The organism is Raskinella chloraquaticus (SeqCode) (genome assembly GCF_021731865.1).
Classification (GTDB): Bacteria; Pseudomonadota; Alphaproteobacteria; order Rhizobiales; family UBA4765; genus Raskinella; species Raskinella chloraquaticus.
This window is the reverse complement of sequence record NZ_JAKFWN010000039.1, coordinates 1-55,950: the sequence shown is the minus strand read 5'-3', so window position 1 is coordinate 55,950 and position 55,950 is coordinate 1. Positions and strand designations below refer to the sequence as shown.

Below are 55,950 nucleotides of genomic sequence, written 5' to 3'. Positions count from 1 at the left end.
GCACCACGAGCGGCACTTCCTGGTCATAGCGCCAGCAGGAGGAATTATCGATGACGACTGCGCCCTGCGCCGCGATCTTTGGCGACCATTCCTTCGACACGCTCGAGCCAGCCGACATCAGGCAGATATCGGTGCCGGCGAAATCGAAATGCTCAAGCGTCTTGCACTTCAGGATCTTGTCGCCATAGGACACATCAACGCCCATGGAGCGGCGCGACGCGAGCGCGACCACTTCGCTCACCGGAAACTTGCGCTCGGCGAGGATATTGAGCATTTCGCGGCCGACATTTCCCGTGGCCCCGACAACTGCAACCTTGAACGACATGGAATGATCCTTTGCTGTCTTCTCCCCGGAAACTGCCCTCGCGGTGGAGGGGGTCCTCTCTACCCCGCGGGGAGAGGACCGGGGACGAGCGGAAACTACGCGGTCGCGACGACCGGCGTTTTCGCCGTCTTTATGCTCTGCCTGCGCAGGTCGAATGGGAACGCACGAACGTTCATGGTTGATACCCTGACATGCCTATGCGCCTGGACGGAACGGTCCAGGTCAGGTGGAAGAGGCACCACACACCAAACCGCATGATGATGTCAATCTTGCGGTTGACATCCCTATCCCGCGATCTTGCCGCCAAGCTCATCTGCAACATGGACATGGATGATCTCATCAAAAGATGTCTCGGCGGTAAATCCGAGATCGCGGGCTCTTTTGGCGTCGAAATTCCGCGGCCAGCCTTCGACGATTTTGGCGATTGTCGGGTCGGGTGCGCGGATGATGCGCGCCACCGTATTGTCCCCGGCAATCGCGCGCAGTGCGGCGATCTGGTCGGCAACCGTGCAGGAAACGCCCGGCATCGACAGATTGCGGCGCGGGCCTACCAGGGCGCCGTCAATGGTCGCGGCATGCATGAGAAAATTCACGGCTGAACGCGGCGAGGCATGGGTGTGGCGGACCTGTTCCGACACCGGCAGTACCGCTTCCATGCCAGCGAGCGGCTCGCGGATGATGTTGGAAAAGAAGCCTGATGCCGCCTTGTTGGGCTTGCCCGGGCGCACGCAGATCGTCGGCAGGCGGATGCCGATGCCATCGAAGAGACCCTTGCGCGTATAATCGGCGAGCAGCAATTCGCCAATCGCCTTCTGCGTGCCATAGCTGGTGAGCGGGGCCGTCAGGAAGTCATCATCAATAGCCGCAGGAAACGGGGCGCCGAAGACAGCAATCGATGAGGTAAAGACCACGCGCGGTGACAGCTGGGCGAGGCGCAGCGCTTCGAACAGATTCCACGTGCCGTTGAGGTTGATGCGATACCCCTTGTCGAAATCGGCTTCCGCCTCGCCCGAGACGATCGCTGCCAGATGGAAGACAAGATCGGGTTTGAAGGCAACAAGTGCTGCCGCTTCGCCGGGCGCGGAGAGATCGCTCACCTTGCTGGTGACCGCAAAGGCTGCTTCAGGCTGTGCCGGCTCGACGACATCATGCAGCAGCAGGGCTGAAATGCTCTTGCCGCCCACCTGGCCATCTTTGGCAAGCCGGGTCGCCAGCTTCTGTCCCACCATGCCGCCGCCGCCAAGCATCAGAATACGCATATCGATGTTTCCTTCTTCTGTCCGTCGAGCGGTCCGTATCGTTGAACCAGCACATTCATAACGAAAATCCGCCATCGATGATGTGAATTGTGCCAGTGGTGTAACTTGCCTCATCGGATGCCAGATAGACCGCCAGCATCGCCACCTCATGGGCTGTGCCAAGGCGCCCGATGGGCTGGCGATCAATGAACGCCTTGCGCACGACTGTTTCATCCTTGCCCTCAGCCTTGGCGAGTGTCGCGATGCGCTGATCGAGCGATGGCGATTCAATCGTGCCGGGACAGATGGCGTTGCACCTGATCCCCTGGCGAATGAAATCGGCGGCAACGGCCTTGGTCAGGCCGATGACCGCCGCCTTGGTCGTGCCATAGACATAGCGATTGGGAATGCCGCGCACGCTTGAGGCGCCGGACGCGACGTTGACAATCGAACCGCCCCCCTTCTCCAGCATGCCCGGCAGGAAGGCCTGGATCATGCGGTGCATCGAGGCGACGTTGAGATCGAAGGAGAAATCCCAGGCCGCCTGATCGGTCGTCAGCACCGTACCATGGTGCACGAAGCCTGCTGCATTGAACAGGATATCAACCGGGCCGATCTTCCCGGCCAACGCTGCCACCTGCCGCGTCGAGCGCACATCAAGACGCCGCCTTTTCACCCCGCGCACGCCTGTCAGCGCCGCATCAAGTGCCTCGCGGTTGATATCGGTTGCAATCACGCGCGCGCCTTCAGCCGCCAGCGCGCGGGCGGTCGCAAGCCCGATCCCTGCAGCTGCTGCCGTCACCACCGCAATCTTGCCGGAAAGCCTAGCGCTCATGGTCATTTCCCCTGATCCGTTTGAAAAAATGGACAATCGTGCGCCCATCCACGCGTTCGAATTTTTCGATCACGAAGCCACGCGCCAGATACCAGTCGACATTGCGCGTGAGCAATTGGTTGGTGATGAAGCGCAGTGTCCCGCCAGCATGAACAGCTGCCCGCCTTTCGGCAAATCGCAGTAATGCGTCACCAAGCCCGTGATCGCGGGCCCGAGGATGAACGGCAATGCTGTGGAGGTAAAAATCGTCAGTGCGTGGCTCGACGAGAAGTGCCGCATCGATGGAGCCGGCCTCGTCCACCAGCCAGCACTCCCAGTGACCGACCACGCGTGCGTAATCCCAGGTCAACGGAATCGGCGTGCGCCCGGTGATGGTCCGGTTGAGCGCATAGGCGTCCTCCTGGAAGGCGGCAAGCGCGGCGCTGTCTGCGGGAGAGGCGCGGCGCAAACGGCGCATCAAGGGGCCATCTTCGGGCGGCGCTGAGGCAAGCGCCATGTGCACGCCAAGCGTCACCTTCTGGCCGCCATCGGGCGCGAAGTTCGCTGGATCAAGCCACGCCTCGAAAGCCAGGCGGCGGTGAGGCCATTCACCGTCAAGCATGGAAAACCACGCCGTGTCGCGGTTCTGCCCCTTGACCACCATGTGCTGGCGAAACTCGCCTTCATAGAGAAATCCAAGTCGCCTTGCGGCATTGCGCGAGGGGCGGTTCAGCGCGTTGCATTTCCATTCATAACGGCGATAGCCAAGATCATCGAAGACATGGCGCATCAGCAGAAATTGCGCTTCGCTTGCCGCAATCGAGCGCTGCAGGGCGGGCGCATAGAGCACGTGGCCGACCTCGATGCCTCCATGGATGGTATCGATACGCATCAAGGCAAGCCGCCCGACAGCCTTTCCCGTTACCTGATCGATGATGGCAAGAAAATAAGGATCAGGCGAGGCTTCGGCGCGCTGCGCCCAGGCGATGACATCGGACGGGGCCTGAGGCGGCGGGTCACCGAGAAAGTCGTAAAGTGCCGCTACACCATCCCCGCACAGACGCTGGGCCAGATCATTGCCATGGCGGGCCGCACTGAGTTTGTCAAGCCGCACGGTGCGCCCGACAAGCGTGCGCCCGTCAGGGCGTGGACAAGGCGTCCATGTGGCGAGCTTGCCTGTCATCCCCGCCGGGTCTTTGCATCGGCGCGAAAGAAACCGTCAATCTCCCCGTAGACTCTGCCGGAAGCAAAAGCGCCAAACGATCCTTGCGTCGCAAGATCCTTTGCCGCCGTCATTGCGGCTGCCCAGGCGGTGCGTGCCAGCGCACTGCCGATGCTGATGCGCCGGGCACCCATCGCCGCCAGATCGGCAACGTTGAAGGCGGGCGCGGCGTTGAGGATGTTAACCGGTTTCGGCGCCACCGCCTGGATGACCGCCATGATGTCCTCACGCGATCTCAGCCCGGGTGCGTAGAGGCAATCAGCGCCCGCCTGCGCATAGGCCGTCAGGCGACGAATCGTCTCGGACAAATCGTTGACGCCGACGAGAAAACACTCGGCGCGCGCCGTGAGCACGACGCCGCTTTGCGTCCTGTCAACGGCTGCCCGCGCCGCCTTCACTCTGGCCAGCGCATGGTCGAAGTCATAGAGCGGCTTTGCCGCATCGCCAGTTGAATCCTCCACTGACAGGCCGGCGATTCCGGTGGCGATCGCCAGCGTCACATGGCGCGCCACGCCATCGGCATCATGGGCGAACGCGTTCTCGAAATCAGCGTTGAGCGGTACATCGCAAGCAGCGGCCAGTTCAGTTAGATGGCTAAGTGTATCCTCGAGACCTGCCCCGGTATCAGGCTTGCCCGTGGTCCAGGCAAACCCTGCGCTGGTCGTCGCCAGCGCCGGAAAACCCAGCGATTGCAGATAGCGGGCGCTGCCGACATCCCAGGGATTTGGCTGTACGAAGCAACCATTTTCGTGCAATTTGCGATAGGCAGCGCGTTTGTCCGCCGGATTTGTCATCATGTCCCTCAATGATTGTCGCGTGGCGTCGATTTGCGGGCAACCCGCTGATATTTGACCGCCGGCTTCAGAACCATGCCATCAGAAAGCTGCGACACGTTCTTGCGGTAGATTTCCTGCCACGGCGTTTCATGGCGGCGTATCTTGAAGCTGCCCTGCGCGCGGCGCGTTGCAAGTTCAGCTTCCGGCACCAGCATATCGGCGGTGCGCTTGTTCAGATCGATGCGCACCGGGTCTCCTGTCTTGAGGATGGCCAGCCCCCCGCCGGCCGCAGCTTCGGGCGAGGCGTTGAGGATCGACGGCGAGCCGGACGTTCCTGATTGGCGCCCGTCGCCAATGCAGGGCAATGCCCTGATGCCGCGCTTCAGCAGGGCAGCCGGTGGCTGCATGTTCACCACCTCCGCCGCGCCCGGATAGCCAATCGGCCCGACACCGCGCACGAAGAGAATGGAATGCTCGTCGACACCCAGCGCCGGATCATCGATGCGGGCGTGGTAATCTTCCGGGCCCTCAAAGACGATGGCTTTCCCCTCGAAGGCATTGAGGTCTTTCGGGTTCGACAGGTAGCGCTTGCGGAAATCGGCCGAGATGACGGACGTTTTCATGATGGCACTGTCAAAGAGATTGCCCTTGAGATTGAGAAAACCCGACTGTGCCACCATCGCCGTTTCAAACGAGCGGATGACGTCGTGATCTTCCGATGTTTTGCCGGCTATATTCTCACCAATTGTCTGGCCGTTGACGGTGAGCGCGTTGGCGCGCAGTTTGCCGTGTTTGTGGAGTTCGGCCAGCACTGCTGGAAGCCCGCCGGCGCGGTGATATTCCTCGCCGAGATATTTGCCCGCGGGCTGCATGTTGACGAGAAGCGGAATATTGTACCCAACCTTCTCCCAGTCATCATTGTCAAGAGCAACGCCGACATGGCGGGCAATGGCATTGATGTGGACCGGCGCATTGGTCGAGCCACCGATGGCCGAGCAGGCGACGATGACATTCTCGAACGCCTCGCGCGTCATGATTTTCGACGGGCGCAAATCCTCCCACACCATGTCGACGATGCGCTTGCCGGTGTCATAGGCCATCTGCCCGCGTTCGCGGTAAGGTGCCGGGATGGCGGCGCAGCCCGGCAACGACATGCCGAGTGCCTCGGCCAGCGCATTCATGGTCGAGGCGGTGCCCATGGTGTTGCAATGACCGACCGAGGGGGCGGAGGAGGCGACCTTGTCGATGAAGCTCGAATAATCGAGCTTGCCTTCGGCCAGTTCCTCGCGCGCCTGCCAAACGATCGTGCCGGAGCCCGAGCGCTCACCCTTCCACCAGCCATTCAGCATCGGCCCGCCCGAGAGCACGATGGCCGGCAGATCAACGGTCGCGGCCGCCATCAGGCAGGCAGGCGTCGTCTTGTCGCAGCCCGTCGTCAGCACCACGCCGTCGAGTGGATAGCCATAGAGAATTTCAACCAGCCCGAGATAGGCGAGATTACGATCAAGCGAGGCGGTCGGCCGCTTGCCTGTTTCTTGAATAGGATGAACGGGAAATTCCAACGCCAGCCCGCCGGCCGCCGTGATGCCCTCGCGCACCCGCTTGGCCAGATCGAGGTGATGACGGTTGCATGGCGACAGATCGGAACCCGTCTGGGCGATGCCGATGATCGGCTTGCCCGACGTCAGTTCTTCCCGCGTCAGCCCGTAATTCAGGTAGCGCTCCAGATAGAGCGCCGTCATGCCGGGATTTTCCGGATTGTCGAACCACAATTTAGACCGAAGCTTGCGTGTTTTTTTGCCGCGTATTGCCAACGACGCCTCCCTTATGTTTGTCACAGTGTGCGCCGGGATTGGCATTGAAATCAACGCGGCAATCGGCAGGGCACCTCTGCGCACAATTTTTTGTCAAGGCTGTGCGCCGCATTTGCTATCCACGACGGTGGCCGACTATGGTCGGCGCTTTCATAACCGGCACCCCGGGAGGCTTCGTTCATGTCCCTTCACCCCATCGCGGCCTTTGACCGCATCGGCGAGGAAAACGCCTTCGCTGTGCTGGCGCGCGCCACCGAGCTTGCAGCGCAGGGCCGCGACATCATAAATCTTGGCATCGGCCAGCCCGATTTTAGCACCCCCGACCATGTGGTGGAGGCCGCCATCAAGGCGCTGCGCGACGGCCATCATGGCTATACGCCAGCCCCCGGCATCGCTCCACTGCGCGAAGGCGTGGCAGCCGACGTCCATCGCCGCACCGGCGCCAGCATCAGCCCTGATCAGGTTCTGATCGTGCCCGGCGGCAAGGTGACGATGTATATGGCGATCCTCATGTTCGGTGAACCGGGCGTTGATATTCTCTATCCCGACCCTGGCTTTCCCATCTATCGCTCGATGATCGAGTTCACCGGCGCCAACCCGGTGCCGATCCCCATCCGCGAGGAAAACGGTTTTGCGTTCTCGGCTGATGAAACCCTGTCACTGATCACGCCGCGCACCAGGCTCATCATCATCAATTCGCCCGCCAACCCGACCGGCGGCGTCAGTCCCAAGGCAGAGATTGACAAGCTTGCCGCCGGGCTTGAGCGCTATCCGGACATCGCCATCCTGTCGGATGAAATCTACGGGCAGATGACCTATGACGGGCGTGAGCATGTCTCGCTCCTCAGCTATCCGGCGCTGCGCGAGCGCCTCATCCTGCTCGATGGCTGGTCGAAAACCTATGCCATGACCGGCTGGCGGCTCGGTTTTTCATTATGGCCAAAGCCGCTGCTGGAGGCTGCCCGCAAGCTTGCCGTCAATTCCTATTCCTGCGTCAACGCGCCCACCCAATGGGCAGGGCTTGCAGCCCTCACCGGGCCTCAAGCTTGCGTGAGCGAGATGGTGGCGGAATTCGCCAAACGCCGGCGCCTTATCATCGACGGGCTGAATAAACTGCCGGGAGTCAGCGCCATTGAACCATATGGTGCCTTCTACGCATTCCCCAACATCAAGGCGACGGGCTGGCAGGCCAAACCGCTCGCCCGCGCGCTGCTGGAAGAGGCTGGCGTTGCCACCATTGGCGGGCCTGATTTCGGCATTCATGGCGAGGGCTATCTGCGCCTCTCCTACGCCAATTCGCAAGACAATATCACGCAGGCCCTCACCCGCATGGGCGAATTTCTCAGCGCCCGGAAGGTGGCATGAGCACTGTCATCGCCGTCGGCGAGGTCATGATTGAACTCAACCATGAGGGCGAGGGGCGCTATCATCAAGCCTTTGGCGGGGATACCTTCAACACTGCGGTTTATCTTGCCCGTCTCGGTGTTGATGTCGGCTACGCGACAGCGTTGGGCGATGACCGCTTTTCGGATCATGTTCTGACGCTGGCTGCGTCAGAGGGGGTCAAGACGGACGCCGTTCTACGGGTGCCGGGACGCATGCCGGGCCTTTACGTCATCGACACCAATGACCGTGGTGAGCGCTCTTTCAGCTATTGGCGCGACACCTCGCCCGCCCGCGATCTCTTCGAATTGACCGGGTGGGAGGAGGTGGCGGAGCGCCTGCTGGCGGCCAAACTCATCTATCTGTCGGCGATCACCCTGTCGCTTTATCGCCCGACGGGGCTCGGGCGGCTGCTGGCGATGCTGGAAGAAGCGCGCAAGCAGGGGTGTCTGGTGGCGTTTGATTCCAATTTCCGTCCGCGCGGCTGGCAGGGCGATCTTGATCGCGCCCGGCTGGTGGTTGGCGAAGCGCTGAAACGCTGCGATATCGCCCTGCCGACATTCGATGACGAGCAGACCCTGTGGAATGACCGCGACCCGCTGGCCACCATCGAGCGGCTGGTCGGGCTTGGTATCAGCGAGGTGGTGGTGAAATCAGGGGCTGATTCAGCCTGGGTCGCGAGCAAGGCCGGCATCGAGCAGGTGCCGTGCCCGCAGATCCTGACACCGGTTGATACAACCGCTGCCGGCGACAGTTTCAGCGCTGCCTATCTCGCCGCGAGGCTCGCCGGGGCGCCGCCACGGCTTGCCGCTGATGCCGGTCATCGTCTGGCGGGCGCCGTCATCCAGCATCGCGGCGCCATCATTCCCAGAGAAACGACGATCGCCGCCTTGTCGCCACCCAAAATCCTCCACTGAGCAGGCAAACGCGGTCACTGAACCAGCAGCATCACCCCGCCTGCAAGCAGCGGCAGTGGCCATGAGACGGCGAGGCGCAGATAGACGAAATGGCGTGGCATGATCGGCAGTTCCCAGACGATGACGCGATTAAACGACATCAGGCTCCACGCGGTCACGTAAGTGATCACTTGTGGCATACCGGCGCCGGCCTTGAGTGCGGCTGTGCCGAGTGAAAAGCCAACGACGGGTCCGCCCGGTGTCAGCATGCCGGCGGCGGTGGCGATGAGCAGGCTGAGAAAACCGGCATCGCGGCCAAGATAGGCGGCGATTGATTCGGCCGGCAGCAATCGGGCGAGAAATCCGGCGCCTATGACGCCGATGGCAAGCCGTGGCAGCAGCCACAGAAATTCGCGCAGCGCCCGCTGCATGGCCTCCTTTGCCGTGCCGTCACGCCGCCGCAGTGCGATGATCACGAGCCACAAGGCCAGCGCCCACAGCAGGCCGGTGAAAACGACGGCAATCACGGCACGTCCTTCCGGTGCAGGCGCGGCCAGCGCGCGACAAGCCCGGCGAGAAGCGGAAAGAGCAGCGAGACACCCACCCGCATCACGACAAAATGCGGACCGAAAAACGGCATCTCCCAGATGATGGCGCGGTTGAGCCCGATGACGTGCCAGGCGGTGACGAAGGCGATGGCTGCTCCCGCATCCGCGCCGATGGTCAGAAACGCCACCGTCACCGGAAACACCGTAAAAGGCCCGCCGGGCATGAGAATGCCGGCAAGCGTCGCGATGACAAGGCCGCGAAGACCCGATTCGCTGCCAACCAGGCGGACGATCACTTCGCGCGGCACCAGCAGGGTGATCAGCGCGCCGATCAGACAACCAGCCGCCACCTTGGGCAGGATTTCCAGAAAGAGCAGGCTGTCGTCTTCGATAATCGCCCAGACTGCGGCCATGCCCTGGTCGCGGTAGGTGAGCCCGGCGCCGATGCTGGCCAGAACAATGATGATCACAAGGCCGGGATCGAGAAGGCGGCGGCGTTTGGGTGCAGTGCTCACGGGGTGCAATCTGGCCTTGGCGTGCCAGGCCCGGCACAGGGACGCGTGCGGACCGGCGCGACAGGATAATGGCGCCAACTCCCAAACATCAAGTGTTGTGTCTGTCGACCCTACCTCTGACCCAGCGGCGCATAGCTGCCCTGCTTGTCGCGGCAGAGCGTCTCCTGGCGCAACACCTGTCCGCTGGGGCGATGGAGCGTGACAATTGGCAGGCACTCAGCGCCAACGGGGCGCGGCGTGATGGTGAACGGGCCGGACGTCAGCGCCCGGTTTTCGCGGGCGGCCATCGCCTGGATGATCTTGAGTTGGGTGACATCGTCAGGCCGCAAAGCGCGCACCACCTTGCAGGCTTCCTCCTCCTGCAAGATCCCGGCCGTGGCATTCGCCGCCTGCCCGATCAGCGGTACGCCCGAGAAGGCCTGGGGATTGCCAATGATCAATCCGCCAGCCTGCGTGTTGGCACAATAGACGACCTGCTGGTCGATGGCCCAGTTGCTGTCGAGTTGGCGTTGTGCGCACGAGCCGAGCGCCAGAAGGGCGACGAGCAGCAGAGGAGCGCGGTTTGTCATGTTTCAGCCCCGTTTGAGCTTTGCCACCTCTTCATCGAGATGGGCGCGGAGTGCCGGATCAAGCTTGAAGCGCTCGGCCAGCGTGTCGAGATAAGCAATGTTGGCGGCATTCGTTGCATTGATGGCGAGCGCCGATGCGGCGTAGATTTCGCTTACCTGATCAACGCCATCAATGCCCGCGCCAATCGCCGCGATATCAAGCGGCTTGGCCAATTCGGCTTCGATGAACGCCTGAGCCGCCGCTTCGACACCGAGCGTCTGTGCCTGCGCCAGAATGCGGGCCCGCTCGGCGGCGTCGATCTCGCCATCGACCTTGGCAGCCGAGATCATCGCCTCCAATATGGATCTGGCGCGTTTGTCGGCGTCACCCGAGAGGGCCGCCTGGGGCGCGGTGGGGGCGGTACCCTGACCCGCCTGCCAGCTGCGAAGGGCGTTGAAGGCAAGCCCGCCGATCGCCGCCAGCCCGCCAAGTCTGAGCGCCGTCCCGCCAATGGCGCGGCCGGCTTTGGTGCCAATGAGCGCGGCCAGGATCGTGCCGGCGACGGCGCCCTTGACGAGGGCATCCGAATTCTTGGCGACGTATTCGCCTGTCTGGGCGATGACGGCGCTGGGGTCAGGTATTGTGTCGCTGCCCGGCAGCGCCTGCTTGGCCTGATCGAGATAGCCGCCCTTGCCGGCGACGGCCTGTGTCTGCTGCGCCGCCAACTCGGCAGCCCTGTGGCTGATATCGCTGAATTTTCCACCACTCATCTGGTCCATCCGGGCAGCCGTGCCGGCACCCATCAACTGGTCGAGAAGTTTTGCAGCATCAAACATGTCAATTCTCCCTGTTTGCGGCAGTTTACACACGGATTGCGACCGACTTGCGTCAGGACCTGTGCATCAACATCACCTTGCTGGTTTTGCTAAAGCTGCCGCGTCTCTTGCCAATGATGTGATATGCGCAAAATCCCCCGCTTGCAGTGCCGGGGCTGGCACCATCCACGAGCCGCCGACGCATAAAACGTTCTTCAGCGCCAGATAGGACGGAGCCCGCTGCAGATCGATGCCCCCGGTCGGGCAGAAGAAGATATCGCCCAGCGGACCCTGCCAGGCCGACAGGGTCTTTATCCCGCCCATCGCCTCGGCTGGAAAAAACTTGACCACCCGGAAACCGTGATCACGTGCCGCAATCGCTTCGCTGGCGGTGGCAATGCCGGGCAGGCAGGGCACAGGCGCGCGGGCCAGCGCTGCCAGAAGTGCCGGGCTGGCGCCGGGCGTGACGATGAACTGCGCGCCGGCGCCAAGGGCTGATTCAAGATGTGCCGAGGACAGGATCGAACCGGCGCCGATGATCGCCTCGGGCACCGCCTCGCGCATCGCCTTGATTGATGCGAGTGCGGCAGGCGTGCGCAATGTCACTTCGAGGAGTGGCAGCCCGCCTTCGACGAGCGCGCGGGCGAGCGGCACCGCTAGCGCCGCGTCCTCGACCACAATCACCGGCACGACCGGCGCACGAGCAAAAAAAGAATGTGTCTGCACGCTCATCCCATGCCTCGTCGGCATCCTGACCAGCCATCCATAACGGTATTTCATCGATTTGCGCAAACGGGCGCGGCAGTCTCATGTTTGCACTGGCCTTCGAGCGATGAATGTTTATGATGCCTGCAAAGTAACAGGATAATCGCTGGTTGATGGCTGCCCGTCGCCACGTCATGACCGGTTCTGAGGGAATGTAGTAACACGAGATCATCAAGGCGCGTTAAGCGTCATAAAGTGACGATTTAGGGGAGCGATCAGCTATGTGGATGCGATTGTCTGCAATTCTTGCGCTTGTTTTTTCACTGACCGGATTGGCACAGGCCCAGGACATCGTGCGCCTCGGCAATCTCAAATTCGCCCATTACGGCACGATCTCCTACATGAAGGAGATTGCCGGCAAATATAACCTCAAGATCGACGAGCGCGTGTTTGCCAAGGGTGCTGATATTTATCCGGCCATGGCGGCTGATCTGGTCGATATTGCCGCCTCCGGCGGGGATGGAGCGGTTGCGGCGCGCGGTAACGGCGTCAAGCTGCTGGTTGTTGCCGGCTTTGCCGATGGCGGCGCACGCATTCTTGCCCGTCCCGACCTCAAGATCAGCTCGCTTGCCCAGGTGAAGGGAATGAAGGTCGCGACCGTTCGCGGCGGTATTCAGGACCTCCTTTTGCTTGCAGAGCTCGACAAGCACGGGCTCACCTGGTCGGAGCGCCCGGGCAAGGACGTTCAACTGCTTTATTTTGGAAACTATGCCGATCTCAGCCAGGCTCTGGCGTCGAAATATGTTGATGTCATCTGTCAATCAGAGCCGCAATCGACACAGGCCATCAGCGCGGGCTGGGGCATTGAGCTGCTCAAACCCTACGATACCGAAGTTGGTGTGCCGGTACGCCCTCTGGTGATGACGGAAAAGATGTATACCGAGAAGCGCGATGTCGCCTTGCGTGTGCTAAAGCTTTTCGTTGATGCCACCATCGCCTTCCGTTCCGATCCCGCATTGGCAGAAAAATACGTTCGCGAATCGGTGTTCAAGGGGCAATTGTCGTCGGAAGATTTTCGCGATGCGATGAACAATGCCCGCTATACCTTCGACATGCCGCCAGGCCACATGGACAAGACCACGGAGCTGATGGTCAAGCATGGCCTGGGCAAGATGGCCAATCCTCCGAAGGAGGCTGACTGGGTGAAGCTCGATCTGCTGAAGGAAGCCAAAGCTTCGCTTGGCGTCAACTGAACGCGATGACGCGTCTCTCGTCTGTGTTGCGTGGCGCCATCATGCCTGTGCTGGTGGTGATCATCTGGGAAATCCTGTCACGGGCTGGCGTCTTTTCAGCCGCCTTCCTGCCATCGCCGCTGGCGGTTGCAGCGCGCTGGGTCCAGGCGATGCAGCCTCTGCAGCCCTTCAACCCGAGTGAGTCGAGCTATCTCGTCTGGCTTGTATCGGGCGAATTTCCTCATGATGCGGCAGCTAGCCTGTCACGCGTTCTGTCCGGCTTTGCCATCGGCGCCGGGCTTGCGCTGCCGCTGGGTCTGCTGATGGGGACAAGTCAGCGCATTTACACGCTGATGAATCCGCTGGTGCAGATCCTTCGCCCGATACCACCGATCGCCTATATCCCGCTTGCCATCGTGTGGTTTGGCCTTGGCAATGCGCCGGCGCTCTTTCTCATCGCGCTTGGTTCGTTCTTCCCGGTTCTCGTCAACACCATTGCTGGCGTGCGTCAGGTCGATTCCATCTATCTGCGTGCTGCCCGCAATCTGGGCGCCAGCAGCATGACGATCTTTCGCCGCGTGATCCTGCCAGCCTCCAGCCCTTTCATCCTCGCCGGCGCCAGGATCGGCATCGGCACCGCCTTCATCGTTGTCATCGTCGCCGAGATGATTGCTGTCAGTGACGGGCTTGGATATCGCATTCTCGAAGCGCGGGAATATCTGTGGTCCGACAAGATCATCGCCGGCATGCTGACCATCGGCGCGCTCGGCCTGCTGATTGACACCTTCGCCTCCCGGCTCAACGACTACCTGCTGCGCTGGCACCGCGGTATCGGGACGTGATGGCCATGGTCGATACCCATATCAGTATCAGCCATGTCGGCATGGTGTTCCGCTCCAGCGGCGGCGATGTGGTGGCGCTCGATGACATCCAGTGCGATGTCCCGCGCGGCGAATTCGTCTGCCTGCTGGGGCCGTCGGGGTGTGGCAAGTCGACATTGCTCAACGCCATCGCCGGCTTTGCCCGCCCCACATCGGGCACGATCACCGTCGATGGCCGCCTCATCAGCGCGCCTGGTCCCGACCGTGGCATGGTGTTCCAGGAATACGCCCTCTTTCCGTGGATGAATGTCGAGCGCAACATCGCCTTCGGCCTCGATATCAAGGGTATCGCGGCTGACCAGAAACAGGCGGTTGTCGACCGGCTTCTTGACAAGCTCGGGCTCAGCGATTTTCGCGATCGCTTTCCGCGTGATCTTTCCGGCGGCATGCGCCAGCGCGTGGCGATTGCCCGCGTGCTGGCGCTTGATCCACCGCTGATGTTGATGGACGAGCCTTTCGGCGCGCTTGACGCCCTGACGAGGCGTTCGCTCCAGACCGAATTGCTGCGCATCTGGACCGAGGATCGCAAGACCATCGTCTTTGTCACCCATTCGATCGAAGAGGCAATCTACCTCGCCGACCGTATCGTCGTGATGACCTATCGCCCGGGCACCATCAAGCGCGATCTGGTGGTTGATCTGCCACGCCCGCGCGATCCTGCCTCGCCGGCGTTCAATGATCTGAAACGCGATCTGGCCGAGCTGGTGATGGCCGAGCAGGAGCGTTCAAGTGATGCTGAACGGCGCGCCGCTGCTGTCGACTGACAGTCATCCCGCCACGATCTTGGCCAGCACGGCCACCATGGCGGTAAACGTCGCCAGGGCGAACCCCTCACCAGCCACTTCTGCAACAATCGATAAACGCGACAAAATCTGAGCCATGTCCATTCCCCATGCGCCATCCGGCGTAGGGAGAGCGAGCAAGGAGCGGGCCAAATTGCTGATCGTTGTTGCGCAACGGCTTAAATGGTTAACTGATCACGAATGAGCAGAGGTCCCGGTAAGTCCGACCCTTCGAATCGGCAAAATCTGCCATATCCTGGCAAGGATGGCGCCTGGTACTCTTCTGCCTAACATTCCAGCGCCGCACCTCGTTGTGGTGGACACGAACGTCAGGTGAAAACCACACTTGCCGGCCTGCCCATCGACCGATAAAGAAAAGCGTTGAGGGCACATGATACACAAGGGTGGGTTCGACTGATGTTTGCAGATCTGCTGCCGCTAGCCATACCCTTGTTGCAGATTATTTGGATTGATCTTCTGCTTTCGGGCGATAATGCCGTTGTGATTGCTCTTGCCTGCCGGGCGCTGCCGCCCGAGCAGCGGCGGATGGGCATATTGCTTGGAACCGGCGTTGCCATCGTTCTGCGGATCATTTTTGCGTTGATCATCACGGTACTGCTGGGCATCCCATTTCTGAAAGCTCTGGGCGGCGTCCTGCTCTTCTGGGTCGCCTACCAGCTGATCAGTAGCGATGATGGTGGTCATGGCGAGGTCGCGGCTTCAGCATCATTGTGGAAAGCTGTACGCACGATCGCGATAGCCGATGCGGTCATGAGCCTTGATAATGTGCTTGCGCTGGCTGCGGCCTCAAAAGGTAATATCTGGCTTTTTACCTTCGGCCTGGTGATTACCATTCCTTTGATTATCTATGGCAGCCAGCTCATTCTCGGGCTGATCGAGCGCTTTCCCATCTTCATCTGGGCGGGGGCTGCTCTGCTTGGATGGATAGCAGGGGAGCTCATTGCCGATGATCCGGGCTTACAAACAATGTTAGGTAGTGACATTCCCAATTTGCTGGGAGCAAGCGTCGGGGCTTTATTGGTGGTGATGGTATCCTACGTCATTGTGCAGAAACGGAAGCGGGAGCGTGGGCTCGCTTCAGTATCGAAGGAATAGCCGTCGTCATGGAACAACTTGCCGAACTTGCTCTGCCGGTGCTGAAAATAATCTGGATCAACATCCTGCTCTCTGGCGACAATGCGGTCGTGATTGCGCTTGCCTGCCGCGGATTGCCGGCTGATCAGCGCAAGATCGGCATTGCGCTAGGGGCGGGCGCAGCCGTCCTGCTGCGGATCGTGTTTACATTCATGACGACGCAGCTTCTGGGTCTTCCCTGGATCACGGCGGTCGGCTCGCTGCTGCTTTTGTGGATTGCCGTGAAGCTGGTTGTTCCGGAAGAGCCGGATGCGGATTCGGTCGCCGGCCATTCCTCGCTGTGGAAGGCGGTTCAGACCGTCACCATCGCTGACATTGTCATGAGCCTCGACAATGTTGTGGCGATTGCTGCGGCGGCGAATGGTGATATTCGCCTGATCGTCTTCGGCCTTCTGCTCAGCGTTCCGCTTGTCATCGTCGGTTCGACGTTGCTGACAGCGATCATCGACCGCTTTCCGATCCTGGTGTGGGCGGGCGCGGCCCTGCTCGGCTGGATTGCGGGCGAATTATTCGTGCGTGATGTCGGCGTTATCGGTGCGACCGGGCTTCATATCGATCATCTTCCAGCCCAGATCGCTGGCGCTATTCTTGTTCTCATCGCCGGCTACATGCTGAAAAAGCACCATTCCGCGAAAATCGCGCACAGTCCCTGATGGCTCTGTGAGATTTGGTGCGACCTTGCCTGGCGGGGATGCTTAAACGCGGCGATAGGCACGGTACCAGGCAACAAATTTCCCTATCCCGTCGCGGATAGGGGTGCGGGGATGGAAGCCGATGTCACGCTGAAGCGCTGATACGTCGGCGCTTGTCTCGGCCACATCGCCAGGCTGCATGGGCAGGAAATTGATTTTTGCCTTACGGTCGCAGGCCATCTCAATTTCGGCAATGAAGTCCATCAGCGCCACCGGCTGGCTGTTGCCGATATTGTAGATGCGCCACGGTGCCGTTGAGGTGGCCGGATCGGGATCATCGCCGGACCAGGTTGGCGAGGGCTGTGCCGGCCGGTCGAGCGCACGCACGACGCCCTCGGCGATATCATCGACATAGGTGAAGTCGCGCGCGTGATGTCCTGCGTTAAAGACGTCGATGGGTTCGCCAGCCAGGATCTTCTGCGTAAAGATATAGGGCGCCATGTCCGGTCGTCCCCATGGTCCGTAAACCGTAAAGAAACGTAACCCCGTCGCCGGCAGCCGGTAGAGATGGCTATAGCTGTGCGCCATCAGCTCATTGGCCTTCTTGGAGGCGGCATAAAGGCTCAGCGGATGATCGACATTGTGTGCGACGCTGAAGGGTTGGCGCGTATTGGCGCCATAGACCGAGCTTGAGGAGGCGTAGACCAGATGCTCGACGCCATTATGGCGACAGCCCTCAAGGATGGGCAGGAAGCCGCTAAAATTCGACGCCACATAGGCCTGAGGATTGCTGAGGGAATAGCGCACACCGGCCTGGGCGGCCATGTGCGCCACACGGTGCGGCCGAAACGATGCGAAGAGCGCGCTGATACGGGTGTCGTCCGCGATATCCATGGCCTGGAATGACCATCCGGCCCGGCCCTCCAGCTGCGCCAGTCGTGCCCGCTTCAATGCCGGATCGTAATAGTCATCAAGATTATCGATGCCCACGACCTCATCGCCGCGCGCAAGCAAGGCTGAAGCGACATGGAAGCCGATAAAGCCGGCCGCTCCGGTCACGAGAACGCGCATCGTCTGGAATCTTTTTCCTGAACTGTCGGACGCTGATGTGTATAGCAGCATGGTGTGGAGCGGCAACCGATGTCGGCCTGCCTCCTCTTCCCGCCCCGCCGGTCGCACCAGAGCGCTTGCCATCCTGTCCGGTGGTCGACATGCTTCTGCTTCGGAATGAAAACTGTGCATGATAACACCGGGGCGAGAGCGGCGATGGCTAATCAATACGATCTGAACGGCAAGGTGGCGTTGGTCACTGGCGGCGCGCAGGGCATCGGACGGGCGATCGCCGAGCGCTTCGTGGCCAGCGGCGCCAGGGTGGCGGTGCTTGATCGTGATCTCAAATTGGCGAGCGCTCTGGCTGAAACGCTGGGTGGCAAATCGCATACGGCAGCCTTCGTCTGCGATGTCGTTGATGAAGCCTCGGTGATGGCGGCCCGCGATCACGTGCTTGAAACGTTCGGCACCATCGACATTCTCGTGGCCAATGCCGGCATCACCGGCCCCAATGTCAAATTGTGGGATTATCCGCTCAGCGCGTGGGAAGAGGTGTTTGCGGTCAATACGCGCGGCGTCATGCTTGCCAACAAGGCGGTGGTGCCAACGATGATAGCGCGAAATTACGGGCGCATCGTCAATATCGCTTCGGTTGCCGGCAAGGAAGGCAATCCCAACGCCTCGGCCTATTCCGCTTCGAAGGCAGCAGTGATCGCGCTCACCAAATCGCTTGGCAAGGAACTGGCGGGGCAGAATATCGCGGTCAATTGTGTCACACCGGCAGCGGCCAAAACGGCCATTTTCGATCAGATGACGCAGGAACACATCGACTACATGCTTGCCAAGATACCGCGCGCGCGATTTGTCGAGGTGGCGGAGATCGCTTCGCTCGTTGCCTTCATGTGTTCGGCTGAATGCTAATTCACCACCGGCGGGGTATTCGATATTTCGGGCGGCCGCGCCACCTACTGACAGGAGACGAGGTGGCCGTCAGCCTCATGATTGAGCCGACCCCCAGCCAGGCCTTCCGGCGGCGCAACCGCATGGGGGCGATCGGCTTCATCTGCGCGGCCATTCTGTGTTTCACATTTCTCGATACGACGGCAAAATATCTGGTGCGTCAGAATATTCCGGCCATCGAGGTGGTATGGGCGCGCTATGTCGGACATGCCGGGCTGATGCTGATTTTTGTCAATCCGTGGACGGTGAAAGGGTTGTTCGTCACCAAACGACCCTGGCTGCAGTTCGCCCGCTCCATCCTTCTCTTCCTGTCGACCTTCGCCAATTTCGTTGCCCTTAAATATCTGCAGCTTGCCGAGACGATTTCGATCCTGTTTGCCACCCCGTTTCTGGTTGCGCTTCTTGCTGGCGTGTTCTTCGGACAATGGATCGGCCGCAGGCAATGGCTGGCGATCGGCATTGGTTTTGCCGGCGTACTGATCGTCACCCGGCCGGGCTTCGGTCAGGTGCACTGGGCCGTGTCGCTCTCCTGCATCAGCGCACTGTGCTATGCCATCTACAATCTGATGACGCGGGTCCTTGCGGCCCATGACCCGACAACGACTACGCTGGTTTATTCAGCGCTGGCTGGCGCAGTGATCCTGACGCCCGCCGTGCCGTTTTTCTACGTGCCGCCTGCTGATCTCATGACCGTGCTGCTGATGGCGTCCACCGGTATGTGGGGGCTCATCGGGCATTGGCTGCTGATTGCCGCGCATCGTCATGTCGCTGCCCAGGACCTGTCGCCTTTCATCTACACCCAGATCGTATGGATGACGGTGTCGGGCTGGCTCGTCTTCGGCGACATTCCAGGGCTTTACACCCTCGTTGGCGCGTCAATCGTGGTTGCCTCCGGCCTCTATCTTCTCTGGCTTGAGCGGCAGAGGGGGCGGGAATGAGCGTCAGCATCATCGCCACCGGCTTTGGACCTTATCCGGGAGCGCCGGAAAATCCCACCGAATGGCTGATGCGGCTTTTTGCCGTCGACGCGCCGGTCTGCGGCGAGGATGTCCGTTTCCAGTCATTTGTCCTGCCGACGGAATATGACGGGCTTCAAGAGCGCATCGCACTGATTGGAAACATCGCGGCGCCTGATATCGCCATCCATTTCGGATTGTCACGCGCAGCGCCTGGCTTTCGCCTGGAGCGGCTGGCGCGAAATCGTGTGGCGACCGATCGCGTCGATGCCAAAGGCGAGCGACCCACCAGCGCAGCGTTGGCGCCAGGACTTGGTGATATCGCGAGCAGTCTGCCGCTTGAGCGTTGCGCCGCCGCTCTGGCGGTTGCCGGCATTCCGGCGGCGATGTCGGATGATTGCGGCGATTATCTGTGCAATGCCCTGTTTTTTCACAGCTGCGGCAAGCTCATCGCCGGCTTTCACCCGCGCTGGGCAGGGTTCGTCCACGTGCCTTTGCCGCAAGCGCCTTTCAGCGAGGACATGCTGGAAAGAGGCGCGCGGATTATCATCGCCGAGACGCTTGCCGCCTGGCGTGAGAAGGCAGTTTCAGCTTGATCACTTGTCAGATTTTGCTACGCCGGCTAATTGACCGATGACATCCGTCAGCATCGGCACATAACGCTCGCCTTCGCCGCTGCTGACGGCGAGCGCATAGCTTGACTTGACCGCGTTGGCGAGCGGGTTTGCCATGCCTGAGTCATCGCCCATCGCCGCCACATAGCGCATATCCTTGTAGGCGTTCGCCAGCGTGAACTGATGGGCGTTCGGGTTCTCGTCGATCACCCAGCCCATGAAGGTCTGGTAGAAGCCGCAATCCATGCGGCTGCCGCGAATGACGCGGTCGAAATCCTTTGGCGAAAGCCCCACTTTTTCGCCCAGTGTCAGCGCCTCGGCATAGAGAGCGCCATAGCCAAGGGACAGGAAATTGTTCAGCAGTTTCATCTTGTGGCCGGAGCCGAGTGGGCCGATATGAACGATTTTGGTCGCCCATGCCTCGATCGCCGGCTTCAGCCTGGCAAAGACTGCAGGATCGGCCCCGACCATCGCTGATAACTGGCCGGCTTCTGCTCCCGCAGGCGTGCCGCCGAGCGGCGCATCGGCAAGCGCGATCCCCTGTTCCTGCAGCCTGTCGCCAAGGCGCAAGGTCGATGAGGGATCAGCGGTTGAGCAATCGCAGATGATCAGTCCCTCACGGCCTCCCGCCATCAGCCCGTCACGTCCCAGAATGATCTCCTCGACCTGGGTACTCGACGTCACGCACAGGAAAACAACATCGCTTTTGCCGGCGATCTCGCGTGGGGTTGCGGCTTCGCCGGCGCCGCGCCTGATGAGATCATCAATGGGCGCGCGGTTGCGGTGCGCCAGCACGGTGAGCTGAAATCCCTTCTCGACGAGGTTCTTTGCCATGCCATGGCCCATGAGGCCGGCGCCGATAAAGCCGATACGGTCCTTGCTCATGGTGTTTTTCCCTTGCCGCGCACATGTGTGGCACCGGTCACTTCATAGAGGCGAACCACCTGACTGTCGTCCTGGCGCCCGTCACCCATGGCGGAGGCGGCGATGAATTGCTGCAAGGCTGCCATGGCGATGGGGGCTGGTTGGCGCAGGCCACGGGCAAGATCATCGACGAGCCCGAGATCCTTGACGAAAATATCGACCGCCGAGGTGACGGCTGGCTCGTCTTCCAGCATGCGTGGACCGCGATTGCCCAGCATCCAGCTGCCTGCCGCCCCCGACATGAGGATATCGAGAAGGAGTTTCGGCTCGATGCCGGCCTTGGCGCCAAGCGCCATGGCTTCGGCGCCCACAGCGATGTGCACGCCAGCCAGCAATTGGTTGATCGTCTTGACGGTCGAGCCAAGGCCAAGCTCGCGACCGATGTTGTAGACGGTTTTGGCCAAGGGTCTGAGCAGCGGAGCGGCGGCGGCAAAGGCTGCCTCGCTGCCCGACGCCATCACTGTCAGGGCGCCGGCCTCGGCGCCGACAGCGCCACCTGAGACGGGAGCATCAAGGACGTGATGGCCCAAGGCTTCAAGGCGTGCGCCAAGATCGCGCGCCATGGCCGCGCTTTGTGTGCATTGCAGGATGAAGATTGCGCCCCTGGTGGCGGCAGAAGCAGCCTCCCCGGCGCCGAAAAGGACGGTTTGGGCCTGTGCGCCGGTCGCGGTCATGACAAAGACGGCGCTGGCGCCACGCAGCGCCTCGGCCGGGTTGGTGCTTGCCTGTCCGCCGGCGCTTTTCAGTGCGTCCAATGGTCCCGGGGCAATATCGCAACCGTGAACGTCAAAGCCGGCCCCCATCAGGCGCTTTGCCATGGGCAGACCCATGGCGCCAAGACCGATGAAAGCAACCGACATGGAGCGCTATTCCTTCACCGCGCCCGTCATCGCCGACACGTAGTGCTCGACGAAGAAGGCATAGAGAATGACCAGCGGCAATGAACCCATGAGAGCGCCTGCCATCAATGACCCCCAGCGATAGATGTCGCCATCGACGAACTCGTTGACGATGGCAACCGGGATCGTCTTGTTCTCGTTCGAGGACAGGAAGGTGAGCGCGTAGATGAACTCGTTCCAGCACAGGGTGAAGGAGAAGATGAAGGCCGAGATGAGGCCAGGAATGGCGAGCGGCAGGACGATACGGGTGAGGATCTGCCAGCGGGTGGCGCCGTCGATGAGGGCGCACTCCTCAAGCTCGTAGGGGATGGATTTGAAATAACCCATCAGCAGCCAGGTCGAGAAGGGAATGAGGATGGTGGGGTAGACGAGAATGAGGGCAAGCGGCGAATCAAACAGGCCGTAGGAGTAGATGACAGAGGCCAGCGGAATGAAGAGGATCGATGGCGGCACAAGATAGGCAAGGAAGATCAGCATGCCGACAAGTTGCGCGCCCTTGTAGCGCAGGCGGACGATGGAGTAGGCGGCCATGACGCTGGCAATGATCGACAGCATGGTGGCGCACACGGCGACGTACATCGTGTTCCACAACCATAGCGGATATTGCGATTCAAAGAGCAGTTTGTAGATGTGCTTGAAGGTTGGCGCCGTTGTCCAGAACGGATTGACCCGCGCGAAATCGAGGAGCTGGTCGTCAGGTTTGATTGCCGTCAGCGCCATCCAGTAAAACGGGAAGAGCAGCGACACCATGATGATGCCAAGCGGCAGATAAAGCGTCACCAGCCGGCTCGACAGCTTTTCCAGATAATCCATGCCGACTGAATGATCGTCGTTATTCGTGGCTTTGAGGCTGGTGTCAGTCATTGTTTTCGCCTTGCTGCCATTTGCGCTTCTGCAATCCGTAGAACGACACCATGATTGCGACGACAAGGAAGGGGATCATCGACGTGGCGATCGCCGCGCCCTCGCCAAGCCTGCCGCCGAGAATGGCCCGCTGGTAGCTGAGGGTCGCCATGAGGTGCGTGGCGTTCACCGGTCCACCGCGGGTGAGAACCCAGATGAGCTGGAAGTCGGTGAAGGTGAAGAGGACGGAGAACGTCATCACCACGGCAATGATCGGGGTGAGGAGAGGGTAGGTGATATAGCGGAAAATCTGCCAGCGCGTCGCCCCGTCAAGGGTTGCTGCCTCGTAAAGCGAGGGCGAGACGGTCTGCAGGCCGGCGAGAAGGGTGATCGCCACGAAGGGCACACCGCGCCAGATATTGGCGATGATGACGGAGACGCGGGCGTTGAAGGGATTGCCGAGGAAATCGATGTTCGTATCCAAAAGGCCCAGCTGCTTCAGCGACCATGAGATGATCGAGAACTGGGTGTCATAGATCCACCAGAAGGCGAGCGCCGACAGAACGGTGGGCACGATAAAGGGAATGAGGACGATGGAACGAACGATGGCCTTGAAGGGCACGCGCTCATTGAGCAGCAGCGCCAGATAAAGGCCGAGGGCGAATTTCACGATGCTGGCGACCGTCGTATAAAGCACGGTGTTGAAGATCGATTGCAGGAAAATCGAATCGTCCGACAGCCATTCGTAATTCTCAAGACCGATAAACACGCCGTCGCGGCCGATGCGCGTATCGGTGAAGCTCAACCAGACGCCGAGGAAGAGCGGGTAGGCCAGAAACAGAATGAGGATGGCAGCGGCCGGCATCATGAACCAGAAGCCGAGCCAGTTGCGGTTGGTGACCAGCCGTTCCCAGGCTGTCGGTTCGGCGATAGCCAATCGTTGCCGGGCCATCGGTAATGCCTGCTCGCTCATCGTCCATTCCCGTCATCGTGGTGCCCCGGGTCGGAGGCACGGCTGCGGACAGTATCGCTGCCGGACAGCCTGTGGGAGCTGCCCGGCGAGCGTGATCGTTCAGCGATAGATGCGTTTTGCCAGACGTTCGGTTGAGGCGATGGCACCCTTGATATCCTCGCGCCCCGTCACGTAGTTGGCAAACATGTCGACGACGAGGAAGTCGGCAAGAGCGGACGCCGCCGCTTCACCGATCTTGCCGATGCCGCTCGCCGGCAGCGAGCGCTTGGAGGATTCACGAAAGACGGTTCGCTTCGGGTCATCCGTCCATACCGGGTCGCTGTCATAGGCGTTGAGCAGGTGGGTCAGGTAGCCCTGAGCGCCGCTCAGCCATTTGCTATACTGTTCTTTCTCCAGCATGAAGGCGAGTAACGCCTTAGACGCGTTAGGGAATTTCGTATAGTTGAAGATCATCGCCGGATAGCACAGATGCAGTTCCTGCGGTTTGCCAACCGGGCCCACCGGATAGTAGCCGTGATGAATATCGTCGGCGAAATCCTTCTTGTCGTTCTTGGCGGCAACGTAAATGGAGATGCCGTTGGCGGTCAGATGCAGCTCGCCGGCAAGGAAGGCCTTGTTGTTTGACGCGTCATTCCACGACACGGTGCCGGGGATGAAGGTGTCGTAGAGAGCCTTGGCATATTCAAGCGCCTTCACGGTTTCCGGCGAATTGATGATGACCTTGTCGTTCTTGTCGACAAGGTAGCCGCCATGCGACCAAAGAAGCCAATGCACGAAACTATTGGCATCGCCCGAAGCATGCCCGAAGGGGAAACCAGCCGGCGTACCATTGGCTTTCAGGGCCTTGCACAGCTCAAGGAAGCCAGCGGTGTCGGCAGGAAACTCCTTGAAACCGGCTTTTTCAACGGAAGATTTGCGGTAATTGATCATCGCGCCGCTGGTGCCGATGGGAATGCAGATCCATTTGCCGCCGCTTTTGCCATAGGCTTCGGCGAGAGGAACCCAGCCGCCATATTTTTTGCCGAGGTAATCGCAAAGGTCGGACATGTCGACGAGCTTGGCGGGAAAGAGATGGGCAAGAGAATGCAGGCCCCAGATGATGTCAGGTCCCTGTCCGGTATTGGCGGCGACCGAGGCCTTGGGTTGGACATCCTCATAGGATTCATTTGATACCGTCACCGTCACGCCGGTTGCCTTGGTAAAGGCATCGAGCGTTGCGACGAAGGCGTCATCTTCTGCCGCGACGAAGCGCTTCCAGCGCAGCAGACTGAGCTTGGCGCCGGCTTCCGGCTTGAAGGGTGAAGCCTGGGCCCAGGCTTTGGCGAAGCCGAGAAGATCGCTGCCGCCAGCGGCCATTGCAGCGCCACCTGCGAGAATCGAGCGGCGGGTTAATCCGTTGAAAGTCATCGTTTCCTCCGTTGAATAACGCCGGTTTGTCCGGCTGCTCTTTGATAAGTGACGTTCAATACATGTATGTCAGGCGATCCGCTTGCCGCTCGCCTCATCGAAAAGATGTGTCATGCCCGGCTGCGGAGCAATGCGGATGGACTGGCCGGGCGTAAGCGCCAGGCGCTCGCGAAACAGGCATTGCATTTCCTGGTCGCCCATCTTGACCACGGCGAGGATTTCCGAGCCCGTCGGCTCAACGACCAGAACGGTAGCGTCGATCCCGTCAGGTGTCACAGCCAGATGCTCAGGGCGCACGCCCAGAATGACGCGGGCGCCATCGGCAGCACCTGCCTTGTCAAGCTTGATGGTGGCACCGCCATCCGATTTGAAGGTCGGCTGGCCGTTGATGACGAGCGTTCCCTTGATGAAATTCATGGCCGGCGAGCCGATAAAGCCGGCAACGAAGAGATTGTCCGGGCGGTCATAGAGCGCAAGCGGCGCACCCATCTGCTCGACGCGTCCGTCATGCATGACGACGATCTTGTCGGCCATGGTCATGGCCTCGATCTGATCGTGGGTGACGTAAACGGTGGTTGTCTTCAGCCGTTGATGCAGCTCCTTGATCTCGGTGCGCATGGCGACACGCAGCTTGGCATCAAGGTTGGACAGGGGCTCGTCGAAGAGGAAGACCTGCGGATCGCGGACAATGGCGCGGCCCATGGCGACGCGCTGGCGCTGGCCGCCGGAGAGCTGACGGGGATAGCGCTCGAGAAGCGGGGTGAGACCAAGAATACCGGCGGCCTTGTCGACGCGGGCAGCGATTTCGCGATTGTCGGTGCCGCGCAACTTCAACGAGAAACCCATATTGGCGGCGACCGTCATGTGCGGGTAAAGCGCGTAGTTCTGGAACACCATCGCCACGTCACGCGCTTTGGGCGGCAGTGAGTTGACCACGCGCTCGCCAATGCGTATTTCGCCAGCGGATATGTTCTCAAGGCCGGCAATCATGCGCAGCAATGTCGATTTGCCGCAGCCCGATGGACCGACAAGCACGACGAATTCGCCATCGGCGATCGGCACCGACACACCGTGCAGAATCTGTGTGGCGCCGAATGCCTTGCGTACGCTGACGATATCCACCGACGCCATACTGTCCTCCCCCGAGCATATCTGCTGGTTCGCTGTGGTTCAGGCCCAAAACGACCATCGCCTCTTGTGGGCGAATGCATACTCAGGCAGCAGCATCTCATGCCTGTCAACGAAATCAAGCATTTCGTTTCGCGGCGTAAAGCGGCTAAGTTCACCACAGGAACGAGGAGAGTGCTGATGAAGCCCGATTGTCTGCTGTTGAAACCCCTGCCCCAGAAGGCGCGCGAGGCGCTCGGGCATGCCTTCAGCGTCCATGAGATGTGGCTGGCGGATGATCCGGCGGCGCTTGTCTCGAGGCTTGGTGCGCAATGTCGTTTTGTCGTCGCCTCGGGCGGGGCGCCGTGCAAGGCCGATCTGATAGATCAGTTGCCCAAGCTGGAGATCGTCGGCAATTTCGGCGTCGGTTACGATAGCGTCGATACGGCTGCCTGTGCCAAGCGCGGTATCGTTGTCACCAATACGCCTGATGTGCTCAATGACGAGGTGGCCGATACGACAATCGCCCTGCTGCTTGGCGCCATTCGTCGCATGCCGCAGGCTGACGCCTTCGTGCGCGCCGGCAAATGGCCCGGTGGTAATTTTCCCCTGACCGGCACACTGATTGGCAAACGGGTCGGCATTCTTGGCTTCGGGCGTATCGGCCAGACCATTGCCAAACGCCTTTCGGGCTTCAACATCGCCGGCATTTCCTACCATGCCCGCTCGGCCAAAGCCGGCCTGCCGTTCCGTTACTATGGAAATCTGACGGAAATGGCGGCTGACAGCGACGTGCTCATCGTGATCACGCCGGGCGGTGCGGCCACCCATCATCTGGTCAGCCGTGACGTGATCGAGGCGCTTGGGCCACAAGGGTGCCTCGTCAATGTGGCGCGCGGCCCGGTTGTCGACGAAACAGCCCTCATTGATTGCCTGAAGACAGGCAAGCTTGGCTCGGCGGGCCTCGATGTCTTCGAGTTCGAGCCGAAGGTTCCAGCCGAGCTGATGGCACTTGATAATGTGGCCCTTGCCCCGCATGTAGGCTCTGCGACCACCTATACGCGCGATGCGATGGGCATGCTGGTGGTCGATAACCTCATTTCGTGGAAAGAGGGAAAAGGGCCGCTGACCCCCGTGCCGGAAACGCCGGTGCCGCCGCGTACAGGGCGATAATGCATCTTTATGTCGATACAAGGCCGTTTGGCTCGTCCGTCCCGCGCGGTGCCCATCGCCTGATCCAGGCGATCACGTCACGATTGCCGGGAAACTGGCTTGGCATGCGCACCGCCATCCTCTTGCGGCGCCGTGCGATGGCCAGGCTTGGCGAAGCGGGCGTCGACGTTACTCATTTCAACCTCAGGTTGCGGCTCTATCCCGTGGGCAATACGTGTGAAAAGGCCGCGCTCTACACGCCGCAGCTTTTTCATCCGCTGGAGCGCATGGTGCTGGCGCGGTTGGCACGCGAGGCGGTCGCCCGCAAAAGCCTGTTCACATTCATCGACCTGGGCGCCAATGTCGGGCTCTTTTCACTGATGGCCGCGCAGCTTGCCGGCGGCAGGGCGCGGGTGCTGGCGATCGAGCCGCAGCCGGACATACGTGAGAGACTTGCCTTCAACGTAGAGAACCATCCGGGGTTTGATATTCGCCCGCTTGGCATTGCGCTGGCGGACCGGGAAGGCGAGGTCGATCTTTTTATCGATCAGCGCGATCGCGGCGGGTCGCGCATCGGCGGACGCGGCCAGGGAGAAAGCGTCAAGGTACGTGGCCGCAAGCTCGAAGCGGTACTGATCGAGGAAGGGTTTGAAGGCGCGGATGTGATGAAGGTGGATATCAGCGGTTCGGAGGATCTCGTTTTGTGGTCTTTCGTCGAGACGGCAGCCGCAGCCCTTCTGCCCCGCGTGCTGCTGATGAAAGACAGCAGCGCCATGTGGACGCGTGATGTTTTCGCGCTGCTGCGCGCCAGAGGATATAGTGAAGGGGAGCGCAGCCGCTCCCATGTCTTTTTCTACCTTGAGCAGGAAAGCGTTTAGCGCCTTCACAGCCGTTTCTGGAAAGCTTTCAGCACGGCGCTGCCCATGTCCGTCGTCGATACGGCGTTGGTGCCAGGCGCCGCGATATCGCGGGTGCGGGTGCCGGCGGCCAGGACATCGGCAAGGGCTGCTTCCAGCGCGTCGGCGAGTTTCCCCTCGCCAAACGAATAGCGCAGCGCCATGGCAAGCGAGGCGATCATCGCCAGAGGGTTGGCAGCGCTCTGCCCGGCGATATCAGGCGCCGAGCCATGAACCGGCTCATAGAGCGCCTTGCGCTTCCCGGTGTTGATGTCCGTTGCGCCAAGAGAGGCTGAGGGCAACATGCCAAGCGAGCCCGTCAGCATGGCCGCAACGTCTGAGAGAATATCGCCAAAGAGATTGTCGCAGACGATGACGTCGAACTGCTTTGGCGTGCGCACGAGCTGCATGGCGCAATTATCGGCCAGCACATGTTCGAGCGTCACATCGCTATAATCGCGCTTATGGATGGCGGTTACCACCTCGTTCCACAAAACGCCGGTTTTCATGACGTTACGCTTTTCGGCCGATGACACCTTGTTGCGGCGAAGGCGCGCCAGATCAAAGGCAACGCGGGCAATGCGGTCGATTTCATGGGTGGTGTAGACCTGCGTATCGACGCCGCGCTTCTCGCCATTCTCCAGCGTGACGATTTCCTTGGGCTCGCCGAAATAGACGCCGCCCGTCAGCTCGCGCACGATCATCATGTCGAGCCCCTCGACCAGCTCTTTTTTGAGCGAAGAGGCGTCCGCAAGGGCTGGATAGCAGATGGCAGGGCGCAGATTGGCAAAAAGCCCCATATCCTTGCGTAGCCGTAAAAGCCCGGCCTCCGGGCGGTGCTGATAGGGCACCTTGTCCCATTTCGGCCCGCCGACGGCGCCAAAGAGGACTGCATCGGCCTCCTGCGCCCGGTCCATGGCCGCATCGCTGATCGCCACGCCGTGCGCGTCATAGGCAGCGCCGCCGACCAGATCGCGTTCGACGGAAAATCCGACAATGCCCTGTTTGTCGAGAAAGCTGACGATGGCCTCGGCCTGGCCCATCACTTCGGGGCCGATGCCGTCACCGGGCAAAAGCAGCAGTTTGAAATTGGCCATCGCTTATCTCCTGCGCGCGTTTCAGGCGCGCGGGGTCATAGCGGTCGCCAGCGCCGGGCGCAAGGTTCGTTCAGGCGCCGGCGTGCGCTTCCAGAACATCCTCGAAGGTACGAAGACCGGGCCGCGGAGAGCAGACGAGGACGGCCATGTTGCCGGGCGCGTGCTGGTTCTTCCACATCTTCATGTGGGCTGCCGGGATTTTTTCGAACGGGACGACTTCCGACATGCAGGGATCGACAAGGCGGCGCACGACAAATTCATTGGCGGCGGAGGCTTGTTTCAGGTGAGCGAAATGAGAGCCCTGAATGCGCTTCTGGCGCATCCACACATAGCGGGCGTCAAACGTGATATTGAAGCCTGATGTCCCGGCGCAGAAAACGACCATGCCGCCGCGCTTCACCACCAGGCAGGAGACCGGGAAAGTGGCTTCACCGGGATGCTCGAAAACAATATCGACATCCTTCTTGCCGGTGATATCCCAGATCGCCTTGCCGAAGCGGCGGGCTTCCTTCGTCCATGCGCCATATTCCTCGGAATTGACGGTCGGCATCTGGCCCCAGCAGGTAAAGTCCTTGCGGTTGATGACGCCCTTGGCACCGAGGCTCAACACGTAATCACGCTTCGATTCATCCGAAATGACGCCGATGGCGTTGGCGCCGGAGGCTGCGGCAAGCTGGACGCCGAAGACGCCAAGGCCGCCGGAGGCGCCCCAGACGAGAACGTTGTCACCGGGTTTCAAGGTGTGCGGGGCGTGGCCAAACAACATGCGATAGGCGGTGGCCAGCGTCAAAGTGTAGCAGGCTGCCTCCTCCCAGGTGAGGTGTTTGGGTTTCGGCATCAGCTGGCGGGCCTGCACGCGGCAGAATTGCGAAAATGAGCCGTCCGGCGTCTCGTAACCCCAGATGCGCTGGGAGGGCGAGAACATCGGATCGCCACCATTGCATTCCTCGTCATCGCCATCGTCCTGGTTGCAATGGACGATCACCTCATCACCGATTTTCCAGCGCTTGACCTTGGGGCCGACTGCCCACACCACGCCTGACGCATCGGAGCCGGCGATATGGAAGGGCTGCTTGTGGCCGTCGAGCGGCGAGATCGGTTGTCCGAGGGCCGCCCACACGCCGTTATAATTGACGCCGCCTGCCATCACCAGCATCAGCACCTCGTCATCACCGATCGTCCACGTCGGCACTTCCTCGAGCAACATCGAGGTGTCAGGCGGGCCGTGGCGGTCCTTGCGGATCGTCCAGCCGGTCATACGCTCGGGCACGTGGCCAAGCGGCGGAATTTCATTAATCGGATAACTCGCCTTCACCAGGACAGGCTTGGCAGCGGTCGCGGACATCGGCGTCTCTCCAGGTCTGATGCAACGCAGCGCAAAATTGTGCATTGCACAGTGTAGTGCGGCAAGGCGAGAGCGGCAAGCCTCTGCTTGAGCGGGGGCATAAGGCGGAATTCATATTGGCAGACGTCGCGATCTGTCGCAGCTGATCAGTCTGCCCCCTCCCTGTGATCATCATCCGTCTTCGTGCAATCTTGTCACAGCTCTTGTGCGCTGCGATAAGGGCGTCACTCAGCACGCTGCGGGGAGCAGGCCATGCGCGATAAACCTTGGATTTTCAGGACGTATGCCGGGCATTCGACGGCGGAAAAGTCAAACGCGCTCTATCGCGCCAACCTCGCCAAGGGGCAGACGGGGCTATCGATCGCCTTCGATCTGCCAACCCAGACCGGCTATGACAGCGACCATATTCTGGCGCGCGGCGAGGTTGGCAAAGTGGGTGTGCCGGTTGGCCATCTTGGGGATATGCGCCAGCTTTTCGACGGCATTCCGCTTGAGAAAATGAACACGTCGATGACTATCAATGCGACAGCGCCGTGGCTGCTGGCGCTTTACGTCGCGTTGGCCGATGAGCGCGGCGAGGACCGGCAGTGCCTTGCGGGAACGACGCAAAACGACATCATCAAGGAATATCTGTCGCGGGGCACTTACGTGTTTCCGCCCGATCCCTCGATCAGGCTGACGCGTGACGTCATCACCTTCACCAATCGGGCGCTGCCGAAATGGAACCCGATGAATGTGTGCAGCTACCATCTGCAGGAAGCGGGCGCGACGCCGGTTCAGGAACTGGCCTACGCGCTTGCCACCGCGATTGCTATTCTCGATGCGGTCAAAGCCTCGGGTGATGTGAGCGAGGAAGCGTTCGGGGGCGTCGTCGGCTCGATTTCTTTCTTCGTCAATGCCGGCATGCGCTTTGTGACCGAAATCTGCAAGATGCGCGCCTTCACCGAATTGTGGGACGAGATCACGGCTGAGCGTTACGCGGTGAGGGATGAAAAGCACCGGCGCTTTCGCTACGGCGTGCAGGTGAACAGCCTCGGCCTTACCGAGCAGCAGGCGGAAAACAACATCTCGCGCATCATGATCGAGATGCTGGCGGTGGTGCTGTCGAAGAAGGCGCGCGCACGCGCCGTCCAGCTGCCCGCCTGGAACGAGGCGCTTGGCCTGCCGCGCCCCTTTGACCAGCAATGGTCGCTGCGCATGCAGCAGATCATGGCCTATGAAACGGACCTGCTGGAATATGGCGATATTTTCGATGGCTCGCCCGAAATCGCCCGCAAGGTCGATGAACTCAAGCAGCAGGCGCGTGAGGAATTGCGGCGCATTGCCGAGATCGGCGGGGCGGTGACGGCGATTGATAGCGGCTATCTCAAAGAGCGTTTGGTTGCGAGCAATACGGCGCGGCTTGAGGCGATCGAGAGAAGCGAGCAGATCGTCGTTGGCGTCAACGCCTTCAAGGATGGTTATCCCTCGCCGCTTGGCACGGGCGCGGACGCGATCGAAATGGTTGATCCGGCGGTTGAGGCCGAGCAGGTGGCGCGTCTGGAAGCCTGGCGTCAGGCCCGCGATGAGCAAGCGGTGGCGGAAGCGCTGGCGGCTCTGCGCGCGGCTGCATCGTCGGGGCGCAACATCATGGAGCCGTCGATTGCCTGCGCCAAGGCCGGCGTCACCACCGGCGAATGGGGCGAGGCGTTGCGCCAGATCTTCGGCCAATACCGGGCACCGACCGGCGTCGGGCGGGCAGCGCGCAACGATGTCGAGGGGCTCGACGACGTGAGAGCGGCAGTTGATGCGGTCTCACAGAAGCTTGGCCGGCGCATGACGTTTGTGGTCGGAAAGCCGGGTCTTGACGGGCATTCCAACGGGGCTGAACAGATTGCCGTCAGGGCGCGCGATTGCGGCATCGAGGTCGTTTACGATGGCATCCGCCTGACGCCTGCCGAAATCGTCGATCAGGCGATAGCGCGCCGTGCCCATGTCATCGGCCTGTCGGTCCTGTCGGGCAGCCATCTGCCGCTGGTGGCGGATGTGCTGGCGACGCTCAAAGCGCGCGGTTTGAGCGATATTCCGCTGGTGGTTGGCGGCATTATCCCGACCGAAGACGCCGAAGCGCTGAAGAAAGCAGGCGTCAGCGCGGTCTATACGCCAAAGGATTTCGATCTCAACCGCATCATGTTCGACCTGGTGGCGCTGGTGGGCGAGCATACTTCGGTCGCCGCCTGACAGGCATGATCAGAACGGGCGGCGGCAGTAGATCCCGCAATGATTGACGGGCGCAAAGGGGCTGGATGTGACGCAGATCCTTGCCATCGTCCTGCCGGTCTTCGGGCTCATCGCGGTCGGGCTGGTGGCAGTCAAGCTGCGCCTCATCACGGCGGAAACGGCCGATGGCGTGGGTCAGTTTTCGTTTGTGCTCGCCATGCCGGCCTACCTTTTCCGCACTCTGGCGACCTCCGCATTACCCGCAACGATCCCGTGGGGCTATTGGGCGAGCTATTTCGGGGCGATCGGGCTTTCCTGGGCGCTGACGCAATTCCTCGGCAGGCGGATTCTGGCGATGGCGCGGAGCGAAGCGGTGCTGGCGGGCATGGCGGCGGCCATGGGCAATACGGTGATGATCGGTATTCCGCTGCTGGTGAAGGCGCATGGCGAGCAGGTGGGCGTGCCGATTGCGCTCATCCTCGGCCTCAATCTGCCGCTCTCGATGGTTGTCGCCACATTGATGGTGGAGCAGGCGGCAAGCGGTCCACAAGGGCAGATGGGGCGCAGCCTGACGCGCGGGCTGGCAACGCATCCGTTGTTTCTGGCGATCATCGCGGGCGTTCTGTTCAGTTTTTCGGGCTTCAGGCTCGCTGGCCCGCCTGATCAGCTGCTGCTGGCGCTCGGGGCCACAGGGGTGCCGTGTGCGCTCATCAGCCTGGGCGGCTCTCTGGCACGCTACGGCATCGCGGGGCGGATCGATCGCGGGCTCTTCATCAGCGCCATGAAGCTCGTCGCGGCACCCGCACTCGTCTATGTCCTCGGCGCCCATGTCTTTCTTTTGCCGCCGATATACCTGGCAACCGCCGTGGTGTTTGCCTCTGCTCCGGTGGGCGTCAATGTCTATCTCTTCGCCTTGCGCCACCAGACCGGCATCGCGATGATTTCGCAGGCGATTGCCCTCTCGAGCCTGCTGGCCGTTGTCTCAACCGGTGTGTGGCTTTGGTTTCTGGGCATTGGCGGATAGGCCGGCCAGATCGGCATCGGGGTTCCAGCCGATCAGCCGGAGAATATCGTCAGGCGTTGCGCCCATGGCCCTCAAGCCTGCCAGGCTCTGGTCTTTGCGGCTTTTCGATAATTTACGGCCGTCTGGGGCGAGGATGAGGCGGTGATGGAGATAGGAAGGTTGCGGCAGGCCAAGCAGGCCTTGTAACAGGCGATGCAGGCTTGTTGCGTGATAGAGGTCGTGGCCGCGAATGATATGCGTGATCGCCTGCAGCGCATCATCGACGACAACGGAAAGATGATAGCTCGTCGCGATATCCTTGCGTGCCAGCACCACATCGCCCCACATGGCCGGATCGTTGTCGATCGTGCGTGGTGTATCGGTGCCAAGTTCATGCCAGGTAACCGCGCCCACCTGTTTACTCGCGCGCCTCATGTCGAGCCGCCAGGCTGGTCTGTCGCCAGCTGCCAGGCGGGCAGCGATGGTGCTGTGGTCGGCGTCGCGCCACAAGCCCGGATAGAGCGGACTGCCGTCAGGATCGCGCGGCCAGTCCATATGACTGACGATGGCCGTCGTAATCTCGCTGCGGCTGGCAAAGCAGGGATAGACGAGCCGCTGCTGCTTCAGCCTGTCGAGGGCTGCGCCATACGCCGCCATTTGCCCGGACTGGCGGCGCTCGGGCTTTTCCCAGTCAAGGCCCAGCCAGGCGAGATCGCGGCGCATGCCGGTGATGTGCGCCGGGGTGCTGCGGGTCTGGTCGATATCCTCGATGCGCACGAGAAACCGCCCGCTGAGGCGTTGGGCCGCTTCGGCATTGAGCAGGGCCGAGAGGGCATGGCCAAGGTGCAACGCCCCGTTGGGAGATGGCGCAAAGCGCAGGCGCGCCGCCCTCCCGTTCGCGGTCGTCTCCATGCTAGGAAAACTCCATGAGCACACGCATCGATTCGGACGAGGATATCGCCTCCGGGCTTGCCTGGCTCATGACGCGTGATCCTGTGTTTGCCGAGATGAGCGCCCTTGCCGGGCCGCTGCCGCTGCGTCGCTCCGCAGGCGGCTTTGCCGGCCTTGCCGGTATCGTGATTGCGCAACAATTATCGGTCAAGGCGGCAAATGCCATCGAGGCGCGGGTGGAAGCACTGGTTCCAGGTCTTGATCCCAAGCGCTTTGCCTTGAAGCGGGAGGCGACGCTACGTGCCGCCGGCCTTTCGGCGGCCAAGGTAAAAACACTCAAGGCAGCCGCCAAGGCGATGGTGAAGGGCGAGCTTGATCACGACGTGCTGCTGACGCTCGACAGTGACGGGGTGCGGGAGAAATTGACGGCGCTGCCCGGCATCGGCCCGTGGACGGCGGATATCTATTGCCTGTTCTGTCTGGGCCATGGCGATGCTTTTGCTGCCGGCGATCTGGCGCTGCAGGAGGCGGTGCGCATTGCTTACGCGCTGGATAGCCGGCCCAAGGAAAAGGCGTTGCTTGCCATGGCGGAAGCCTGGCGGCCCTGGCGCGGTGTTGCGGCACGGCTGCTCTGGGCTTATTACCGCGTCGTCAAAATGCGCGAAGGGGTAACGGGGTAAATCATGCTCAACGGTCCGCGCCTGGCGCCAAGCTCAGGCGGCAAGGCAAAAAATCTGGTTGTTTTTCTTCATGGCTACGGCGCCAATGGTGATGATCTCATCGATATCGGGCGCCATTGGGCGCACATCCTGCCCGATACCGCCTTCGCAAGCCCGCATGCGCCGGAGCCCTGTGCGGGTGCGCCCATGGGCCGGCAATGGTTCGCGCTCACCATGCGCGACCCCTCCGAGCGCTGGCGCGGTACGAGCGCTGCTGCCGCTGGTCTCAACGCCTATCTCGACAGCGAGCTGCAACGCTACGCGCTTGATGGCACCAGGCTGGCACTGGTTGGCTTCTCGCAAGGGACGATGATGGCGCTTCATGTCGGTCTGCGCCGCCTGCGGGGTCCGGGCGCCATTCTCGGCTATTCGGGGCTCCTCGCGGGGCCGGAACATCTGGGCGAGGCCACCGCAACGCCGCCGATTCTGCTCATCCACGGCGATCAGGATCAAATGCTGCCGATCAATTTCATGTTTGACGCGGCCCAGGCGCTGGGTGAAGCGGGCCGACCGGCGCGCTTCCATGTCTGCCCGGGGCTTGGCCACGGCATCGACGGCGAGGGGTTGAGGCTTGGCGGGCAATTCCTGAGCGAGGCGCTCGCATGAGGGCGGCGCCGCGCCCGCGCAGCGATTTCCGCTATTTTACGACCATCACGACGCGCTGGTCGGACAATGATATGTATGGCCACCTCAACAACGTTGTTTACCTGTCGTTTTTCGACGCCGCCGCCAACCGTTTCCTCATCGAGGAAGGCGGCTTAAAGCCGCTGGAGAGCGCCGTTGTCGGGCTCGTGGTCGAAACGGGGTGCACCTATTTTTCCGCCCTGTCCTATCCCCAGATTGTGGAAGCGGGCGTGCTCGCTGCCCGGATCGGCACGAGTTCGGTGCGCTATGAGATCGGTATTTTCGCCGAAGGTGAGCGGGAATGCGCCGCGCACGGGCATTTTGTTCACGTTTATGTCGATTCGAAAACCCGCCGCCCCGTCCCCGTTCCGCGGGATCTGCGGGCGGCGCTGGCGCATATTGTCGCGTAAGACGATCCGGCTCCCGGCGGGCTTCACAAACCGCATCCGCTCAGTTTAGAATGCCTCTAAATTATATCAGGTGGAAGGCATCGCATCCGTGTTCCGATTTCAGCTCTCACGCCGCTCGTTCGACAGCCTGTCGATGAAGGAAATACTGGCGCTTGCCATTGCCGCCGAGGAAGAGGACGCGCATCGCTATCGCGATATCGCCGAGCGGCTTCGTGCTGATTTTTCCGCCTCGGCACGTATCTTCGAGGAAATGGCGATCGAGGAGGACGGCCATCGCCGCTCCCTCATCGATCTGTTCAAGAGCAAGTTCGGCGATCACATTCCGCTGGTGCGTCGCGAGGATGTCTCGGGTTTTATCCGCCACAAGCCGGTGTGGACGCTTCAGCCATTGACGCTTGACCTCGTGCGCCGTGAGGCGGCGACGATGGAATATCAGGCGGCACGATTTTATCGAACCGCCATGGCGCGGGCGAGCGACCCTGATATCCGCAAGCTGCTGGGCGATCTGGCGGCAGCCGAAGCAAGCCATGAGCACATGGCCGGCAAGCTTGAGGAAGCCAATCTGACGCCGGACGCGCGCGCCGAAGAAGAGGCGACGCAAAAGCGCATGTTCATCCTGCAATATGTCCAGCCCGGACTGGCGGGATTGATGGATGGCTCAGTGTCAACGCTTGCTCCGGTATTTGCGGCGGCCTTTGCCACCCAGAATAATTGGGAAACGTTCCTGATCGGCATGGCAGCCTCCATCGGTGCGGGGATTTCCATGGGCTTTGCCGAAGCGCTGTCGGACGATGGCTCGATGACGGGGCGCGGCGGGCCGTGGCTGCGCGGGGCGGTATGCGGCATCATGACGACGCTTGGCGGCGTTGGCCATACGCTGCCCTATCTGGTGCCTGACCGCGTCCCCAATGCGTTCTGGATCGCCACCGCGATTGCAAGCGTCATCGTTCTCATCGAATTGTGGGTGATTGCGTGGATCCGCGCCAAATATATGGATACTCCCTTCATGCGGGCAGCTTTCCAGGTGGTGCTTGGCGGGTTCCTCGTCTTTCTGACGGGTATTCTTCTTGGCAGTGCCTAGAGCGCATTGCGTTTACACGGAATCGCAACCTGCTCTCATCTTATTGTTTTCGCAGGCTGTTATCGAAAATCCGGTTCCCACTTTTTCGCAGCATGCCCTAGCCGGCGTATCGCCTTCCTCAGCGATCGATGGGAAAGAGGGTTGGTGCCGGCGCCGGTTTGGCCTGTCGGGAGCGCAGCCATGCTGAATTCAATTCGCCACCGAGAATGAAGATGACGGCGATGAAGTATAAAAACACCAGGGCGATCATCACCGAGGCGAAGCCGGCGTAGGTGCGGGCGTAATTGGCAAAGCGCGTCAGGTAATAGGCAAATGTCGTTGCAGCAACGATCCATAGGACCAGCGTCACGACAATACCGGGCAGCACGTCACGCAGGCGTCGCGAGCCGGCCGGCAGAAACAGGTGGGCGCAGAGGAGCGCCGTCAGCAGGATGGCAGCCGTAATCGCATAGCGCGAGGTGAGCACGCGCTGCTGCAATTCGTCGATCTGGACGGCAAGATTGGGGAAGAGGGCTTCAGCCGCCTGGAAGGCTGCTGGCGCCAGAACGATGAAAAAGGACAGGGCAAGCAGGCCGAAAGCGCCGAGGACGACGAAGAACATCGATTGCGCCCGCGTCTGGAACCACCAGCGCGTCTCGCGCTCGCCATAGGCACGGTTGAGACCGACGCGGACAGCCTCGACGCCCGATGACGAGAACCACAGCATCAGTGCCGCACCCAGCGTCAGCAGATCGCGGCGCTGATTGCTCAGGACATTGGCAAGCTCGGCGCGGATGGGTACGACGATACGGTCCGGCCAGGCGGCAAACAGCAGGTCGACCACCTGATTGGCGAGATCGACGGTGCCGAAGAAAGCGGCCAGAGCGGTCACAAAAATAAGGAAGGGAAAGATTGCCAGCAACGCCGACAGCGCGATGTGGCTCGCAATCGCCCAGCCATCATTATAGGTGAAGCGCCAATAGGCGTCCCAGGCGACGGTCACGCAGCGGCGCAGGAAATAATAGACAGGCATCGGCACTCCCTCGTGAGAGCAGATAGAGCGGGACAGCGGCAAACGCCAGATACCTTTAGGTGATTGCCTGTAACCGGCACCTCGTCTACGACCGCGCCATGACGCCTGCCCTAATCCTTCGCCTGGCGCCGGCGATATTCGTTTTTATCTGGTCAACCGGCTGGATCGTTGCGAAATATGCCGCGCCACACGCTGATCCGCTGACCTTTCTGTCGGTCCGTTATGCCACCGCCGGTCTGCTGGTGGGTGCGTTCGCGCTGGCGGCTGGCGCACGACAACCCTCGAGCAAGCGCGAAGCCGTCAACATGCTGGTGTCGGGAGCGCTCATGCACGCGGTCTATCTGGGTGGTGTGTGGTGGCCGATCTCGCAAGGCCTGCCGGCGGGGATTTCCGCGCTGATCGCTGCGTTGCAACCTCTCCTCACCGCGCTCCTCGCCCGCCCTTTCAGCGGCGAGACGATCAGCTTGCGGCGCTGGGTAGGCGTTGGTCTTGGCTTCGTTGGTATTCTCATTGTGCTTCAGCCGAAGTTTGCTGCCACTGATGTCGAACAACTGAGCGGGCTGGTCGTTCCGCTGGCTGTTAACGTGGTGGCCATGGTGTCGGTGACGTTTGGTACCTTCCACCAGAAGCGCTTTCTTGGCAGCCCTGATCTGCGTACCCTCGCTGCCTGGCAATACCTGGGCGCCTTCCTGGTGACGCTGCCGGTTGCCTTCGTGCTCGAGCCGATGCGTTTCGATCTGGTGCCGGAGACGTTCTATGCGCTTGCCTGGGCGGTTCTGGTTTTGTCGATCGGCGCGATCGCCCTGTTGCTCATGATGATCCGCCATGGCTCGGTCGCGCGCACATCAGCGCTCATCTATCTCATTCCGCCGACGGCAGCGTTGCAGGCCTATGTGATGTTCGGTGAAACGCTCGTGCTGCTGCAGCTTTTAGGCATGGCGGTGGTTGCCGCGGGTGTCTATCTTGCGACGCGCGGTTGATGGTCCGGGCCAAAAGCCGCATTGTGCACTGCGCAAAGACCTTTTAAGCGCAAGGTGAGCAACGCCATGTCGTCTTTAGAGGGGGTTCCCGATGTCTCTTGCAACTGCCATGTCCTCCCTCGTGCCGAGCGATGCGGCAAGCCTGGTCGGGGACGCGTTGCCGGCGGTCGAAACGCTGAAGCTGAGAGCGCAAGCAGCGATCCGCGCGCGCGTCATTTCCAGCGCAGCTCTTGATCCGGTCAGGCTTGAAAGCGAACAGCGTGCCGCACATGGGCTTGCGTGGCTGGCGACCCAGATCGCGGCGCTGCAGGAGCTTGGCCGGTACGGCGAGCGCCTGGCGGCGGATGGGCGGCTGACCCGCACCGAGGAACTGATCATCGCGATTGGTGCGGGCGAGTATCTGACACAGATTTTTGGCGGCATCCCCATGAGCCAGGGCGAGATGGTGCGCCCGAGCGACCTTTATCTCAGCGAATCCGAGGTGGCGCAGGCGCTGACGCCGGCCGTCAAGGCGCTGATGGCATCCGGCAACACGGTAGCGAACCGCGCCGAACTCATCGCGCTGATAGGCGAGGGGTCAGGACATGGGGTGATCGGCGATAGCGGGCTTGACGAGACGCTTGAAGCCATCCGCTCCGAGATGCGCAAGTTCAGCGACAGCGAAGTGGCGCCTTATGCCCATGGCTGGCATCTCGACAACGCCTATATTCCCCTTGAGGTCATTTCCAAACTGGCGGAACTCGGCGTTTTCGGGCTCACCGTGCCGCCGGAATTCGGCGGCATGGGACTTGGCAAGGAATCGATGTGCGTCGTCTCGGAAGAGTTGTCGCGCGGCTATATCGGTGTTGGCTCGCTGGGGACGCGCTCCGAGATTGCCTGCGAGTTGATCCTCGCCGGCGGCACGGATTTGCAGAAGGAGACATGGCTGCCACTGATTGCCTCCGGCGCCATTCTGCCCACCGCCGTTTTCACCGAGCCCAATACCGGGTCAGATCTGGCGAGCCTGAAGACGCGGGCGGTGCGCGAGGGTGACCATTACAGCGTCACCGGCAACAAGACGTGGATCACCCATCCGGTCAGGGCCGATCTGATGACGCTGTTGGTGCGCACTGACCCCCAGGCGCCAGGCTACAGGGGCTTGAGCATGCTGCTGGCGGAAAAGCCGCGCGGCAGCGATGCCGATCCGTTTCCAGCCGATGGCATGACAGGCGGCGAGATCGAGGTGCTGGGCTATCGCGGCATGAAGGAATTCGAGATTGCGTTCGACGGCTTCAAGGTGAAGGCCGGCAATCTGCTGGGCGGTGTCGAGGGGCAGGGCTTCAAACAGCTCATGCAGACCTTTGAATCAGCCCGTATCCAGACGGCCGCGCGCGCTGTCGGCGTTGCCCAGTCGGCGCTTGATCTGGCGATCCGCTATGCCAGCGAGCGGGTGCAGTTTGGCAAGCCGCTCATCGCCTTCCCGCGGGTCGCCGACAAGATCGTCATGATGGCGGTTGAAGTAGCGATTGCCCGCCAGCTCACCTATTTCGCGGCGCGCGAAAAAGATGGTGGCCGGCGCTGTGATCTTGAAGCGGGCATGGCGAAACTGCTCGGCGCGCGGATCGCCTGGGCTGCCGCCGACAATGCCTTGCAGATCCATGGCGGCAACGGCTTTGCGCTGGAATATCCGGTGTCGCGGGTGCTGTGCGATGCGCGCATTCTCAACATCTTCGAGGGCGCGGCCGAAATCCAGGCGCAGGTGATTGCGCGGCGCCTGCTTGAAGGCAGCAATTAGCATTTCAGCGAGAGAGTAGAGGCACCATGGACACGATCGTCAAAATTCTCTCCTTTCTGGCCGTTTTGGCTGTCGTGGTTGTGCTTGTTCGCGGACTGTGGAACATGGCCAAGGGGGGCTCTGCCAACACCTCGCAGCGTCTGATGCGCATGCGCGTCATGCTGCAATTCGTCGCTGTCATGGTGTTGATGGCGCTTCTGTGGTTGTCTGGCCGCTAGCGGACAAAGGCACAGGTCGGCGATGGCAACACGCATTTATACCCGTACGGGTGATGACGGTACGACCGGGCTCTTCAGCGGCCAGCGGGTGAAGAAATTCGATCTGCGGGTCAGCGCCTATGGCACAATCGATGAGACCAACGCCGCCATCGGCGTGGCGCGCCTCCACACGCTTGACCGCGAGCCGGTGGTGGATGCGATGCTGGGGCGCATCCAGCATGATCTGTTCGATCTTGGTGCCGATCTGTGCACGCCGGAAGGCGATGAGCCGCCGGCGTTTCCGGTGCCGCGCATCTCATCTGCGCATGTGAAGCGCATCGAGGATGATATCGACCGGCTCACCGGCGAATTGCCGCCGCTCAAAGCCTTCATTCTGCCTGGCGGGACGCCGGCTGCGGCCTATCTCCACCAGTGCCGGACGGTGTGCCGGCGGGCGGAGCGGCTGATGGTCGAGCTTGCTGCCCATGACGGGGCGGGGGTGTCGGATGACGCGCTCAAATACGTCAATCGCCTGTCGGATTTCTTTTTTGTCGCCGGTCGCCATGTGAATGGTCGCGGCGAAGGGGACGTCCTGTGGTCAAAAGACGGCGCGTGCTAGGATCTCTCCATGGTCATCCCGCTTCACGACGACAATCCGCTACGCCACATCGTTCATGCCTATGCCAACTGGACGATCATCGCCCTCACGGTCCTTGTTCATCTCATGGTTGGTTCCGGCCTGGTCGCCGGTGATGAGGGGTTGCAACGAGCGAGCCTGGGGCTTGGCGTCATACCGGCTGTTCTCAACCGCTATGCCGATCTGCCGGCGCATCTTTATCTGATCCCGCAGGTGCTGACGCCGTTCACCTATATGTTTCTTCATGTCGACTGGCTGCATCTGATCGGCAACATGCTGTTTTTGTGGGTGTTTGGCGACAACATCGAAGATGCGCTGGGGTCCTGGCGCTATGTTCTGTTTTATCTCACATGTGGCGTTGTTGCGGCGCTGACATTTGCCTGGCTCGGACCGCACGCCTCCGAAGCCCCGCTGATCGGCGCCTCGGGCGCGGTGGCGGGTGTTATCGCCGCCTATTTCCTGCTGTTTCCTCATGCCCGTGTCTGGGTGTTGCTCTTCTGGCGTCTGCCGCTCAGGGTCGAGGCATGGCTGGCGCTAGGCGGCTGGATCGTCATTCAATTCTGGCAGGTGCTGAGCGGGGCGCAAGGCGATGGCGTCGCATGGCTTGCCCATATCGGCGGCCTTGCTGCGGGGGCTGTCATCATCCTGACGATGCGGCGACGAATTTACGTATGAATACCGGCTGATTGGCGAAATCAGGCGCTGCGATGTTGCGGTGCGTTGACTTTTGCCGGACGGGGCCGTTACGGTCGCCAACCATAAAAAGGCATGACAAGGGAGCGCTCGCCGTCATGAAGATACTTGTCCCGGTGAAACGGGTGGTCGATTACAACGTCAAGATCCGGGTCAAGGCCGACGGGTCGGGCGTTGAGCTTGCCAATATCAAGATGTCGATGAATCCGTTTGACGAAATCGCTATTGAAGAAGCGATCCGCCTGAAGGAAAAGGGCATCGCCAAAGGTGAGATCGTGGCGGTATCGATCGGGCCGGACAAGGCGGCTGAAACCATCCGTACCGCGCTTGCCATGGGTGCTGATCGCGGTATCCTGGTCAAAACCGATGCGGTGAGCGAGCCGCTGGCGGTTGCCAAAATTCTCAAGGCCATCGCCGAGGTGGAAAAGCCCGATCTCATCATTCTGGGCAAGCAGGCCATTGATGATGACTGCAACCAGACAGGGCAGATGCTGGCAGCCCTCCTTGGCTGGGCACAGGGCACGTTTGCCTCGAAGGTCGAGATCAATGGCTCCGACCTGTCGGTCACCCGTGAGGTTGATGGCGGTCTGCAGACGGTCAAACTGACGTTGCCGGCGATCGTGACCACCGACCTGCGCCTCAACGAGCCGCGCTATGCCTCGCTTCCCAACATCATGAAGGCCAAGAAGAAGCCGCTTGATGAAAAGACGCCGGCTGATTTCGGTGTGGATATGGCGCCGCGCCTCAAAGTGCTGAAAACGACCGAGCCGCCGCAGCGCAAGGCGGGAGGCAAGGTCGGGTCGGTTGCCGAACTGGTTGCCAAGCTGAAAAACGAAGCGGGCGTTCTCTAGTACAGATTGCGGTAACACGAAATCGCAACATGCTCTTATCTTATTGTTTTCGCATGCTGTTATCGAAAAGCCGGTTTCCACTTTTTTTCGCAGCATGCTCTAGGGTTCACGGAGCCAAAAGATGACCATTCTTCTTGTCGCTGAACACGCCGACAATGTTTTGAAAGATTCGACCCACAAGGCTTTGACCGCTGCCATAGCAATGGGCGGCGATATCCATGTGCTGGTCGCGGGCAGTCAGTGCGGCACGGTGGCGCAGGCGGCCTCCAGGCTCGCCGGTGTGGCTAAAATCAGGGTGGCAGATGATGCGTCGCTTGCCCATCAGCTGGCAGAGCCGATGGCGGCCCTCATCGTCAGTCTTGCGAATGGGTATGATGCGATCATCGCGGCTGCCTCCACGACCGGCAAGAATGTCATGCCGCGCGTCGCCGCACTCCTTGATGTGATGCAGATTTCAGAAGTGATCGCCGTTCACGGTGCTGATACGTTCGAGCGACCGATCTATGCCGGAAACGCCATCCAGACGGTGCAGTCGCAGGATGCCAAAAAAGTCGTCACGGTGCGCACAGCCTCCTTCAAGGCGGCAGCCGAAGGCGGCGCGGCGCCCATTGAGGCTGTCGGCGTTCCCGCCGCAGCCGGGCTGTCGCAATTCGTTGCTGAAGAATTGTCGAAGTCGGATCGCCCGGAACTGACATCGGCCAAGATCATCGTCTCCGGCGGGCGGGCGCTTGGCTCGTCCGACAAATTCAAGGAAATGATCGAGCCGCTTGCCGACAAGCTCGGTGCAGCCGTTGGCGCCTCGCGCGCGGCGGTCGATGCCGGCTATGCGCCCAATGATTATCAGGTGGGACAAACGGGCAAGGTCGTGGCGCCTGATCTTTACGTCGCCATCGGCATCTCAGGCGCCATCCAGCATCTGGCCGGGATGAAAGATTCCAAGGTTATCGTGGCCATCAACAAGGATGAGGAAGCGCCGATCTTCCAGGTGGCTGATTACGGTCTCGTCGGTGATCTCTTCACCGTGTTGCCCGAACTTCAGGCCGAACTCAGCAAGATCGGCAAGTAGCATGGGGCGCGGGGGTAGGGTCGACGGCTGGCCAGGCGCGAGCGGGGCATGTCTATGACACCAGATATCCGAACGATTGGCATCATTGGCGCCGGGCAGATGGGCAATGGTATCGCTCATGTGTGCGCGCTTGCCGGTTACGATGTCATCCTCAGCGACGTGACGCTCGAGCGCGTGCAGTCGGGGCTGGCGACGATCAATGGCAATATGGCCCGCCAGGTGGCACGCGGGACCATCACGGAGGCTGATCGCGCTGCCGGACTGGCGCGTATTACCGCGAGCGAAAAACCCGAGGCGCTCGCTGATACCGATCTCGTGATCGAGAGCGCGGTTGAGAACGAAGAAGTCAAGCGCAAGATTTTTGCCGCCGTATGCAAGGTGGTGCGGCCGGATGCTCTTCTGGCGTCCAACACGTCGTCGATCTCCATCACCCGCCTCGCGGCGTCGACCGATCGTCCGGGGCGTTTCATCGGCATTCATTTCATGAATCCGGTTCCGCTGATGCCCCTCGTCGAGGTCATCCGTGGCATTGCCACCGATGATGACACTTTTGATGCCTGCAAAAATCTGGTGCGCAAACTCGGCAAGACGATGGCGGTGGCGGAGGATTTTCCCGCCTTCATCGTCAACCGTATCCTGCTGCCGATGATCAACGAGGCGGTTTATACTCTCTATGAGGGTGTGGGCTCGGTCGAATCCATTGATACGGCCATGCGTCTTGGGGCGAACCATCCGATGGGGCCGCTGCAGCTTGCCGATTTCATCGGGCTTGATACCTGCCTGTCGGTGATGCAGGTGCTGCATGATGGGCTGGCTGATTCGAAATACCGCCCCTGCCCGTTGCTCGTCAAATATGTCGAGGCCGGTTGGCTGGGGCGCAAGACCCAGCGTGGGTTTTACGATTATCGCGGCGAGAAGCCGGTGCCAACGCGCTGAGTGCTGCCTCGTTGCGGCACCGGCACTCAGCCGAGATGGACGGGCAGCGCCAGAAAACCACGAAAGCGCGCCCGGTTGCCACGCACAGGTGCGCCCGACAGGCGATAATTCGGGAAACGCTGCAGAAAACGTAAGATCGCCACGCGCCCTTCCATGCGGGCAATCGTCAGGCCGACACAGACGTGAACGCCGGATGCAAAGGCGACGTGGCGATTATTCAGGCGGGCGAGATCGAGCCGGTCAGGATCGGTGAATGCTGCGGGATCGCGATTTGCCGCAGCAATGGCCAGCGTAACGAAGGTACCGGCTGGCATATCAACATCGCCCAGCCGGGTTGGCGCGGTGGTGATGCGATTGCCGAGCTGGACGGGGCTGTCGAAGCGCAAGAACTCCTCTATCGCCGAGGTGATGAGCGCGGGGTTGGCAAGTAATCTTGCCTTTTCCTGCGGCCATTCGAGAAGATTGAAGAGCCCGTTGCCGATGAGATTGGTGGTCGTCTCGTGGCCGGCATTGAGAATGAAAATGCAGTTCTGCAGTAATTCGATTTCTGACAGTTGTTCGCCATCCGTCTCGCCCTGGATGAGCCGCGTCAAAACGTCGCTGTCGGGGTTACCGGGGCTTGCCCGACGCTCGGCGACCAGCACGCGCAGATAATCCAGAAAATCGCGTACCGCGATCTCCCCGCTCTCCAGCATGGCGGCTGTTGGCTGCGGCTCAAGCGCGCCCAGAATGGCAAGCGACCAGTCGCGTAACGGTCCACGGCGCTCATGAGGGATGGCGAGCAGGTTGCCGATCACCTCGATCGGCACTGAAGCCGCCAGATCGGCGATGATGTCAGCCTCTCCCCTGGCCGCCATGCGATCAAGAAGCCCGTCCACCATGGTGATCATCGGCCCTTCAAGATCAGCAACAGCGCGCGGATTGAGCGCACCCGCGATGATACGGCGAACCCGCGTATGGAGCGGTGGATCGTTGAAGATGAGGCTTGTCGTGTGGTGCTGATAGAGCAGGCCATTGCCGAATTTGGGCAGGAATTCCGCCTTTTTGTCAGACGAGAAGAGTTTCGCGTCCTTGTAGACGGTCATGAGATCGGCATGGCGCGTCAGCAGGTAGCTGCCGGGACCAAGGGGGAGGACCGGGTTGCTCGCACGAAGGGCGTGAAAGGTCGGGTAGGGGTCGTCGTAGAATGACGCGGGCAGGTGCCGCAGATCGAAATCGGCAGCAAGCTGGCGCGCATTGTCCGCAGGGTGAGATGCCGGCGTGCCGGTTTGAGCGACCATCATGTCTGGCATGGCGTGATCCACACTGGCTGCGCGGGCGTGGGATGCGCAGCGTTAAGCAAGCTTACGTTAAGGGCAATCGGCGTTGCAACCGGCACCCATATTGGGGCTATGTTGCGTCCTCTTCAATCGTCGCGACGAGGTTACACCCATGTCGATCACCCGCCTCAAACTCTATCATTACCCGGCTTCGCGCAGCGCGCGCGTCAAATGGTTGTTGCATGAGGTGCTGGGGGATGCTTTCGAGATGGAGCGCGTGAACCTCTATGATGGCCAGCAATATGGGCCGGAGTTCCTGCGTCTCAATCCCAATCACGGCGTGCCGGTTCTTGACATCGAGTGGGAGGACGGCACGAGGCAGGTCATGCATGAAAGCGCTGCGATGCTGGCATTCCTGGCTGATGCCTATCCTGGTCATCAACTCGCGCCACCACCGGGATTGTCATCAGCGCGCGCCGATTACCTGCAGATGCTGCATTTTGGCGCCGGCCCGGTCGATATGATGCTGTGGCAGATACGCATCCATGAGCATGTCCTGCCGTCGGCCGAGCGCGACCCCCGGACGATTGCGCGCTATCGCAAGAAATTTGCCGACGAGATCGAGCCGCAGCTCGCCAAGCGCCTCACGGCGGCAAGCTTCATCGGTGGCGAGATGTTTTCCGCCGCCGACTGCATGATGGGGCATTGTGTGTTCTGGGCGCGCGGCTATGGCATGTGCCGCGATGACGTGTTCCGCAGCTATATCTCGAGATTGTCCAAGCGGCCGGCTTTTGCTGCTGCGTTTGCCGACGCGAAGGAGTTCTCGCCGCAAGTGCCGCAGGACAAACCGCAAGCAACGCGTTTCACGGGCTAAGCGTTCGCCACCTATTTTTCCTGCGCTTTCTGCACGGCCAGGATGAGCTTGACGGCATCATTTGATGACCAGTTGGCGGCCCCCAGCATGTGTCCCGCGACGCAGCCCTCGGCATTGATGATCAGTGTCGCCGGCATGCCGATGGCGCGGCCGGCGGCGCGCAGTGTAAAGAAGGCTTTGCCCGTCGGGTCGTGGTAGAAGGCGAGTGATTTGGCGCCGATTTCGGACAGAAACTGACGCGGCTTTTCCGGACTGCCGAGATCAATGGAGACGGCGACCACCTCAAACGCCTTGCTGCCGAGATTGGCCTGCAGGGCATCGAGCGCCGGCATTTCGTGGCGGCAGGGGGCGCACCAGATCGCCCACAAATTCAGAAGGATGGTGCGACCCTTGAAATCAGCGACGCGGCGTTCATTGCCCTCGCCGTCGCGGAAGGTGAAATCGGGCGCGATCACCGGCTTCTTCTCGACGCGGAAGGCGGCGACGTCGCCGATGGCAAGCGGCGCCAGCGTCTCGGCATTTGCGGTGGCAAGCGCGCATTCGCCGGCTGCTGGGCTGTTGCCAGAAAGCCCGCTGATCCCGTATACGGCGCCAATGCTTGCAAACAGGCCGAACGCCGACAGGAGGGCGCCAACCAACAGCCTCCGGTTGTTTTGCTGACTTGCCACTTAACCCTTCCCTTTTTCTGTTCTGTCCCAAACCGCGCGCCGTCAGGAACCGATACGCATGAGCAACAAGATGTGGGGCGGACGTTTTTCCGCCGGGCCGGCTGCCATCATGGAGGAAATCAACGCCTCCATCGACTTCGACAAGAAGCTCTACACCCAGGATATCGCCGGGTCCAAGGCACATGCAGCCATGCTGGCGCAAACCGGGATTATTTCGGCTGCCGACCGCGCAGCCATCGACCACGGGCTTGATCAGGTCAAGAGCGAGATTGATCAAGGCACATTCACATTCTCGCGTGCGCTTGAAGACATCCACATGAATGTCGAGAGCCGCCTTGCCGAACTCATCGGCGAGCCGGCAAAGCGCTTGCACACGGCGCGCTCGCGCAATGATCAGGTGGCGACCGATGTGCGCCTGTGGGTCCGTGATGCGGTGGATGACATCGAGGTGCAGCTCACGTCTTACATGGAGGTTCTGGCGAAGCTGGCGCTGGAGCATGCGGGCAGCGTCATGCCCGGTTTCACCCATCTGCAGACAGCCCAGCCGGTGACCCTTGGCCATCATCTGCTGGCCTATGTGGAGATGGCGGGACGTGACCGCAGCCGCTTTGCCGATGCGCGTGCGCGCCTCAATGAATCGCCCCTGGGGGCGGCGGCCCTTGCCGGCACGTCGTTTCCCATCGATCGTCAGATGACCGCAAAGGCATTGGGTTTTACGCGGCCGATGCGCAATTCGCTCGATGCGGTGTCTGATCGTGATTATGCCATCGAGGTGCTGGCAGCTGCCGCCATTGCCGCCATGCATCTGTCGCGCTTTGCCGAGGAGATGGTGATCTGGACGACACCCTTTTTCGGCTTTCTCACCATGTCCGATTCCTATTCCTCCGGCTCCTCCATCATGCCGCAGAAGAAGAATCCGGATGCAGCCGAGCTGGTGCGCGGCAAGACGGGGCGCATCAATGGGGCGTTGATCGCGCTGCTGACCGTGATGAAGGGATTGCCGCTCACCTATGGCAAGGACATGCAGGAGGACAAGGAGCCGCTCTTTGACGCTCTCCCCAGCCTGTCACTGTGCATTGCGGCGATGACCGGCATGCTGAGCGAAGCGACGTTCAACGAAGCGGCCATGAAAAAGGCCGCTGGTGCCGGCTATTCAACCGCAACTGACCTTGCCGACTGGCTGGTGCGCACGCTTGGTCTGCCGTTTCGCGAGGCGCATCATGTGACGGGGCGCATTGTTGCGCGCGCGGTCGCGGCGGGCGTGCCGCTGCATCGCGTGCCGCTTGCCGCCATGCAGGCCGAGCACGGCGCCATCACGGCTGATGTGCTTGCCGTTCTTTCGCCATCGGCGTCCGTCAGAAGCCGGGTGTCGGAAGGTGGCACGGCGCCAGCCAATGTGCGGCGGGCGGCACGCCGATGGCTTAAATCGCTTGCCGGCTCACCAGGGGTTGGTAAGTGAAGGCGCGATGGTGTAAACGAGCCCATTGTCCTTAGGGAGACGTCACCTTGTCTGCAAGCCGCCTTGCTCTGGCCCTGTGTCTGGCCCTTGCCGTTTCCGCCTGCGGCAAGAAGAGCCCGATTGAGTATCCCGTCAGCCTCGATCAGGTCACGCCCTGGAACGAGGAAGGCCGCAAGGCGATCGATCCGCCGCGTGACGCCAATGGTAAAGCGATTGAACCCAAAACCAGCCGGCAGCCGGTGCCACCGCTCAGATCCCTGCCCATTGACGTCATTCTCAACTAGGATCGTTGCCCGCTCACCGTGATGTCGTTTGCCGCGACCTGCACGACTGACGCGGCAGCCGATTAACGCTCATAAAAACGGGCAGGTCCATGCATCATTTTCACTATCGAAATGGCATTCTCCACGCCGAGGACGTCGATCTTGCTCGGCTGGTGGCGGACACCGGGACGCCCGCCTATGTCTACTCTAGCGCGACGCTGGAGCGTCATATGCGCGTCTTCCGCGCGGCCTTCGCGCCGCTGCCGGTTGATATCTTCTATGCGATGAAGGCCAATGGCAATCTGTCCGTCCTGCGCACGGTGGCGCGGCTGGGCGGCGGCGTCGACGTGGTTTCCGAAGGTGAAATCCGCAAGGCTCTGGCTGCCGGTGTTCCAGCCGAGCGGATCGTCTTTTCGGGGGTTGGCAAGAGTGATGGCGAGCTGCATTACGCGGTGTCGCGCAACATTCAGCAGATCAATGTCGAGACGCCAGGCGAGCTCTATCGCCTGTCGGCCATTGCCGGCGCGCTTAGGCGCAGCGTCAATACGGTGCTGCGGATCAATCCGGCGATCGGGGCTGGCGCTCACGCCAAGATCACGACGGGCGATGAGAGCAATAAGTTCGGGATCAGCCATGCCGATGCCTTGCGTCTTTACGGCGAAGGCACCCGCCTGCCCGGTATTCTCATGCGCGGCTTTGCGGTCCATATCGGCAGCCAGATTTTTGATCTCGACCAGCCTGAGGAGGCGTTCGGGCGCCTGGTTGAACTCGTGCGTGCGGCGCGGGCGGCCGGCTACAATGTCACCCATCTTGATCTTGGGGGCGGGCTTGGCGTTCATTATGATGCACGAGAGGCGGGCAGCGAGGATGAAGGGCGGGTGAAAACCTATGCGGCGATGGTGCGCCGCGTCACTCACGGCCTTGACGTTCACCTCGGTTTCGAGCCGGGACGGGTGATCATCGCCAATGCCGGCATCCTGCTTGCGCGCGTGGTGGCGCTCAATGTCCGTGCCGAGCGCACTTTCGTGGTGCTGGATGCCGGGATGAACGATCTGGTGCGCCCTGCCATGTATGACGCCCATCATGATATCTGGCCGCTGCAGCAGCACAGCGACGCGGCCCGGCAGCCCTATGACGTGGTCGGGCCGATCTGCGAATCAAGCGACAGTTTTGCCGTGCAACGCCTGCTGCCACCTCTTGAAATCGGCGCTTTTGTTGCCTTCATGAGTGCGGGCGCCTATGGCGCGTCGATGTCGTCGACCTATAATCAGCGGCTGCTTGTGCCCGAAATTCTTGTCGATGGCCCGCGTTACGCGGTGATCCGGCCACGGCAGACCTACGAGGAATTGATCGGGCTTGATCGCCTGGCGCCCTGGCTCACCGAGGGTTGATCATTCTCCAGGCAGCGGCAGGGCTTGGAGAGAACGCAATTGCGTCCTAGGCTGTGTGATCGGGCGGCTGATTGCCGCCGGCGCCGGTTCCAAGCGAAGTGGACCTGAGAATGAGCAAGGCGGACGCGAGCGACCAGCACTTCCCCGATGATCCGGCCAGCCGCCGGATCGTCGATCAGCTTGAGAAGCGTATCCTTTTGTCACGCTATGTTGTGCTGTGGGAGCGAACCTGGCCGGCGCTCGTGTGGCCGGCGATGGTTGTTGGTCTTTTCCTCTGCCTGTCATGGTTCGGCATCTGGGGTCTGGTTGATGGTCATGGCCGGTTTGCCGGCTTGTGCGTGATTGGCGCGGCGTTCCTGGCCAGCCTGGCGCCACTGGCGCAGCTTACGATGCCGGGACGACAGGACGCTATTGACCGGCTTGATCGCGGCGGCGGTCTTGTGCATCGCCCGCTCGGTGCCCTCTATGACACTCTGCCCGCTTCCAGCGATGATGCGACGACGCGCGGTCTGTGGCAGGCGCATCGGCGCCGCGAATTGGCGCGTGCAGCCCTCGTCAGGGTGGAGCGTCCGCGCCCTGACATGGCGCGTTATGACCCCTTCCAGCTGCGCGCGGCGATGCTTCTGGTGTTGATTGTTGGCTCCGTCTTTGCTGGTCCTAGCGCCTGGCAGCGGGTCAGGCTGGTGTTTACGGCCAGCGGGGTTGCAACGCCGCCTGCGCGTATTGACGCATGGATCACGCCGCCAGCCTATACGGGGCGCCCGACGGTGTTTCTTGCCGTTGACAAACGGGCGCAAGAGGGCGCCTTGCGCGTCCCGGCGGGCAGTATCCTGATGCTGCGCAGTGATCGCGGCGAGGGTATTGCGTTGACCTTTAATGGCGTTGCGGCGAGCGGCGAGGCGGAGGCGACGCTTGGCAGCCAGGCGCGGGCCTTCCGGGCGACGCTTGATCTGGATGGCGTGATCAATCTTGCGCGTGATGGGCTGCAGTTGCGGCAGTGGACGATTGCGGTTGATCCTGACCGGGCGCCATCGATCAGCTTTGACGGCCCGGTGCAGAAGACGCCAAGCGGGGCGCTCAGGCTGCGCTATCGCAGCGATGATGATTACGCCGTGGCGCAGGCCTTCGCCGAGTTCAAGCCGCTTGATCCGCCCGCATCTGCTCGCACCTTCGGTTACACCAAGCCGACCGCGCCGCGCCCGCTCGTGGAGCCGCCTGAATTGCCGCTCGCGATTGGTGGCACGCGCGGACACAATCCCGGCACCACACTCACCCGCGATCTCACCGCTCATCCCTGGGCCGGCGGGTTGGCCAGCATGACGCTGGTTGCCCGTGATGATATCGGCCAGGAAGGTCGCTCGCAGACGCTCATCATCGAATTACCCCAGCGCCGTTTTACCAAGCCGATTGCCCGCGTGCTGGTCGAGCAGCGGCGGTTACTGGCCCAGGACGCCCATCAGCGCGAGCATGCTGCCCTGGTGCTTGATGCGCTGGTGATCGATCCCGAGCGCCGGGTCGTTGAGGAAAAGACATATCTGTCGCTGCGCAGCCTGTATCATCGTCTGATCCAGGCGCGCGATGATGATGAGCTGCGCGCGGTCGTTGAGGCGATGTGGGAGGTTGCCGTTCTCATCGAGGATGGCGATCTGTCGCCGGCCGAACGGGCGCTGCGGCAAGCGCAGGAGCGGCTCGAACAGGCATTGGAGCGTGGGGCAAACGAGCAGGAACTGCGCGATATCATGCGCGATCTGCGCCAGGCGATGCAGGACCTGATGCGGGAACTGGCCGAGCGCGCCTTTCAGGATCGGCGCGAGGGTCGCCAGCAGCCACCACGAACGGGCGAAGAGCGCGTCATATCCCAACAGGATATCGACAAGCTGTTACGCGAGATCGAAAGTCTTCTGCGCCAGGGGCGTCATCAGGAAGCGCAGGAGCGGATGGCGCAATTGCGGGACTTGCTGAACGCGCTGCGCAATGCCCGTCCGCAATTTGCGGACGAGAATCCCGGCGGCGACGAGCAATTGCTGCAGGAACTTGGCGATATCATCCGTGAGCAGCAGAAATTACTCGACCAGACGTTTCGTGAGCGCCAGCGCACTCGCCGCCAGCCGGGTGGCCAGCAACGCCCGGGTCAACAGCGGCCGGGCGGTCAGCAGCGCCCCGGACAGCCAGGCGAACAGCCCGGCGAGAATGGCGAGCCGGGGCAGGAGCAGGGCCTGGGTGGCCTGCAGGAGAACCAGCAGGCGCTGCGCGAGCGCCTGCAACGCTTCATCGACCAGCTGCGTGAGGGCGGACATGATCCCGGCCCTCCTTTCGGGCAGGCCGATGGGCAGATGGGCCAGGCGGAAGGCGAGTTAGGGCAGGGACGGGCAGCCGAAGCCCTGCCACCGCAAAACAAGGCGCTGGAAAATCTGCGGCGCGGCGCCAATCAGCTGGCGCGGGAAATGCTGGGGCAAGGTGAAGGCGGCCCGGATGGCGATCCGGGCAACCCCCAGGCACGCGCCGATGGGCGGGGAAATCAGAACTCCGACCCGCTGGGGCGCGACCACAATCGCGAGAACCATGATGGTCTTCAGGAATCGGGCGTGCGCATTCCAGGGCCTGACGGGCAGCGCATCCAGGAAATTCTCAAGGATGTGCGGCGCCGGCTGGCTGATCCCAATCGTTCTCAGGTCGAGCGTGACTATCTTGAGCGCTTGTTGCGCCCGTTCTGACCGCGACAGTCTTTAATTGGCGATGGTGTCAGGTGAATGGCTTGGCGCCAGAGCCCGGGCGATGCTCCCGCGCAGTTCAGCCAGGGTGAAGGGTTTGGTGATCACGTCGCGCACCAGAGTGCTGAGATTGCTGGCGCGCGCGCGCTGGTCAGCATAGCCGCTCATCAGGATAATCGGCAGATCAGGCGCGTCGCGGACGGCAGCAAGGGCAAGGGCGATGCCGTCCATCACCGGCATTTTGATGTCGGCCAGCAGCAGATCGAAACTGTGAGGAGCGGCCTGGAGTGCGCTCAGTGCCTCACCCCCATCGCTGGCGTCGACGACGTCGTGGCCATCTTTTGCCAGCGCGCGTTTCAGCTGGGTTCTTGCTCCGTCATCATCTTCGGCCAGGAGGACGCGCGCCATGTATTCTACTCCGTTGTTATCATGTCGAAAAAGCAGGATTCAAAGCCTTAGTTGGTCGGTGTGGCAATATTACGATGAGGTCAGCTAACTCACGTTAATTCATTGTGATTTTAAGGGGTTGACGCCTGTGGTGCCGATGCAGAGCGGGCAAAGCGCAGTTCGAAACGCTGGGCAGCGCTGGCCGGCATCGCAAGTCTGGTCGAGAAGGGAATGGTGGCGCCGGCGTCAAGGCGCGGTTGCGGCGGTGCGGCAGCCAGGACTGCGACTTCCTTGCCGCTAGCGTCAAGGATGGCCAGACGCATCTCGGGGATATCAAGGTCGCTTCGCGTCAGATTACGGATTGTCCCGGAGACCAAAAGCGTGCGCCGACCATGCTCGGTATCAAGCGCTGGCACGACCGCCTCAATCGCCAGACCACGCGTGTTGACTGGCAGGCCGATCGCGGCGAACAAGCCGGCAAGATTAGGCTGCATTCTGACCAAGGGTGTACGCAGAGCGACGGCGAGCACCATGACCGCCAATAGCGCCGCAAAGACTGCCAGGGGTGGGGACAGGGGGAAGTTTCGTAATTTTTTTTGCGCTTTTCCGCCCGTCTTCAGCAGCCGCGGACCCGCGACCATGTCGTCTTGCACCTGATCGGCGGGCAAGGGTTGTTCGCTGGCTTGTGACGCCATGGCGGCGGCATTTGCGGCATCCTCCTCGGCAACTTCGGCCCAAGGGTCGCTTTCCTCCGGCATCTCGACTGCAGGTGCGGGCTCGGGCGCCGGCGCCTGAAACCATTTGTTGCTGCAGTCAGCGCATTTGACCATACGGCCCTTGTCACCAAGCATGGCAGCTTTGATGTCATAGGCAGATTGGCAATCGGGACAGACAATGCGCATGGGAGAATCGAGGCTGCTTCGGTTTAACGTGATGCAAGCCTAGCGGCCAAGCGTTAAAGGTTTGGAAACCACGTTGGGCGTGGAACAGATATATGGCCTCGTCTGATCGCGTGTGATCGGGTGTTGCTGCCGGGACGGTGGTGACGATGACAGTGCCAGTGGGGAGCGCAGCGGTTGATTGTTTTTGAAAATGTCGGCTTGCGCTACGATCTGGGGCCTGAGGTGCTTCACGACGTCAGCTTTGTCATTGAACCGCATTCGTTCCAGTTTCTCACCGGGCCGTCCGGCGCGGGAAAAAGCACGCTCATGCGCCTCATGTTCATGGCCCTCAGGCCAACGCGCGGCGCGGCGCGCATTTTCGATCAGGACGTTGCCACGATAACCGCCTACGATATCGCTGCAACCCGTCGGCGTATCGGCATGGTGTTCCAGGATTTCCGTTTGCTCGATCATATGAC

General features: G+C 61.3%; 58 protein-coding genes (1 of these 58 only partly in view). 32 read left to right on the top strand and 26 right to left on the bottom strand.

What is annotated here, in order from left to right:
* From ACINK1_RS13090 to ACINK1_RS13065, 6 genes are all read right to left on the bottom strand, one after another.
* On the bottom strand, positions 1-325 hold the beginning of the coding sequence (locus tag ACINK1_RS13090; RefSeq protein ID WP_376800183.1) for an aspartate-semialdehyde dehydrogenase. It extends 707 nt beyond the left edge of the window; only the first 325 of its 1,032 coding nucleotides appear in the window; the start codon lies at positions 323-325; its stop codon lies off the left edge, out of view.
* Positions 326-609: 284 nt separating this feature from the next.
* Complete coding sequence (denD, locus tag ACINK1_RS13085; protein WP_376800182.1) at positions 610-1,584, bottom strand: D-erythronate dehydrogenase; 975 nt, start codon at positions 1,582-1,584, stop codon at positions 610-612.
* A gap of 55 nt (positions 1,585-1,639) precedes the next feature.
* Positions 1,640-2,398 (bottom strand): SDR family oxidoreductase, encoded by a 759-nt coding sequence (locus ACINK1_RS13080; protein WP_376800181.1) that lies wholly within the window; start codon positions 2,396-2,398, stop codon positions 1,640-1,642.
* Entirely contained in the window at positions 2,388-3,560 is a 1,173-nt protein-coding gene (locus ACINK1_RS13075) for a GNAT family N-acetyltransferase (RefSeq protein WP_376800180.1), read from the bottom strand. The genes ACINK1_RS13080 and ACINK1_RS13075 overlap by 11 nt, the downstream gene beginning before the upstream one ends.
* Positions 3,557-4,396 carry an oxaloacetate decarboxylase gene (locus tag ACINK1_RS13070; protein WP_376800179.1) on the bottom strand — a complete coding sequence of 280 codons (840 nt, stop codon included), beginning with the start codon at positions 4,394-4,396 and terminating at the stop codon, positions 3,557-3,559. Before ACINK1_RS13070 ends, ACINK1_RS13075 begins: the two co-directional genes overlap by 4 nt.
* A gap of 5 nt (positions 4,397-4,401) precedes the next feature.
* On the bottom strand, positions 4,402-6,234 hold the full coding sequence (locus ACINK1_RS13065; protein WP_376800204.1) for an IlvD/Edd family dehydratase: 1,833 nt from the start codon (positions 6,232-6,234) through the stop codon (positions 4,402-4,404).
* Between the two features lie 135 nt (positions 6,235-6,369).
* Between ACINK1_RS13065 and ACINK1_RS13060 the strand changes: the two genes are divergently transcribed.
* Together ACINK1_RS13060 and ACINK1_RS13055 are read left to right on the top strand one after the other, a co-directional pair.
* A complete protein-coding gene (locus tag ACINK1_RS13060) occupies positions 6,370-7,554 on the top strand; it encodes a pyridoxal phosphate-dependent aminotransferase (RefSeq protein WP_376800178.1) in 1,185 nt (394 codons plus the stop codon).
* Positions 7,551-8,489, top strand: coding sequence for a sugar kinase (locus tag ACINK1_RS13055; protein ID WP_376800177.1), 939 nt, complete (start codon positions 7,551-7,553; stop codon positions 8,487-8,489). The genes ACINK1_RS13060 and ACINK1_RS13055 overlap by 4 nt, the downstream gene beginning before the upstream one ends.
* Before the next feature lie 14 nt (positions 8,490-8,503).
* Here the strand turns inward: ACINK1_RS13055 and ACINK1_RS13050 are convergent, their stop codons facing one another.
* The 5 genes from ACINK1_RS13050 to eda form a co-directional block, all read right to left on the bottom strand.
* Entirely contained in the window at positions 8,504-8,995 is a 492-nt protein-coding gene (locus tag ACINK1_RS13050) for a hypothetical protein (protein WP_376800176.1), read from the bottom strand.
* Positions 8,992-9,531: a permease gene (locus ACINK1_RS13045; protein WP_376800175.1), complete on the bottom strand. Its 540-nt coding sequence runs from the start codon at positions 9,529-9,531 to the stop codon at positions 8,992-8,994. The genes ACINK1_RS13050 and ACINK1_RS13045 overlap by 4 nt, the downstream gene beginning before the upstream one ends.
* Before the next feature lie 110 nt (positions 9,532-9,641).
* Entirely contained in the window at positions 9,642-10,100 is a 459-nt protein-coding gene (locus tag ACINK1_RS13040) for a hypothetical protein (RefSeq protein ID WP_376800174.1), read from the bottom strand.
* A gap of 3 nt (positions 10,101-10,103) precedes the next feature.
* A complete protein-coding gene (locus tag ACINK1_RS13035; protein WP_376800173.1) occupies positions 10,104-10,916 on the bottom strand; it encodes a tellurite resistance TerB family protein in 813 nt (270 codons plus the stop codon).
* Between the two features lie 72 nt (positions 10,917-10,988).
* Positions 10,989-11,627, bottom strand: coding sequence for a bifunctional 4-hydroxy-2-oxoglutarate aldolase/2-dehydro-3-deoxy-phosphogluconate aldolase (gene eda, locus ACINK1_RS13030; RefSeq protein ID WP_376800172.1), 639 nt, complete (start codon positions 11,625-11,627; stop codon positions 10,989-10,991).
* A gap of 254 nt (positions 11,628-11,881) precedes the next feature.
* Between eda and ACINK1_RS13025 the strand changes: the two genes are divergently transcribed.
* From ACINK1_RS13025 to ACINK1_RS13005, 5 genes are all read left to right on the top strand, one after another.
* Entirely contained in the window at positions 11,882-12,853 is a 972-nt protein-coding gene (locus tag ACINK1_RS13025; protein WP_376800171.1) for an ABC transporter substrate-binding protein, read from the top strand.
* Positions 12,854-12,858: 5 nt separating this feature from the next.
* A complete protein-coding gene (locus tag ACINK1_RS13020; protein WP_376800170.1) occupies positions 12,859-13,674 on the top strand; it encodes an ABC transporter permease in 816 nt (271 codons plus the stop codon).
* Positions 13,674-14,477: an ABC transporter ATP-binding protein gene (locus tag ACINK1_RS13015; RefSeq protein WP_376800169.1), complete on the top strand. Its 804-nt coding sequence runs from the start codon at positions 13,674-13,676 to the stop codon at positions 14,475-14,477. The genes ACINK1_RS13020 and ACINK1_RS13015 overlap by 1 nt, the downstream gene beginning before the upstream one ends.
* A gap of 435 nt (positions 14,478-14,912) precedes the next feature.
* Positions 14,913-15,611, top strand: coding sequence for a TerC family protein (locus ACINK1_RS13010; protein WP_376800168.1), 699 nt, complete (start codon positions 14,913-14,915; stop codon positions 15,609-15,611).
* A gap of 8 nt (positions 15,612-15,619) precedes the next feature.
* Positions 15,620-16,303, top strand: coding sequence for a TerC family protein (locus ACINK1_RS13005; RefSeq protein ID WP_376800167.1), 684 nt, complete (start codon positions 15,620-15,622; stop codon positions 16,301-16,303).
* Between the two features lie 42 nt (positions 16,304-16,345).
* Here the strand turns inward: ACINK1_RS13005 and ACINK1_RS13000 are convergent, their stop codons facing one another.
* Entirely contained in the window at positions 16,346-17,353 is a 1,008-nt protein-coding gene (locus ACINK1_RS13000; protein WP_376800166.1) for an NAD-dependent epimerase, read from the bottom strand.
* Positions 17,354-17,548: 195 nt separating this feature from the next.
* Between ACINK1_RS13000 and ACINK1_RS12995 the strand changes: the two genes are divergently transcribed.
* The 3 genes from ACINK1_RS12995 to ACINK1_RS12985 all read left to right on the top strand — a co-directional run bounded on the left by ACINK1_RS12995 (position 17,549) and on the right by ACINK1_RS12985 (position 19,844).
* On the top strand, positions 17,549-18,253 hold the full coding sequence (locus ACINK1_RS12995) for an SDR family NAD(P)-dependent oxidoreductase (protein ID WP_395760151.1): 705 nt from the start codon (positions 17,549-17,551) through the stop codon (positions 18,251-18,253).
* Positions 18,254-18,315: 62 nt separating this feature from the next.
* On the top strand, positions 18,316-19,230 hold the full coding sequence (locus ACINK1_RS12990; RefSeq protein WP_376800164.1) for a DMT family transporter: 915 nt from the start codon (positions 18,316-18,318) through the stop codon (positions 19,228-19,230).
* On the top strand, positions 19,227-19,844 hold the full coding sequence (locus tag ACINK1_RS12985; protein WP_376800163.1) for a hypothetical protein: 618 nt from the start codon (positions 19,227-19,229) through the stop codon (positions 19,842-19,844). The genes ACINK1_RS12990 and ACINK1_RS12985 overlap by 4 nt, the downstream gene beginning before the upstream one ends.
* On the opposite strand, the gene ACINK1_RS12980 is transcribed toward ACINK1_RS12985, so the two are convergent.
* From ACINK1_RS12980 to ACINK1_RS12955, 6 genes are all read right to left on the bottom strand, one after another.
* Positions 19,845-20,747: an NAD(P)-dependent oxidoreductase gene (locus ACINK1_RS12980; protein WP_376800162.1), complete on the bottom strand. Its 903-nt coding sequence runs from the start codon at positions 20,745-20,747 to the stop codon at positions 19,845-19,847. It abuts the gene before it with no gap.
* Positions 20,744-21,646: an NAD(P)-dependent oxidoreductase gene (locus ACINK1_RS12975; RefSeq protein WP_376800161.1), complete on the bottom strand. Its 903-nt coding sequence runs from the start codon at positions 21,644-21,646 to the stop codon at positions 20,744-20,746. The genes ACINK1_RS12980 and ACINK1_RS12975 overlap by 4 nt, the downstream gene beginning before the upstream one ends.
* 6 nt (positions 21,647-21,652) lie before the next feature.
* Entirely contained in the window at positions 21,653-22,549 is an 897-nt protein-coding gene (locus ACINK1_RS12970; RefSeq protein WP_376800160.1) for a carbohydrate ABC transporter permease, read from the bottom strand.
* Positions 22,542-23,501, bottom strand: coding sequence for a carbohydrate ABC transporter permease (locus tag ACINK1_RS12965; RefSeq protein ID WP_376800159.1), 960 nt, complete (start codon positions 23,499-23,501; stop codon positions 22,542-22,544). Before ACINK1_RS12965 ends, ACINK1_RS12970 begins: the two co-directional genes overlap by 8 nt.
* 99 nt (positions 23,502-23,600) lie before the next feature.
* Positions 23,601-24,908, bottom strand: a complete 1,308-nt coding sequence (locus ACINK1_RS12960) for an ABC transporter substrate-binding protein (protein WP_376800158.1) — start codon at positions 24,906-24,908, stop codon at positions 23,601-23,603.
* Positions 24,909-24,977: 69 nt separating this feature from the next.
* Positions 24,978-26,039: an ABC transporter ATP-binding protein gene (locus ACINK1_RS12955; RefSeq protein WP_376800157.1), complete on the bottom strand. Its 1,062-nt coding sequence runs from the start codon at positions 26,037-26,039 to the stop codon at positions 24,978-24,980.
* A gap of 177 nt (positions 26,040-26,216) precedes the next feature.
* Here ACINK1_RS12955 and ACINK1_RS12950 point away from each other — a divergent pair, with 177 nt between their 5' ends.
* Both ACINK1_RS12950 and ACINK1_RS12945 read left to right on the top strand, forming a co-directional pair.
* Positions 26,217-27,188, top strand: a complete 972-nt coding sequence (locus ACINK1_RS12950; RefSeq protein ID WP_376800156.1) for a 2-hydroxyacid dehydrogenase — start codon at positions 26,217-26,219, stop codon at positions 27,186-27,188.
* Entirely contained in the window at positions 27,188-28,045 is an 858-nt protein-coding gene (locus ACINK1_RS12945; RefSeq protein WP_376800155.1) for an FkbM family methyltransferase, read from the top strand. Before ACINK1_RS12950 ends, ACINK1_RS12945 begins: the two co-directional genes overlap by 1 nt.
* A 5-nt stretch (positions 28,046-28,050) precedes the next feature.
* Here ACINK1_RS12945 and leuB read toward each other — a convergent pair whose 3' ends face one another.
* Both leuB and ccrA read right to left on the bottom strand, forming a co-directional pair.
* On the bottom strand, positions 28,051-29,160 hold the full coding sequence (leuB, locus tag ACINK1_RS12940; protein ID WP_376800154.1) for a 3-isopropylmalate dehydrogenase: 1,110 nt from the start codon (positions 29,158-29,160) through the stop codon (positions 28,051-28,053).
* A 70-nt stretch (positions 29,161-29,230) separates the two neighbouring features.
* The gene (gene ccrA / locus ACINK1_RS12935; RefSeq protein WP_376800153.1) at positions 29,231-30,505 is read right to left on the bottom strand and encodes a crotonyl-CoA carboxylase/reductase; all 1,275 of its coding nucleotides are present in this window, start codon (positions 30,503-30,505) and stop codon (positions 29,231-29,233) included.
* 252 nt (positions 30,506-30,757) lie between these two features.
* Here ccrA and ACINK1_RS12930 point away from each other — a divergent pair, with 252 nt between their 5' ends.
* Together ACINK1_RS12930 and ACINK1_RS12925 are read left to right on the top strand one after the other, a co-directional pair.
* Positions 30,758-32,725 (top strand): protein meaA, encoded by a 1,968-nt coding sequence (locus ACINK1_RS12930; RefSeq protein WP_376800152.1) that lies wholly within the window; start codon positions 30,758-30,760, stop codon positions 32,723-32,725.
* A gap of 67 nt (positions 32,726-32,792) precedes the next feature.
* Positions 32,793-33,728, top strand: a complete 936-nt coding sequence (locus ACINK1_RS12925) for an AEC family transporter (protein ID WP_376802938.1) — start codon at positions 32,793-32,795, stop codon at positions 33,726-33,728.
* Here ACINK1_RS12925 and gluQRS read toward each other — a convergent pair.
* The gene (gluQRS, locus tag ACINK1_RS12920; RefSeq protein WP_376800150.1) at positions 33,687-34,619 is read right to left on the bottom strand and encodes a tRNA glutamyl-Q(34) synthetase GluQRS; all 933 of its coding nucleotides are present in this window, start codon (positions 34,617-34,619) and stop codon (positions 33,687-33,689) included. The genes ACINK1_RS12925 and gluQRS overlap by 42 nt on opposite strands.
* A gap of 14 nt (positions 34,620-34,633) precedes the next feature.
* On the opposite strand from gluQRS, the gene ACINK1_RS12915 reads away from it, so the two are divergent.
* From ACINK1_RS12915 to mbfA, 4 genes are all read left to right on the top strand, one after another.
* Positions 34,634-35,278 (top strand): DNA-3-methyladenine glycosylase, encoded by a 645-nt coding sequence (locus tag ACINK1_RS12915; protein WP_376800149.1) that lies wholly within the window; start codon positions 34,634-34,636, stop codon positions 35,276-35,278.
* A 3-nt stretch (positions 35,279-35,281) separates the two neighbouring features.
* On the top strand, positions 35,282-35,923 hold the full coding sequence (locus ACINK1_RS12910) for an alpha/beta hydrolase (protein WP_376800148.1): 642 nt from the start codon (positions 35,282-35,284) through the stop codon (positions 35,921-35,923).
* A complete protein-coding gene (locus ACINK1_RS12905) occupies positions 35,920-36,351 on the top strand; it encodes a thioesterase family protein (RefSeq protein WP_376800147.1) in 432 nt (143 codons plus the stop codon). Before ACINK1_RS12910 ends, ACINK1_RS12905 begins: the two co-directional genes overlap by 4 nt.
* Positions 36,352-36,439: 88 nt before the next feature.
* Positions 36,440-37,432 (top strand): iron exporter MbfA, encoded by a 993-nt coding sequence (gene mbfA, locus ACINK1_RS12900; RefSeq protein ID WP_376800146.1) that lies wholly within the window; start codon positions 36,440-36,442, stop codon positions 37,430-37,432.
* A 118-nt stretch (positions 37,433-37,550) separates the two neighbouring features.
* On the opposite strand, the gene ACINK1_RS12895 is transcribed toward mbfA, so the two are convergent.
* A complete protein-coding gene (locus ACINK1_RS12895; RefSeq protein ID WP_376800145.1) occupies positions 37,551-38,444 on the bottom strand; it encodes a YihY/virulence factor BrkB family protein in 894 nt (297 codons plus the stop codon).
* A gap of 98 nt (positions 38,445-38,542) precedes the next feature.
* On the opposite strand from ACINK1_RS12895, the gene ACINK1_RS12890 reads away from it, so the two are divergent.
* The 8 genes from ACINK1_RS12890 to ACINK1_RS12855 all read left to right on the top strand — a co-directional run bounded on the left by ACINK1_RS12890 (position 38,543) and on the right by ACINK1_RS12855 (position 45,578).
* The gene (locus tag ACINK1_RS12890) at positions 38,543-39,424 is read left to right on the top strand and encodes a DMT family transporter (RefSeq protein ID WP_376800144.1); all 882 of its coding nucleotides are present in this window, start codon (positions 38,543-38,545) and stop codon (positions 39,422-39,424) included.
* A 91-nt stretch (positions 39,425-39,515) separates the two neighbouring features.
* On the top strand, positions 39,516-41,198 hold the full coding sequence (locus tag ACINK1_RS12885) for an acyl-CoA dehydrogenase family protein (RefSeq protein WP_376800143.1): 1,683 nt from the start codon (positions 39,516-39,518) through the stop codon (positions 41,196-41,198).
* Between the two features lie 26 nt (positions 41,199-41,224).
* Positions 41,225-41,416: a twin transmembrane helix small protein gene (locus tag ACINK1_RS12880; protein ID WP_376800142.1), complete on the top strand. Its 192-nt coding sequence runs from the start codon at positions 41,225-41,227 to the stop codon at positions 41,414-41,416.
* Between the two features lie 22 nt (positions 41,417-41,438).
* On the top strand, positions 41,439-42,014 hold the full coding sequence (locus ACINK1_RS12875) for a cob(I)yrinic acid a,c-diamide adenosyltransferase (RefSeq protein WP_376800141.1): 576 nt from the start codon (positions 41,439-41,441) through the stop codon (positions 42,012-42,014).
* Positions 42,015-42,023: 9 nt separating this feature from the next.
* Positions 42,024-42,707 carry a rhomboid family intramembrane serine protease gene (locus ACINK1_RS12870; protein ID WP_376800140.1) on the top strand — a complete coding sequence of 228 codons (684 nt, stop codon included), beginning with the start codon at positions 42,024-42,026 and terminating at the stop codon, positions 42,705-42,707.
* A gap of 116 nt (positions 42,708-42,823) precedes the next feature.
* Positions 42,824-43,576 (top strand): electron transfer flavoprotein subunit beta/FixA family protein, encoded by a 753-nt coding sequence (locus ACINK1_RS12865; RefSeq protein ID WP_376800139.1) that lies wholly within the window; start codon positions 42,824-42,826, stop codon positions 43,574-43,576.
* A 121-nt stretch (positions 43,577-43,697) separates the two neighbouring features.
* The gene (locus ACINK1_RS12860) at positions 43,698-44,642 is read left to right on the top strand and encodes an electron transfer flavoprotein subunit alpha/FixB family protein (RefSeq protein ID WP_376800138.1); all 945 of its coding nucleotides are present in this window, start codon (positions 43,698-43,700) and stop codon (positions 44,640-44,642) included.
* A 48-nt stretch (positions 44,643-44,690) separates the two neighbouring features.
* On the top strand, positions 44,691-45,578 hold the full coding sequence (locus tag ACINK1_RS12855) for a 3-hydroxybutyryl-CoA dehydrogenase (RefSeq protein ID WP_376800137.1): 888 nt from the start codon (positions 44,691-44,693) through the stop codon (positions 45,576-45,578).
* 26 nt (positions 45,579-45,604) lie between these two features.
* Here ACINK1_RS12855 and ACINK1_RS12850 read toward each other — a convergent pair whose 3' ends face one another.
* A complete protein-coding gene (locus ACINK1_RS12850; RefSeq protein WP_376800203.1) occupies positions 45,605-46,861 on the bottom strand; it encodes a cytochrome P450 in 1,257 nt (418 codons plus the stop codon).
* 148 nt (positions 46,862-47,009) lie between these two features.
* On the opposite strand from ACINK1_RS12850, the gene ACINK1_RS12845 reads away from it, so the two are divergent.
* On the top strand, positions 47,010-47,711 hold the full coding sequence (locus tag ACINK1_RS12845) for a glutathione S-transferase family protein (protein WP_376800136.1): 702 nt from the start codon (positions 47,010-47,012) through the stop codon (positions 47,709-47,711).
* 11 nt (positions 47,712-47,722) lie between these two features.
* Here the strand turns inward: ACINK1_RS12845 and ACINK1_RS12840 are convergent, their stop codons facing one another.
* The gene (locus ACINK1_RS12840) at positions 47,723-48,379 is read right to left on the bottom strand and encodes a TlpA disulfide reductase family protein (RefSeq protein WP_376803621.1); all 657 of its coding nucleotides are present in this window, start codon (positions 48,377-48,379) and stop codon (positions 47,723-47,725) included.
* Positions 48,380-48,437: 58 nt separating this feature from the next.
* Between ACINK1_RS12840 and argH the strand changes: the two genes are divergently transcribed.
* The 4 genes from argH (at position 48,438) to ACINK1_RS12820 (ending at position 54,206) form a co-directional block, all read left to right on the top strand.
* The gene (argH, locus tag ACINK1_RS12835; RefSeq protein ID WP_395760150.1) at positions 48,438-49,838 is read left to right on the top strand and encodes an argininosuccinate lyase; all 1,401 of its coding nucleotides are present in this window, start codon (positions 48,438-48,440) and stop codon (positions 49,836-49,838) included.
* Positions 49,839-49,885: 47 nt separating this feature from the next.
* Entirely contained in the window at positions 49,886-50,122 is a 237-nt protein-coding gene (locus ACINK1_RS12830; RefSeq protein WP_376800133.1) for a hypothetical protein, read from the top strand.
* An 89-nt stretch (positions 50,123-50,211) separates the two neighbouring features.
* Positions 50,212-51,492, top strand: coding sequence for a diaminopimelate decarboxylase (gene lysA, locus ACINK1_RS12825; RefSeq protein ID WP_376800132.1), 1,281 nt, complete (start codon positions 50,212-50,214; stop codon positions 51,490-51,492).
* Between the two features lie 110 nt (positions 51,493-51,602).
* The gene (locus tag ACINK1_RS12820; protein WP_376800131.1) at positions 51,603-54,206 is read left to right on the top strand and encodes a TIGR02302 family protein; all 2,604 of its coding nucleotides are present in this window, start codon (positions 51,603-51,605) and stop codon (positions 54,204-54,206) included.
* A gap of 12 nt (positions 54,207-54,218) precedes the next feature.
* Here ACINK1_RS12820 and ACINK1_RS12815 read toward each other — a convergent pair whose 3' ends face one another.
* A complete protein-coding gene (locus ACINK1_RS12815) occupies positions 54,219-54,611 on the bottom strand; it encodes a response regulator (RefSeq protein WP_376800130.1) in 393 nt (130 codons plus the stop codon).
* Between the two features lie 110 nt (positions 54,612-54,721).
* The gene (locus ACINK1_RS12810) at positions 54,722-55,492 is read right to left on the bottom strand and encodes a DUF3426 domain-containing protein (protein ID WP_376800129.1); all 771 of its coding nucleotides are present in this window, start codon (positions 55,490-55,492) and stop codon (positions 54,722-54,724) included.
* Between the two features lie 174 nt (positions 55,493-55,666).
* Between ACINK1_RS12810 and ACINK1_RS12805 the strand changes: the two genes are divergently transcribed.
* Positions 55,667-55,950: ATP-binding cassette domain-containing protein (locus tag ACINK1_RS12805; RefSeq protein WP_376800128.1), on the top strand; the 284-nt coding region annotated here is incomplete at its 3' end.

Coding starts and splice junctions, on each gene's coding strand:
- denD (WP_376800182.1), bottom strand. CDS start 1,584: ATGCGTATTCTGATGCTTGGCGGCGGCGGCATGGTGGGACAGAAGCTG.
- ACINK1_RS13080 (WP_376800181.1), bottom strand. CDS start 2,398: ATGAGCGCTAGGCTTTCCGGCAAGATTGCGGTGGTGACGGCAGCAGCT.
- ACINK1_RS13075 (WP_376800180.1), bottom strand. CDS start 3,560: ATGACAGGCAAGCTCGCCACATGGACGCCTTGTCCACGCCCTGACGGG.
- ACINK1_RS13070 (WP_376800179.1), bottom strand. CDS start 4,396: ATGATGACAAATCCGGCGGACAAACGCGCTGCCTATCGCAAATTGCAC.
- ACINK1_RS13065 (WP_376800204.1), bottom strand. CDS start 6,234: ATGCCAATCCCGGCGCACACTGTGACAAACATAAGGGAGGCGTCGTTG.
- ACINK1_RS13060 (WP_376800178.1), top strand. CDS start 6,370: ATGTCCCTTCACCCCATCGCGGCCTTTGACCGCATCGGCGAGGAAAAC.
- ACINK1_RS13055 (WP_376800177.1), top strand. CDS start 7,551: ATGAGCACTGTCATCGCCGTCGGCGAGGTCATGATTGAACTCAACCAT.
- ACINK1_RS13040 (WP_376800174.1), bottom strand. CDS start 10,100: ATGACAAACCGCGCTCCTCTGCTGCTCGTCGCCCTTCTGGCGCTCGGC.
- ACINK1_RS13035 (WP_376800173.1), bottom strand. CDS start 10,916: ATGTTTGATGCTGCAAAACTTCTCGACCAGTTGATGGGTGCCGGCACG.
- eda (WP_376800172.1), bottom strand. CDS start 11,627: ATGAGCGTGCAGACACATTCTTTTTTTGCTCGTGCGCCGGTCGTGCCG.
- ACINK1_RS13025 (WP_376800171.1), top strand. CDS start 11,882: ATGTGGATGCGATTGTCTGCAATTCTTGCGCTTGTTTTTTCACTGACC.
- ACINK1_RS13020 (WP_376800170.1), top strand. CDS start 12,859: ATGACGCGTCTCTCGTCTGTGTTGCGTGGCGCCATCATGCCTGTGCTG.
- ACINK1_RS13015 (WP_376800169.1), top strand. CDS start 13,674: ATGGCCATGGTCGATACCCATATCAGTATCAGCCATGTCGGCATGGTG.
- ACINK1_RS13010 (WP_376800168.1), top strand. CDS start 14,913: ATGTTTGCAGATCTGCTGCCGCTAGCCATACCCTTGTTGCAGATTATT.
- ACINK1_RS13005 (WP_376800167.1), top strand. CDS start 15,620: ATGGAACAACTTGCCGAACTTGCTCTGCCGGTGCTGAAAATAATCTGG.
- ACINK1_RS13000 (WP_376800166.1), bottom strand. CDS start 17,353: ATGCGCGTTCTCGTGACCGGAGCGGCCGGCTTTATCGGCTTCCATGTC.
- ACINK1_RS12995 (WP_395760151.1), top strand. CDS start 17,549: ATGGCTAATCAATACGATCTGAACGGCAAGGTGGCGTTGGTCACTGGC.
- ACINK1_RS12985 (WP_376800163.1), top strand. CDS start 19,227: ATGAGCGTCAGCATCATCGCCACCGGCTTTGGACCTTATCCGGGAGCG.
- ACINK1_RS12980 (WP_376800162.1), bottom strand. CDS start 20,747: ATGAGCAAGGACCGTATCGGCTTTATCGGCGCCGGCCTCATGGGCCAT.
- ACINK1_RS12975 (WP_376800161.1), bottom strand. CDS start 21,646: ATGTCGGTTGCTTTCATCGGTCTTGGCGCCATGGGTCTGCCCATGGCA.
- ACINK1_RS12970 (WP_376800160.1), bottom strand. CDS start 22,549: ATGACTGACACCAGCCTCAAAGCCACGAATAACGACGATCATTCAGTC.
- ACINK1_RS12965 (WP_376800159.1), bottom strand. CDS start 23,501: ATGAGCGAGCAGGCATTACCGATGGCCCGGCAACGATTGGCTATCGCC.
- ACINK1_RS12960 (WP_376800158.1), bottom strand. CDS start 24,908: ATGACTTTCAACGGATTAACCCGCCGCTCGATTCTCGCAGGTGGCGCT.
- ACINK1_RS12955 (WP_376800157.1), bottom strand. CDS start 26,039: ATGGCGTCGGTGGATATCGTCAGCGTACGCAAGGCATTCGGCGCCACA.
- ACINK1_RS12950 (WP_376800156.1), top strand. CDS start 26,217: ATGAAGCCCGATTGTCTGCTGTTGAAACCCCTGCCCCAGAAGGCGCGC.
- ACINK1_RS12945 (WP_376800155.1), top strand. CDS start 27,188: ATGCATCTTTATGTCGATACAAGGCCGTTTGGCTCGTCCGTCCCGCGC.
- leuB (WP_376800154.1), bottom strand. CDS start 29,160: ATGGCCAATTTCAAACTGCTGCTTTTGCCCGGTGACGGCATCGGCCCC.
- ccrA (WP_376800153.1), bottom strand. CDS start 30,505: ATGTCCGCGACCGCTGCCAAGCCTGTCCTGGTGAAGGCGAGTTATCCG.
- ACINK1_RS12930 (WP_376800152.1), top strand. CDS start 30,758: ATGCGCGATAAACCTTGGATTTTCAGGACGTATGCCGGGCATTCGACG.
- gluQRS (WP_376800150.1), bottom strand. CDS start 34,619: ATGGAGACGACCGCGAACGGGAGGGCGGCGCGCCTGCGCTTTGCGCCA.
- ACINK1_RS12915 (WP_376800149.1), top strand. CDS start 34,634: ATGAGCACACGCATCGATTCGGACGAGGATATCGCCTCCGGGCTTGCC.
- ACINK1_RS12910 (WP_376800148.1), top strand. CDS start 35,282: ATGCTCAACGGTCCGCGCCTGGCGCCAAGCTCAGGCGGCAAGGCAAAA.
- ACINK1_RS12905 (WP_376800147.1), top strand. CDS start 35,920: ATGAGGGCGGCGCCGCGCCCGCGCAGCGATTTCCGCTATTTTACGACC.
- ACINK1_RS12895 (WP_376800145.1), bottom strand. CDS start 38,444: ATGCCTGTCTATTATTTCCTGCGCCGCTGCGTGACCGTCGCCTGGGAC.
- ACINK1_RS12890 (WP_376800144.1), top strand. CDS start 38,543: ATGACGCCTGCCCTAATCCTTCGCCTGGCGCCGGCGATATTCGTTTTT.
- ACINK1_RS12885 (WP_376800143.1), top strand. CDS start 39,516: ATGTCTCTTGCAACTGCCATGTCCTCCCTCGTGCCGAGCGATGCGGCA.
- ACINK1_RS12880 (WP_376800142.1), top strand. CDS start 41,225: ATGGACACGATCGTCAAAATTCTCTCCTTTCTGGCCGTTTTGGCTGTC.
- ACINK1_RS12875 (WP_376800141.1), top strand. CDS start 41,439: ATGGCAACACGCATTTATACCCGTACGGGTGATGACGGTACGACCGGG.
- ACINK1_RS12870 (WP_376800140.1), top strand. CDS start 42,024: ATGGTCATCCCGCTTCACGACGACAATCCGCTACGCCACATCGTTCAT.
- ACINK1_RS12865 (WP_376800139.1), top strand. CDS start 42,824: ATGAAGATACTTGTCCCGGTGAAACGGGTGGTCGATTACAACGTCAAG.
- ACINK1_RS12860 (WP_376800138.1), top strand. CDS start 43,698: ATGACCATTCTTCTTGTCGCTGAACACGCCGACAATGTTTTGAAAGAT.
- ACINK1_RS12855 (WP_376800137.1), top strand. CDS start 44,691: ATGTCTATGACACCAGATATCCGAACGATTGGCATCATTGGCGCCGGG.
- ACINK1_RS12850 (WP_376800203.1), bottom strand. CDS start 46,861: ATGATGGTCGCTCAAACCGGCACGCCGGCATCTCACCCTGCGGACAAT.
- ACINK1_RS12845 (WP_376800136.1), top strand. CDS start 47,010: ATGTCGATCACCCGCCTCAAACTCTATCATTACCCGGCTTCGCGCAGC.
- argH (WP_395760150.1), top strand. CDS start 48,438: ATGAGCAACAAGATGTGGGGCGGACGTTTTTCCGCCGGGCCGGCTGCC.
- lysA (WP_376800132.1), top strand. CDS start 50,212: ATGCATCATTTTCACTATCGAAATGGCATTCTCCACGCCGAGGACGTC.
- ACINK1_RS12820 (WP_376800131.1), top strand. CDS start 51,603: ATGAGCAAGGCGGACGCGAGCGACCAGCACTTCCCCGATGATCCGGCC.
- ACINK1_RS12815 (WP_376800130.1), bottom strand. CDS start 54,611: ATGGCGCGCGTCCTCCTGGCCGAAGATGATGACGGAGCAAGAACCCAG.
- ACINK1_RS12810 (WP_376800129.1), bottom strand. CDS start 55,492: ATGCGCATTGTCTGTCCCGATTGCCAATCTGCCTATGACATCAAAGCT.